Genomic DNA, 56,333 nt, shown 5'->3' on the forward strand with positions numbered 1-56,333 from the left:
GAGGAACAAATTGTTATAAAACGTTCTTTTAAACAGGCGCTTGCAAATCCGAACCGATTTATCGGGTTGATTGCAGAAGTGAAAAAAGCGTCTCCTTCAAAAGGACTGATTAAAGAAAATTTCATCCCTGACATGATTGCTCAAGATTATGAAGCGGCAAAGGCGGATACGCTTTCTGTATTAACGGACACACCCTTTTTTCTAGGCGAAAATCACTATTTGACAGATGTTAAGCGGGCTGTCTCAATTCCGGTCCTGAGAAAAGATTTCATCATAGATTCTATTCAAGTAAAAGAATCGAAGAGAATCGGGGCAGACGCGATCCTTCTGATCGGTGAAGCGCTCGATCCTTTGAAACTGCACGAACTTTACACAGAAGCACAAGAATCAGGGATGGATGTTTTAGTGGAGGTCCATGATGAATTGACGCTTGAACGGATTTTGAAGGTGTTTACGCCGGATATTATCGGCATTAACAATCGAAACTTAAAAACATTTGAAACCTCGGTGACGCAGTCAGAAAAAATCGCAGCTCTCGTTCCGACAGACAGCCTGCTCGTCAGTGAAAGCGGCATTGGGACCTTGGAGCATCTGCAATTCGTAAAAGAACATGGAGCGAAAGCGGTACTCATAGGAGAGTCACTAATGAAGCAGCCGTCACAGCAAGAAGCAGTCTATGCTTTGTTTGGGGAGTGAGGCTGTGAAAAAGCCCGAATTAAAATACTGCGGCATTCGCTCTCTCCAAGATTTGCAGACAGCAGCAACATCACAAGCCGATTATTTGGGATTCGTTTTTGCTGAGAGCAAACGAAAAGTGTCGGCGGCTGAAGTGAAACAGTGGTGCAGCCAAGTGCATATAGGCGATAAAAAACGTGTGGGTGTTTTTGTTAATGAAAAAAATGCGAACATAGCTCGTATTGCCAATGACCTTCAGCTTGATGTCATTCAGCTGCATGGTGACGAAATCCCGAAAGATGCCGTAAACCTGCGTTCTTTCGCGGATTGTGAAGTATGGAAAGCACTGCATCATAATCAGGGCACAATTCAGCAAATGAAGCGTTTTGCGGCGGCCGTCGATGGGTTTGTAATTGATTCATCTGTCAAAGGGATGAGAGGCGGAAGCGGTATTTCGTTCTCTTGGGAGAGTGTGCCTGCATATCAGCAGGAAGCTGAGCGGACAACAAAACGGTGTTTTATTGCAGGCGGTGTAAATCCGGAAACGATTGCCGGACTGCTCAAATGGAGGCCAGGCGGGATTGATCTGGCGAGCGGAATTGAAAGAAACGGAAAAAAAGATCAAATTTTCATCAAGCTATTAGAAGAAAGGATGAACCACTATGTATCAATATCCAAATGAAATCGGCAGGTTTGGCGAGTTTGGCGGAAAATTCGTTCCTGAAACGCTGATGCAGCCCTTAGAAGAAATTGAAAAAGCATTCAAAGAAATAAAAAATGATTCTGTTTTCGAAGCAGAGTATAAAAAGCTGTTATTCGACTATTCCGGAAGGCCGACAGCGCTGACATTTGCCGATCAGGTGACAAATCATTTAGGCGGGGCTAAAATTTATTTAAAAAGAGAAGATTTAAACCATACAGGTTCCCACAAAATCAATAACGCTTTGGGGCAGGCTCTGCTTGCAAAAAAAATGGGCAAAACAAAAATCATTGCTGAAACAGGGGCAGGCCAGCACGGTGTCGCAGCGGCGACAGTAGCCGCGAAATTTGGTTTTCCCTGTACCGTTTTTATGGGAGAAGAAGATGTGGCGCGTCAGTCGCTGAATGTGTTCCGTATGAAACTTTTGGGAGCGGAAGTGGTTCCGGTCACAAGCGGAAATGGTACGCTTAAGGACGCAACGAATGAAGCGATCAGATACTGGGTCCAGCATTGCGAGGACCATTTTTATATGATCGGTTCTGTAGTAGGTCCTCATCCGTACCCTTACATTGTTCGTGAATTCCAAAGAATAATCGGCGATGAAGCGAAAGAACAGCTGCGCGGCATAGAAGGAAATCTTCCGGACAAAGTGGTTGCATGTGTTGGCGGAGGAAGCAATGCTATTGGTATCTTTCAGGCTTTTTTAGCGGAAGATGTAGAATTGATAGGAGCAGAAGCCGCCGGAAAAGGAATTGACACTTCTCTTCACGCAGCCACTATCTCAAAAGGAACAAAAGGTGTCATCCACGGATCGCTGACTTATTTGATTCAGGATCAATTCGGCCAGATCATAGAGCCATACTCCATTTCGGCAGGGCTGGACTATCCGGGAATCGGGCCGGAGCATGCTTATCTTCACCAAAGCGGCCGAGTGAAGTATGAAAGTGTGACGGATGATGAAGCGGTCGCTGCATTAAGGCTTCTCTCCGAAAAAGAAGGCATTTTGCCGGCAATCGAATCTGCCCATGCATTAGCTAAGGCGTTTGAAATGGCTAAAGAAATGGACCGTGAGCAAAGTATACTCGTTTGTTTGTCAGGAAGAGGAGACAAAGATGTGAACACATTGATGCAAGTATTGGAAGATGAGGTGAAAGCGCATGTATAATTTGAAACAGAAGCCTTCTGACAAATTGTTTATCCCCTTCATTACGGCCGGAGACCCTTTGCCAGAGGTCTCTATTGAGCTTGCTAAGTCCCTTCAAAAAGCGGGAGCTTCCGCGCTGGAGCTGGGTGTCGCCTACTCAGACCCGCTTGCTGACGGACCGGTTATCCAGCGTGCTTCGAAACGGGCGCTTGCCAATGAGATGAATATCGTAAAAGCCATAGAATTAGGCGGTAAAATGAAAAAAAGTGGTGTCGATATTCCGATAATTCTCTTTACGTATTATAATCCTGTGTTACAATTGAACAAAGAATACTTTTTCGCTTTACTGCGGGAAAATCATATAGACGGCTTGCTTGTTCCGGATTTGCCATTTGAGGAAAGTGCCCAGCTTCAGCAAGAATGCAAAAAAAATAATGTGACCTATATTTCCTTGGTGGCACCGACAAGCGAAAGTCGTTTAAAAAAAATTACAGAACAGGCCGAGGGCTTCGTATATTGTGTGTCTTCATTAGGCGTGACCGGCGTTCGCAATGAATTCGACTCAGCAGTCTACTCCTTTATCCGGACGGTTAAGGAGCTCAGCTCTGTTCCTGTGGCTGTAGGGTTCGGAATCTCCAGCCGCGAACAGGTAATCAAGATGAATGAGATGTGTGACGGTGTCGTTGTAGGCAGCGCACTGGTCAGAAAAATAGAAGAATTGCAAAACCAGCTCGTCTGTCAGGATACAAGGGAGCGTGCGGTGCAAACATTTGAAGAATATGCGAAGACGTTTAGTGGCTTGTACAGTTTAAAATGAGGTGACTGGATTTGCGAATCAAAGAACAATTAAAACAGCTGAAGCCTTATCAGCCTGGAAAACCAATTGAAGAAGTAAAAAGGGAATACGGCCTGGACAAAGTCGTTAAGCTGGCTTCTAATGAGAACCCATTCGGCTGTTCAGAAGCTGCAAAAGAAGCTCTTCAACAAGAAATTGAACAGCTTGCGCTTTATCCGGATGGCTATAGCGCCGCTTTGCGTACAAGGCTCAGCGAACATCTTAATGTAAGTGAAAAGTCCCTCATCTTTGGCAATGGTTCTGATGAGCTTGTCCAAATCATCTGCCGATCATTTTTAAATGAAAAGACAAACACAATTACAGCAGCTTCGACGTTTCCTCAATATAAACACAATGCGGTCATTGAGGGCGCGGAAGTTCGTGAAATTGCGATTCGTCAAGACGGCGGTCATGATCTTGATGCGATGTTAGCAGCCATTGATGAAAATACACAAATCGTGTGGGTATGCAGTCCGAATAATCCGACGGGAACCTATACAGCAGAAAGTGAATTGCTTTCGTTTTTAAACCGTGTGCCGAGCCATGTGCTCGTAGTGCTGGATGAAGCGTATTATGAATATGTAACGGCTGAGGATTATCCGGAAAGTATACCGCTTTTGGAAAAACACCCTAATCTGATCATTTTGCGGACCTTTTCAAAAGCCTATGGCCTGGCGGCGTTAAGAGTCGGTTACGGCATTGCAAGCGAGGCGCTGATCCGTCAGATTGAGCCTGCGAGAGAACCGTTTAATACAAGCCGCCTTGGTCAGGCTGCCGCGATCGCCGCGCTTAGCGATCAGGACTTTATCGCATCCTGTGTGAAAAAAAATGCTGCCGGTCTTAAGCAATATTATGACTTTGCCAAAACACACGGATTAAGATACTATCCTTCACAAACCAACTTTGTGTTAATTGATTTTAACCGTCCGGCGGATGAACTTTTCCAAGCTTTACTGCAAAAAGGCTATATTGTGCGGTCTGGAAATGCATTGGGATTCCCGACCTCGCTGCGGATAACAATCGGAACGAAAGAGCAAAATGAGGAAATCCTCACGATTTTAGCTGAAATGTTATAAGAGGTGATCATGCATCACCTCTTTAGTCTATCAAACCAGGTGATTAAGATATGAATCAAACCAAAAATACAATATTGCTCGCGGGACTTGGATTAATCGGCGGCTCCATCGCGTTGGCCGTCAAAAAGCAATTTCCGGACAAGCGGATCATCGGCGTTGACATCTCAGAAGAGCAGCTTGTGGCAGCATTAAAGCTTGGCGTGATAGATGAAAGCGCCGATTCGTTTATTGAAGGAGCGAAAAAGGCTTCAACCATTATTATTGCGACCCCTGTTGCTCAAACGCTGCTTATGCTGGATGAATTGGCTCAATCGGGCATCAAACACCAGCTTTTAATTACGGATGTAGGAAGCACCAAACAAAAAGTCGTCCGCTATGCAGATCAAGTGCTGCCTGAACATTATCATTTTATCGGCGGCCATCCGATGGCAGGCTCTCATAAATCCGGAGTCGCGGCGGCGAAGGAATTTTTGTTTGAAAATGCTTTTTACATTTTAACGCCAGGCCGTAACGCGGCGAAAGAAGCGGTCGATCAAATCAAAAAGCTGCTGAAAGCGACAAATGCCCAATTTGTTGAAATGACTCCCGAAGAGCACGATGGCGTAACAAGCGTCATCAGCCACTTTCCTCATATAGTTGCGGCCAGTCTTGTTCATCAGACTCATCATTCGGAAGAGTTATATCCGCTCGTGAAGCGGTTTGCTGCGGGAGGATTTCGGGATATTACCCGCATCGCTTCAAGCAGTCCTGCGATGTGGAGAGATATTCTGTTACATAATAAAGAAAAAATATTGGATCGCTTTGATGAATGGAAGCGAGAAATCGAAACCATTCAAACCTATGTGGAAAACGAAGATGCAAAAAAGCTTTTCGACTATTTTAAAATGGCGAAGGACTATCGTGACGGACTGCCGCTTCGGCAAAAAGGAGCGATTCCGGCTTTTTATGATCTTTACGTAGATGTGCCTGATCATCCCGGAGTTATTTCTGAAATAACAGCAATCCTGGCTGAGGAGCGCATCAGTATAACGAATATAAGGATTATTGAAACACGAGAAGACATAAACGGGATTTTAAGAATCAGTTTTCAAACCGACAATGACCGCAAGCGGGCTGAAAATTGCATAGAATCCCGTGCAGAATATGATACTTTTTATGCTGACTGAGGTGGAAAACAATGAAAAGAGAAAAAGTGCAGTCTTTGAACGGAGAAATCCATATCCCCGGAGACAAATCAATTTCACATCGTTCTGTGATGTTTGGCGCGCTCGCAAACGGAAAAACAACAGTCAAAAACTTTCTTCCGGGAGCAGACTGTCTCAGCACGATAGAATGCTTCAAGAAAATGGGTGTTCACATTGAGCGCAGCGGCAGTGACGTAACGATACACGGAAAGGGCATCTCAGCTCTTCAGGAGCCTGAAAGCCTTTTAGACGTCGGGAACTCAGGTACAACGATTCGGCTGATGCTTGGAATCTTGGCGGGACGACCGTTTTACAGCGCCGTTGCCGGTGATGAAAGTATCGCAAAGCGTCCGATGAAGCGCGTGACAGATCCTTTGAAAAAAATGGGCGCACATATTGACGGCAGAGCGGGCGGAGAGTTTACTCCTTTGTCAGTGAATGGCGGGGATTTAACGGGTATTAATTATGTCTCACCTGTTGCGAGTGCCCAAATTAAATCTGCAGTGCTGCTTGCAGGTCTGCAGGCAGAAGGAACGACAACGGTCACTGAGCCACATAAATCACGGGATCATACAGAGCGGATGCTGAGCGCTTTTGGTATTGAGCTTTCAGAAGACAAAACAAGCGTTTCTATCAAAGGAGGCCAATCGCTTACAGCTCAAGACATCTTTGTGCCTGGGGATATTTCTTCAGCCGCCTTTTTCCTTGCGGCGGGGGCGATCATTCCAAATAGTAGAATTGTACTGAAAAATGTAGGCTTAAACCCTACAAGAACCGGGATCATTGATGTTCTGCAAAAGATGGGGGCCAAACTTCACATCACTGAATCAAGCGGCGACAGCGCAGAGCCTTACGGAGATTTGACGATTGAGACTTCTGAACTGAACGCGCTTGAAATCGGCGGAGACATTATTCCGCGCTTAATTGATGAAATTCCGATCATCGCGCTGCTTGCAACTCAAGCTGAGGGAACGACCATTATTAAGGATGCGGCTGAGCTGAAAGTAAAAGAAACCAACCGGATTGATACAGTAGTGTCAGAACTTCGTAAGCTGGGCGCAAACATTGAGGCTACAGATGACGGGATGAAAATCTACGGAAAGCAGACCCTAAAAGGCGGTGCAACTGTTTCCAGCCATGGAGATCACCGTATCGGAATGATGCTCGGCATTGCTTCATGTTTAACTCAAGAGTCTATTGAAATCTTGCAGACAGAAGCGATTCACGTATCGTATCCAACTTTTTTCGATCATCTGAACAAATTAGCTGCAAAAGCCTGAAGGTGCTCCTTCAGGCTTTTTTCATCAATACGGCTAAGGGAAAACAATCATAAAATGTAAGAATGCATCATAGCTTGTCTTATACAGGAAAAAATAAAAAGGGAAAGGAGGATGCGCTTTATTTGGAGGGCAGTCTGAAAAGGCTGTTTTTGTGTACAAGTTGCTTTCTTCCTTTTTGCTGTTTTCCTGAGCTTGTTCTTTTGGTAAACTAAAATGACCAAAAACGAGGCCGCATTGGGGCAGGCATCTTATTTGCCGAAGGCCTTCGTCTGAATTATGATAGGGTTAACCCGAACAAAAAAGCCCCTTTAATAAGTTTTATGTATAGGAAAAGAAAGGACCGGTCCGATTTGAATACATTAATTCAAGAAGCCATAAAATTAGTTGAAGCTGGTGAAACCGAAAAGGGCCTCAATACGCTCTCGAAGGCTGAGAAACAGCTCCATGATGAAGATAAAGCGATAGCAGCCCAGCTGTATTATGAATGGGGAAATGCGGATAAAGCAATTTCGCTGATCAGTGATTTGCATGATTTGTATCCTGAGGAAACAGAGTTAACGAATTTTTACGCTGAACTGCTAATAGATATTGACGAAGAAGAAAAAGCTCTGGCTGTGCTGGAAACCATTCCTGAAACAGATGGGTCGTACCCGGAAAGCCTGCTTCTCATGGCAGACCTTTATCAGATGCAAGGTTTATTTGAAGTAAGTGAACAAAAGCTTTTAAAAGCAAAATCAATCCTTGAAGATGAACCTGTCATCGATTTTGCGTTAGGTGAGCTTTATTATACCCAGGGCGCGTATGCAAAGGCTATCCAATATTTTAAAAGAACGGCTGAGGAACAGAGTGAAATCGGAGGCGTTAATGTTCATCAAAGATTAGCAGAATCTTTAAGCGCTTCAGGTGAATTTGAGGAAGCGATTCCTTGGTACGAAAAAGCTGTCGAGGAAACTCCTGAGCCTAATACCATTTTCGGCTACGGTTTTACTGCATCACAGGCTGGGTTCGTCAAAACCGCCATCAAGCAGCTGTCAGACCTGAAAGAGATTGATCCATCCTATTCATCGCTTTATATGCCGCTTGCTGAAAGCTATGAGGCAGAAGGCATGTATGAAGAGGCTTTGAAAACAGCCAAAGAAGGCATCAGCTATGATGAATACAACAAGGAACTCTTCCTTTACGCAGCAAAAATGACGCTGAAAATCGGAAATGTCCAAGAGGGCAAAAAGCTGCTTCAAGAAGCGCTTGCGCTTGATCCCGGTTACGTGGAAGCACTACACACTCTGCTTGCCGTTTATCTCAAGGAAGAAGATTATGAGTTGATCATTGATTTGATTCAAGAAGTGCGGGGCTATGGGGAAGAGGACCCGAAATACAATTGGTACCTGGCAAGCGCTTATACTGAATTGGAGAAATATGAAGAGGCTAAAAAATGCTTTGAAGCCGCTTATCTTCATTATCGCGAGGACAGAGATTTCTTATACGAATACGCGAACTTCTTATTGGAAGAAGGGCTGCAGCAAGAAGCGCTTCCGCTTCTAAAAGAAGTGCTCAAACTGGACGGCGCCAATGAAGAGCTTGAAGAAACGATATTGCGGATTGAGGATGAATTTTCTAGATAAGCAGGATTTCTTATTCTCCATGTGGAATTTATGATGTATAAGAATAAACTTACGACCGATAGAGGAGGGAATTACATGCAGACCCCTGTTTCTGTCAATGAGAAAAAGGACTTTATCAGATGGTTTTTAAACCATTATCAGCTTAAGCGCCGAGAGTGCGTCTGGATTTTGAATTATTTAATGAGCCACGACTCTTTAATGGAAAAAGTCCATTTCGTAGAACAAGCTGAGTTTTGCCCAAGAGGCATTATAATGTCAACACACTGTGTTGAAGAAGTTCCGTTTCGGTTTTATAAAGAGAACGTAATGACAACCGATGCAGAAAAATCTTTCCATGATATCAGATTAAATAAACAGCAGGATTTATTTATCCAGCTGAATTTCCGTTCAGCTTACAATTCGCCGGAGTATGCGGCAGTGCTTGAGTCTAATCCTCATATTCCTAAAGATCTATTTGAGAATAAAAAAGATCAAGGAATGGCTGAACAAATTTTAGAACACGCAATTTCTACATTTCAAAGAGAAAGACTGCTGAAAGATATAGACGAGGCGCTGGACCGTCACGATAAAGAAGCATTTGAACAATTATCTCAGCAATTGAATCAGCTCACATAATATTTCCGGCCTTGCAAAACATGCAAGGCTTGTTGTCGTAGAGGGGGAGAAAACAATGAGGTGGAGAATAGCTGATGCCGAGGCTTATTTGCAGGCTGCGGATTACATTGATACCGCTGTCATTCCTTTAATATCCATTAAAGCTGATCATCAATTTAAGGCTTCAGTAGAAAAAGGGGAATTTACACAGCTGATTTGTGAAGAACTGGAACGGCAATTAAAGGGACGGGTATATTTGTTCCCTGCATATACATATATAGATATAAATGAAACAACCATTCAGGAATTGAGGTATTGGAAAAAAGAGGCTGGTTCCCGGTTTCGGCATGTCGTTTTTTTGACTGCTGAAGCAAATTGGGAAGATGCGGTATCAGAAGAGAAGGTTGTGTATATCCCCTCAGTGCCATTTGAACATATGAATGATTCATTAAAAAGAAGAATATTGGAAGATAAGACAGGCGAAATTTTGAACGTTTTGTTACAGTTATGGGGCACTTTGTAAAAACACTTACATTTCCTATTTATTAATATTTTGGCTATATTGACCTTGCTGAGAGATTCATATATTATGAGGGTGTCTAGTGTTATGAAATATTTTCTATTTTAGTTAGTTTGTAGCGTCGACCTAGAGGGGGGAGAAGAGATGGGCGGAAGACATGATATATCAAGACGTCAATTTTTAAATTATACGCTCACGGGCGTAGGGGGGTTTATGGCGGCTAGTATGCTCATGCCTATGGTTCGCTTTGCACTCGATCCGGTGTTAAAACCGACTGGGGATCAGGATATGGTTCAGGTTGTCAGCGTCGATGAGCTGACAAAAGAACCGCAGCGCTTTGATTTTAAAATTAATCAAGTCGATGCCTGGTATGAATCAGAGGAATCGAGATCAGCTTGGGTGTTCAAACACGGGGATGAGATTGTGGCATTATCACCGATTTGCAAGCATTTGGGATGTACAGTCAACTGGAATAACGATCCTAAGAATCCGAACAAATTTTTCTGTCCATGCCATTACGGGCTATATGAAAAAGACGGTACGAATGTCCCCGGCACGCCGCCGCTTGCACCACTTGACCATTATGAGCAAGAAGTGAAGGACGGCTTCCTGTATCTTGGAAAAGCAAAGCCTAAGGGGGAAGGGTGACATGCTTAACAAAATTTATGATTGGGTAGATGAACGGCTTGATATTACACCGATGTGGAGGGATATAGCCGACCACGAGGTGCCTGAGCATGTGAATCCAGCCCACCATTTTTCCGCATTTGTTTACTGTTTTGGGGGTTTGACGTTTTTTGTAACCGTTATCCAAGTGCTGTCGGGTATGTTTTTAACCATGTACTATGTGCCTGACATTAAGAACGCATGGGAATCGGTTTATTACTTGCAAAATGAAGTGGCGTTCGGCCAAATTGTAAGGGGAATGCACCATTGGGGCGCAAGTTTAGTCATTGTGATGATGTTTTTACATACGCTGAGGGTCTTTTTTCAGGGCGCGTATAAGAAGCCGAGGGAATTAAATTGGATTGTCGGTGTACTTATTTTCTTTGTAATGCTTGGTCTCGGATTTACAGGCTATTTGCTGCCTTGGGATATGAAGGCGCTGTTTGCGACAAAGGTAGGTCTTCAAATTGCGGAAGCGACACCGCTTATCGGAACACAAGTCAAAACACTCCTTGCGGGCCATCCGGATATCGTCGGCGCCCAAACTCTGACAAGGTTTTTTGCGATCCATGTGTTTTTTCTTCCTGCCGCATTATTCGGACTGATGGCAGCGCATTTTATCATGATCCGCAAGCAGGGAATTTCAGGACCGCTTTAAACTTGATCTGTGAATAAAAGGGAGGGGATGACATGCATCGGGGCAAAGGGATGAAGTTTGTAGGGGACTCAAGAATACCCGCTGAGAAAAAGCCGAATATACCGAAGGACTACTCAGAATATCCAGGTAAGACAGAAGCGTTTTGGCCGAATTTCCTATTAAAGGAGTGGCTTGTCGGCGCTGTTTTTCTGGTTGGATTTCTTGTATTGACCATCGTGCATCAGCCGCCTTTAGAGCGGATGGCTGATCCGACAGATACCGGATATATTCCGCTGCCTGATTGGTATTTTCTTTTCTTATATCAATTGCTGAAATACGAATACGCCGCCGGTAGCTTTACTGTTGTCGGGGCCATGATCATGCCGGGTCTCGCTTTTGGCGCGCTGCTTTTAGCGCCTTTCCTTGACAGGGGAACGGAGAGAAGGCCATGGAAGCGCCCGGTAGCCGTTGGTATGATGCTTTTTGCTCTTGCGGCAACTGTATTTCTGACATGGCAGTCTGTCGCCACACATGACTGGGCCAAAGCGGAAGAGCAAGGCAAGATTACAAAAGAGGCGGAAATTGATACCGAATCAGAAGGTTATAAGCTGTTTCAGGATCAAGGCTGTATTTCCTGCCATGGAGATAATCTTCAAGGAGGAGCAGCCGGCCCGTCATTGGTTGACAGCGGGTTAAGTCCTGAGGAGATCAAAAAAATCGCCGTGGAAGGGAAAGGGCAAATGCCGGCTGGTGTGTTTAAAGGCAATGATAAAGAACTTGAGGAACTGGCTAAATTTATTTCTGAAACCACAGCGAAATAAAACGTATTGTGAATTACGAGATAGAAGGCTATACTTTTCTTATAAAAAGCTGACCTGGCGTCAGCTTTTTTGTATGCAGTACATACTTTTACAGACTGAGAGTTGATAAGACATGAAATGGTTTCAGTTTCTATTGGGACAGCGGCCGATGCTGCTGCTCGTTTTAGCGGTGAATTTTCTTGGTACGGTATATGGGTACTACTGGTATTTGCCCCAGCTGCTCGAAACACCGGCCCGCTTTCTCGTATTTGTTCCAGACAGCCCGACGGCGACGTTCTTTTTCCTGTTTGTGCTGCTGTCATTTCTCATGAAACGAAACGCGAAGCTATTCGAAGCACTGGCATTGGTCACGCTCGTAAAGTACGGCCTGTGGGCGGTAGGAATGAACCTGCTCGTCCTTTTTGTCACCGGCGAATTGCCGTGGCAGGGTTATATGCTGATTGGCTCTCATTTTGCGATGGCTGTTCAAGGAGTTCTTTATAGTCCGTATTTCCGCTTTAGATTATGGCACCTTGTCCTTGCGGCGATCTGGACATTGCACAATGATGTTATTGATTATCTTTTCGGCATGATGCCTCAGTATTCTATGCTTTCGGATTATATGCCATATATCGGTTATGCGACCTTCTGGCTCAGCCTGTTTTCAATCGCTTTAGCGTACTATTTAGTCGTTTCAAAAAAACAGATGAAGCTTGACCTGCCGTAACACAATGTTGGTCTAACCTTGTCCTTCTCTTCATATTCTGTAAGGAGAGAGAGTGGGAGGGACCTGCATGAAACGAAAGCTGACAATCTGTTTGTTACTTGCTCTTATTTTCTATATCGGAAATGCCAAAGCTGAAGAGCGGGGGAGCCTCGAGGAATTGAACGAGCTATCCGATACGGTTTTCCAAATGACCCGGCAGTCGCAATATGACGAGGCGCTTCAAGTGCTAGGTTACTTTGAAAAAAAATTAAAAGCGGCTGAAAAAAGTCCGGCCAATCAATCTTTGTCCGGCGCTCAAATTCGCCAGATCACACTGGGCTTTAACGATATGGAGCGGAGTTTAAAGCAAACAGACACTTCAGATAGTGAAAAGCTGCGGGCGGCAGCACAATTCAGGATGCTGATGGATGCAGTCAAAAATCAGTCCGATCCTCTTTGGGGATCGCTTGAAAAGCCAATTATGGAAACGTTCAGCGCTTTAAAAAAAGAAGTCCAGGAAAATGAGAAAACAAACTTTCACGAAAAGTGGAATGAATTTATATCTTTATATGATTTAATTTATCCGAGTTTAACGATGGATATTTCAATTGATCAGCTTGATGATGTGGGAAAGCATATTGATGTGATCGAACAAGAAGCGTTTCAGCATATGACGGTAAGCACAAAGCTTGAACGGCTCTCACTTCTCCAAAAAGATTTGAAAAGTGTATTCGACAGGGTGGAAAAAGATGATGCGGACCCCTCTTTGTTATGGGTTATTCTCACAACAGGAGGCATCATTATTACTGCGCTCACCTATGTCGGGTACCGAAAATACAGAGCGGAAAAGAACAAATTGAAAAAACGTGATTATCCTAAATAAATGTTCTTAGCCGTAAAGGAGAAGATGCGAAATGAAAAAAATCATTCAGCAAATGCCTTCAAGCCGTATCCCGCAGCCTATCAGAGGCGATAAAGGGGCGACTGATGACGGTCCCCGCAACCTTGAGCGGGATCTGCAAAATCCGGATATGCTGGTGCCGCCGCCTACAGATGCTGGTATAATTGAGAATTTGAAATTTTCCTTTTCAGACACACATATGAGACTGGAGCACGGCGGATGGTCAAGAGAAGTGACAGTGCGGGAACTGCCGGCGGCGACCCAGCTTGCGGCTGTGAATATGCGGCTGAAGCCGGGCGGAGTGCGGGAGCTTCACTGGCATAAAGAAGCAGAGTGGGGCTATGTGTTAAACGGCAAGGTCCGGATTACTGCCGTGGATCAAAAGGGACGAAATTTCATTGATGATGTCGGAGAAGGCGATCTCTGGTACTTTCCGTCAGGTATTCCCCATTCGATTCAAGGGTTGGAGGAAGGCAGTGAATTTTTGCTTGTTTTTGATAACGGTTCATTCTCCGAAAACAGCACTTTTTCTGTGACGGATTGGTTTGCCCATACACCCCGGAGCGTGTTGGCTGCTAATTTTGGCATTCCAGGTTATGAACTTGCGCATATTCCGGCGAAAGAACGCTATATGTTCCAGCTGGGAACGCCTCCTTCAATAAACGAAGTGAAAATTGATTCTCCAAATGGCACGGTCCCCGAACCCTTTAGCTACAAACTGACGAAGCAAGCCCCGATTATCACCAATGGTGGCAAAGTCCGTATTGCAGATTCTTCTCTTTTTAAGGCATCAAAAACAATTGCTGCCGCCGTTGTGGAAGTAGAACCGGGCGGAATGAGGGAAATGCATTGGCATCCGAATACTGATGAGTGGCAGTATTATATTTCAGGCAAAGCAAAGATGACCGTTTTTGCAGCGGAAGGAAAAGCGAGAACGTTTAATTATCAAGCGGGTGATGTAGGCTACGTTCCCTTTGCAATGGGCCATTATATACAAAATACAGGCAGTACGGTTCTGCGTTTTTTAGAGGTATTTAAAAGTGACCGGTTTGAGGATGTGTCGTTAAACCAATGGCTCGCATTAACGCCGCATGGTTTTATGCAGCGGACGCTGAATGTCGGAGCTGCGTTTACAGATGTGTTACAAAAAGAAAAATTTCCGGTTGTAAAATGGAAAAGTGATTAGCAGCGAAAGGCGGCGAATGCCGCCTATTTGTATTGATTAGCGTGTGATAGGATTTTTATTCTCATCATGAGTGAAGCCTTCCCCGAGCACGTCATGAACATCGCTCACGGCTACAAATGCGTGCGGGTCAACTGAGGTAATCACACTTTTTAGCAGGACGATTTCATTTTTCGGAACGACACAATAAAGCACATCTCTGTCCTCTTTCGTATACGATCCCTGACCTTTTAAGACCGTGACCCCTCTTTCCATTTCTTCAATGATTTTTTGCTGGATCATGTCATTTTTCATGGATATAATAGTAGCGCCTTTTGCACCGTATCCGCCTTCCTGGATGAAATCAATTAATCTTGCTGCCACAAATACCGCAACAAGGGTGTACATGGCTTCTTTATATGAGAGATACGTGAGTAACGATAAAACGATGACGCAGGCATCAAAGGCGAACATTGTTCTTCCCATGGGTATCCCAAAGAACTTATTGATCAGGCGGGCGATAATATCTACTCCGCCGGTTGTGCCTCCGAATTTAAAGATGATTCCTAAACCGGCGCCGATAAACACACCGGCAAATAAGGCGGCAAGCGCCAAGTCGTGCTGAAGGGGCATATGGATTTCGTAACGCTGAAAGATACTGAGAAAAAGAGACAAAGCGACGGTGCCGACAATGGTATAAACAAACATCGTTCTGCCGAGCATACGCCAGCCAATAAAGAATATCGGAATGTTTAACACAAGGTTCGAAATAGACGGGCTGATGTGAAATAGAGCATAAAGCAAAAGCGTAATTCCGGTAAACCCGCCTTCGGCTAAGTTGTTCTGCATATTAAAATGAACAAGTCCGAACGAAAAAATGGCCGCTCCTATTAAAATGAAACAAATGTTTTTCAATCTGATTTCTCCAAGCATTACACAAAACCCCTTTTCCTTCCATGAGATTGCGTTAATATTATAGAGGATACAAAAGAAAACAGCAAACACCTGCTTAAACATTTGTCAAACGTATCTGAATTAGCTAACATGTAAGAGATGATAGGAGGTTTCGCGCAGTGAGTGATAAAACGATGAAAGAATTACAGGCTGAGGTGGATCAATACATCGGCCAATTTAAAGAAGGCTATTTCAGCCCGCTTGCCATGATGGCCCGTTTGACAGAGGAGCTGGGCGAACTTGCAAGAGAAGTGAATCATTACTATGGAGAAAAGCCGAAGAAGGCGACTGAAGATGATAAAAGCATGGAAGAGGAAATGGGAGATGTCTTGTTTGTGCTGATTTGCTTAGCCAACTCTCTGAATATTTCATTAGAGGAAGCCCATGACCGTGTTATGCATAAATTTAATACGAGAGATAAAAACCGCTGGACGAGAAAAGAAGAAGGAAAGTAGAGGAGATTAGAATGCCGAATGAAACAATCAAAGTAGTTATAGCAGGACCAAGAGGAAGAATGGGACAAGAAGCTGTTAAATTGGCTGAAAGCACGCCTCATTTTGAGCTTGTCGGAGCAGTTGACCATACATACAATCAAAAAAAACTGTCAGAAGTGATGTCTTCTGATTCAGAAGCACTTATTTATACAGATATTACTCAATGTTTTCAAGAAACCCAGCCTGCTGTGCTGATTGATTTAACGACGCCGGAAATCGGGAAAGTTCATACGAAGGTGGCATTAGAGCATGGTGTTCGGCCGGTAGTGGGTACGACCGGTTTCACAGAGAGTGATTTAGAGGATCTTAAAACACTGACAGAAGACAAAGGAATCGGCGCTATCATCGCACCAAACTTCGCATTAGGCGCGGTGCTCATGATGAAATTTTCGCAAATGGCAGCCAACTACTTTGAAGATGTGGAAATTATCGAGCTTCACCATGATCAAAAGCTTGACGCTCCAAGCGGAACGGCATTAAAAACGGCGGAGATGATTTCTGCAGTCCGCAGTGATAAACAGCAGGGGCATCCCGATGAAAAGGAAATTCTTCCGGGCGCGCGCGGCGCTGAACAAAACGGCATCCGTCTTCACAGTGTACGTCTTCCGGGATTGATCGCACATCAGGAAGTCATGTTCGGCATGGACGGCCAATCGCTTAAGATCCGCCATGATTCCTATAATCGCGCTTCCTTCATGTCAGGAGTCAAACTTGCCGTCGAACAAGTGATGAAAATTGACCAGCTCGTTTATGGGCTTGAAAACATTATAGACTAAAGGGGGATAACAGATGAAAATCGCTTTAATCGCTCATGACAAGAAAAAACAAGACATGGTGCAGTTTACGACTGCATATAAAACGATCTTGAGCGGGCATGACTTATATGCGACCGGTACAACCGGACTGAAAATTCAAGAGGCGACAGGCCTTTCTGTTGAGCGATTTCAATCAGGTCCTTTGGGAGGGGATCAGCAAATCGGAGCTTTGATTGCAGCTAACGCGCTCGATCTCGTTATCTTTTTGCGTGATCCTCTTACGGCGCAGCCGCACGAGCCGGATGTTTCGGCATTAATCCGTTTGTGTGACGTTTATGCGATACCGCTTGCTACAAATATGGGAACTGCGGAAATTTTAGTCCGTTCTCTTGAAGAAGGCGCATTTGAATTCCGCAATCTGATCCGCGGGGAAGATACAAATGGGTAACCTTGATCTCCTCGCTTTTGGCGCTCATAGTGATGATGTCGAGATCGGTATGGGCGGAACGATTGCAAAGTTTGTCAAACAAGGAAAAAAGGCCGGTATATGCGATCTGACTGAGGCGGAGTTATCTTCAAACGGCACGGTCTGCCTGAGAAAAGAAGAAGCGGCCGCAGCAGCCCGCATACTCGGTGTGGAACAAAGAATTCAGCTCGGGCTTCCTGACCGCGGACTGGTGATGAACGACCATGCCATACGCGCGATTGTGAGTGTAATCAGATCCTGCCGGCCGAAAGCTGTGTTTATGCCTTATAAAGAAGATCGGCATCCTGATCACGGCAATGCGGCTGCTCTTGTGGAAGAGGCAGTCTTTTCCGCGGGGATACGTAAATTTAAAGATGAAAAAAATCTCCCGCCTCATAAGGTGGAAAAGGTTTTATACTATATGATAAACGGGTTCCATCGGCCTGATTTTGTCATTGACATTACAGAGACGATAGAGGATAAAAAGCAGAGCCTTCAAGCTTATCAAAGCCAGTTTGTGCCGTCAGAGGATTCAGTAGAAACGCCGCTTACAAACGGATACATTGAGATGGTAGAGGCACGGGAACGGCTGTACGGAAAAGAAGCAGGTGTAGGGTATGCGGAAGGATTCTTTTCAAAGCGGCTTTTGGTCCTCAATCATGATCTGCTCGGAGGCGAACAATGAAGAAGCTGAAAATTGGCATTACATGCTATCCTAGCGTCGGCGGCTCAGGCATCATTGCCACCGAGCTCGGGAAGCTGCTTGCAGAAAAGGGCCATGACATTCATTTTATTACATCAAGCATTCCTTTTCGATTAAATACATATCATCCAAATATCCATTTCCATGAAGTGGAAGTGAATCAATATGCTGTTTTCAAACACCCGCCATATGATTTGTCACTGGCAAGCAAAATTGCAGAGGTAGCGGAGCGGGAGAATTTAGACATTATCCATGCGCACTACGCTCTGCCGCATGCGGTTTGCGCGTATTTAGCTAAACAGATGCTTAAACGGGATATCGGCATCGTCACCACTCTTCACGGCACAGATATTACCGTGTTAGGCTATGATCCGTCGTTAAAAGACTTAATCCGATTTGCGATTGAAGCCTCAGACAGAGTGACAGCCGTTTCCTCAGCTCTTGCGGCTGAAACCTATGACTTAATCAAACCAGAGAAAAAAATTGAAACCATATACAATTTTATCGATGAACGGGTATATCTGAAGAAAAATACAAGAAGCATAAAAGAAAAATACGGCATTTCACCAGACGAAAAAGTAGTGGTTCATGTCTCGAATTTCAGAAAGGTCAAGCGGGTGCAGGATGTCATTCATGTTTTCCGGAACATCGTCAATCAAACAAAAGCAAAATTGCTTCTGGTAGGAGACGGTCCCGAAAAATCAGTCGCTTGTGAGCTTGTCAGAAAGTACGGCCTTGAAAATCAAGTGATGCTGCTCGGAAATCAAGACCGGGTAGAGGAGCTGTATTCAATAAGCGATGTTAAGCTGCTTCTTTCTGAAAAAGAAAGCTTTGGCCTTGTTCTGCTTGAAGCAATGGCCTGCGGCGTACCGTGTATCGGAACAAATGTCGGCGGGATACCTGAAGTCATAAAGAACAATGTGAGCGGCTTTTTAGTGGATATCGGCGATATTGAGGATGCATCAGCAAAAGCCTTGCGCATTTTAGAGGATGAACAGCTCAGAAAACAATTTACAGATGCGGCGCTTCACATGCTGAAGAACGAATTTTCATCACAAAAAATCGTCAGTGAATACGAACAGATCTATGCCGATTTAGCAGAACCGGAGTGATGACATGGAACAAGTTTTTATCAAAGCGCTTCCTGTGCTCAACACATTAATAGAGGCTGGCCATCAAGCTTATTTTGTCGGCGGCGCCGTTCGGGACAGCTATATGAAACGGGCAATCGGTGATGTTGATATCGCCACAGATGCCGCGCCGAATGAGGTGGAACGTTTGTTTAAGCGTACGGTAGATGTCGGCAAAGAGCACGGAACCATCATTGTGCTGTGGGAAGATGAGACCTATGAAGTGACGACATTCCGGACAGAATCGGATTATCAAGATTACAGAAGACCGTCAGAAGTGCACTTTATCACTTCATTAGAAGAAGATTTGAAACGCAGAGATTTGACGATTAACGCTATGGCGATGAAGACAGATGGAGAGCTGGTTGATTATTTCGGAGGAAGACAGGATATTGATCATCAGCTGATACGGACTGTCGGAAAGCCTGAAGACCGATTTCAAGAGGATGCACTGCGTATGCTCAGAGCCATCAGATTTATGAGCCAGCTCGGCTTCGTGCTCTCAGAAGAAACCGCAGCTGCCATCGAACGCAGCCGCAGTTTGCTTCGTTATGTTTCTGTTGAACGGAAAACGGTGGAGTTTGAGAAACTTTTACAAGGAAAGTCGTGCAGCTCCGCTCTCCGAATGATGGTGAAAACAGGACTTTTCGAAGAGCTGCCAGGATTCTCTGATAAAAAAGAACATTTGCTCTATGCGAGTGAATGTCCGTTTTCGTTATTAAAAGAGCGGGAGGAACTTTGGGCAGCGATCTTGGTTTATCTCAAGATCAATGCAAAAGATCAAACACCTTTTCTGAAAAAATGGAAACTTCCCGGAAAAGTGATCAAAGAAGCATCCCGCATCGCCGACACCTTTTATCAAGAACTTGATGCGCTGTCCATGTATCAAGCAGGAGAAAAGGCGCTAATTTCCGCTGTGAAGATTAAGATGCTGTCAGAAACCAAGCAAGTGGATAAAGAAAAGCTTGAGGCCGTCAGAAAAGAGTACCGCAGCCTGCCGATTAAAAGCCTCAAAGATCTCGACATAACAGGACAAGATTTACTGAATGTAAGAAACCGCCCTGCGGGAAAATGGGTTTCAGAAGAGCTGCAGCGGATTGAGCAGGCTGTTGTTACAGGAAAGCTCTCCAATCAAAAGAAACACTTAGAGGAGTGGCTGAAGTCATGGGATCAAAGTTAAGAACACAGTTAATCGACTTGTTTTCAAAGGCCGGAGATGAGTTTATTTCCGGCCAAAAAATAAGTGACGCTCTCGGCTGCTCCAGAACCGCCGTGTGGAAGCATATAGAAGAGCTTCGCAATGAAGGTTATGAAGTAGAGGCCGTCAGGAGAAAAGGCTATCGGCTGGTAAAAAAGCCCGGGAAACTAAGTGAAAGTGAGATTCGTTTCGGGTTGAAGACTGAACTGTTGGGCCGGCAGCTTTATTATCACGATGTTCTGCCGTCTACCCAAAAAACCGCTCATGCACTGGCAAATAATGGTGCGCCGGAAGGAACTCTCGTTGTTGCCGATAAACAAACAGCGGGCAGGGGGCGAATGTCAAGAGTATGGCATTCTCAAGAAGGAAACGGAATCTGGATGAGTCTTATTTTAAGGCCGGATATCCCGCTTCAACAAACGCCGCAGCTGACCCTTTTGTCTGCTGTCGCCGTTGTGCAGGCAATTGAAGAAGCTGCAGGCGTCCAAGCGGACATTAAATGGCCTAATGATCTTCTGATTCACGGAAAAAAAGCTGTCGGTATCTTAACTGAGATGCAAGCCGAGGAAGACCGCGTCCGGTCAATTATCATCGGCATTGGCATTAATGTGAACCAGCAGTCAGCCGATTTTCCGCAAGAGCTTCAGCAAATTGCGACGAGCCTCAGCCAGGAAGCAGGGGAAAAAATAGACCGGGCAGGATTGATCCAGCAAATTTTGCTGTCATTTGAAAAACGGTATCATGATTATTTAAAACACGGTTTCACCCCGATCAAGCTCTTATGGGAAAGCTATGCGCTTGGTATCGGCCAAGAATTAAGGGCAAGAACCTTAAAAGGGACATTTTACGGAAAATCGCTAGGAATAGATGATGAAGGGGTTCTTCTGTTAGAAACAAAAGAAGGCATTAAAAAAATCTATTCAGCCGATATTGAAATGGAATCTTTCTAGTTGGTACAAGCCAGATGATTTTGGTATACTTCCAATGGGCAGTATCGCCTGCGAACTGCACCTATTTTTCCAAATAGACAAAGATATAGCAGCAGTCTGCCTTGATCCAAAAGGACTGGGACAGAGGGATGAAACTCGCCGAAACTTCAAGATAAGTGAAGAATCCTTCTGGAAAAACGGAAGGTTTTTTGGCTTGTAAAAGAAGCGGCAGCTCATCTCCTCTACAAGAGGAGGAGAAAGATGAAAACAAAGCTCGATTTCTTAAAAATGAAGAAAAATGAAGAACCGATTGTCATGCTGACGGCTTATGATTACCCGTCGGCCAAGCTTGCTGAACAGGCGGGCGTTGATATGATTTTAGTCGGTGATTCACTGGGAATGGTCGTGCTCGGCCTGGACTCTACTGTAGGTGTAACTGTTGCCGACATGATCCACCATACAAAAGCGGTCAAACGGGGTGCGGCAAACACATTTATCGTGACAGATATGCCCTTTATGTCTTATCACCTCTCTAAAGATGAGACGCTTAAAAACGCCGCGGCCATCATTCAGGAAAGCGGAGCGGATGCGTTAAAGCTTGAGGGCGGAGACGGCGTCTTTGAATCAATCCGCGCTCTGACGCTCGGAGGAATCCCTGTTGTCAGTCATTTAGGGCTCACGCCGCAATCAGTAGGCGTGTTAGGCGGTTATAAAGTCCAAGGGAAAGATGAGCAAAGCGCAAAAAAATTGCTTGAAGACAGTAAAAAATGTGAGGAAGCGGGAGCAATGATGCTTGTGCTCGAGTGTGTTCCGGCTGAACTTACCGCAAAAATTGCTGAGGAACTGACAATACCTGTAATCGGCATCGGAGCGGGAGCGCAAGCGGACGGTCAGGTTCTTGTATTTCATGATGTGGTCGGCTACGGTGTGGCCAGAATGCCTAAATTCGTTAAACAGTATGAACAAATTGACGGTGCTATTGAAACGGCGATCAGCGGATATGTCCATGATGTGAGAAAGCGAGCTTTCCCTGAACAAAAGCACTCCTTTCAGCTGAATCAAACAGTGCTTGAAGGCTTGTACGGAGGGAAATAAATGAAACACATCACAGATATTTCAGAACTGAAAACCATAATCAACCAATATAAATCAGTAGGCAAATCAATCGGTTTCGTGCCGACGATGGGTTTTCTGCATGAAGGACACCTGAAGTTGGCTGATAAAGCGAGTCAGGAAAACGACATTGCGGTGATGAGCATTTTTGTGAATCCTGCACAATTCGGTCCCGGAGAGGATTTTGAAGCGTATCCCCGAGATCTTGAGCGGGATACGAAACTTGCTGAAAGTGCGGGAATAGATCTTCTTTTTACTCCGTCTGCCGACAGTATGTATAATGGCGATCCAAATGTCGCAGTGCAAGTGAAAAGACGGACCGACGTCTTGTGCGGGCGATCAAGAGAAGGGCACTTCGACGGCGTGGCAACAGTCTTAACGAAGTTTTTCAATCTAATAAAGCCGGAAAGGGCGTATTTTGGTCTCAAGGATGCACAGCAGGTTGCTGTCGTTGACGGTTTAATCAGTGATTTTTTTATGGATATTGAGCTGGTCGGTGTGGATACAGTCAGAGAGGAAGACGGACTTGCGAAAAGCTCTCGCAACGTATATTTAACTGAAAAAGAGAGAAACGAAGCCCCGAGACTTTATAAAGCTCTTCAGCAAGGCGCTGAGCTGATCAGGGCCGGTGAAAGAAACCCTGAAGCGGTGATCAAAGCCGCAGCAGATATCATCGGGACAACAAGCGGTGCCATTGATTATGTGGAACTCTACTCTTATCCTGAGCTCACAAAGCAGGATAAACTAGAAGGGAAAGTCATTCTCGCTGCAGCAGTCAAATTTTCAAAGGCGCGTTTAATAGACAATATTATTATTGATATTCACGAAATGGAGAGAATATAAATATGTATCGCACGATGATGAGCGGAAAACTCCACCGGGCAACTGTCACTGAAGCCAACCTGAATTATGTCGGCAGCATTACCATTGATGAAGACCTCATTGACGCGGTCGGAATGCTAGCTAATGAAAAAGTTCAAATTGTGAATAATAATAACGGAGCCCGTCTGGAAACCTATATTATTCCCGGTGAGCGCGGAAGCGGAGTCATTTGTCTGAACGGAGCGGCCGCACGCCTCGTCCAGCCGGGTGATACAGTCATTATCATTTCCTACAAGATGATGTCAGAACAAGACGCTGCAAGCCACCAGCCAAAGGTCGCCGTGCTTAATGAAAAAAATGAAATTGAACAAATGCTGGGCAGCGAACCGGCCCGCACCGTTTTGTAAAAGCAAACAGCCCCCTTTATCGGGGGTTTTCTTTTAAGATTTCAGAGTAAAAGCTGTTTTGCCGCTCCATTCCAAAGAAAAACGTGTTACACTTTTCTCGTATGCAAGAATTGAGGTGTCCATTTTAAATGAACAAGCAACGGTTCGTTGTCATAGACGTGGAAACAACAGGAAATTCGCCGAAAAAAGGCGATAAAATCATTCAAATCGCAGCGGTTGTGATTGAAAATGGACAAATAACTGAGCGGTTTTCCAAATATATTAATCCAAATAAATCAATTCCGTTTTTTATTGAACAGCTGACTGGCATAACGAACAGCATGGTAGAGAATGAACTGCCTTTTGAAGCGGTAGCTGAGGAAGTTTTTCAATTGCTGGACGGCGCCTATTTTGTCGCTCATAATATCCATTTTGACCTTGGATTTGTCAAGTACGAATTAAACGAGGCGGGATTCAGGCTCCCTGATTGTGAAGTGCTGGACACAGTGGAGCTTTCCCGCATTGTCTATCCTGGGTTTGAAGGGTATAAGCTGACTGAACTCAGCGAAGAGCTTCAGTTGAAGCATGAGAATCCGCACCGCGCCGACAGCGACGCAGAGGTCACGGGTTTCATTTTTTTGAAGATCATTGACAAACTGCAAAGGCTTCCTTTGCCGACCTTAAAGCAATTAAGAAGGCTGTCTCAGCATTTTATCAGTGATCTGACGCTTCTGTTAGATACGTTTATATTTGAGCGGGAGAAAGCAGAAGCGCCGGGCTATGTAAAATTTGCTTCATTCTCAATCAGAGAGCCTGAAGCTGAAACCGGCGGGTCACATAATGACCAGTTTCCTTCTGATGTAGACATGTGGAATAACGAAAGCGGGAAAAGCCTTTCTGATCTATTGCCCCGCTATGAAAAAAGGGAAGGGCAGACCATCATGATGAATGAGGTGCGTACCGCATTTGCCAATCGTGAGCACGCGTTAATAGAAGCGGCTCCGGGGATAGGCAAAACGATCGGCTATCTTGTTCCTGCGGCGCTTTTTGCCAAAAAGTCTAAAAAACCGGTTGTGATCAGTACGTACTCAACACTTCTTCAGCAGCAGATTTTAAATAAGGAACTGCCGGTCGTACAGCGCATGTTCCCCTTTTCAGTGACGGCTGCCATTTTAAAAGGCCAGTCCCATTATTTATGTTTGCATAAATTTGAGCACATCCTGCATGAGGAAGATGATAATTACGATGCCGTACTCACGAAATCCCAGCTTCTCGTCTGGTTAACAGAAACCGATACAGGCGATGTGGCCGAACTGAATTTGCCGTCCGGCGGCAGGACGCTGTGGGAGCGAATGGCTCATGATGAAGAATCAGTGAAAAGAAACCGAAAAGAGCAGATTAGCGGTTTTTATGAGCGGGCACAACATAAAGCGATGCAGTCAGACTTAATTGTGACAAACCATGCACTTCTTCTGACTGATGAAGTCAGCCGAAAAAAAAGGCTTCCGGAAAGCGGCGCCTTAATCATTGATGAAGCGCATCATTTCGAACGTGCGGCAAGTGAACATTTAGGAATAAGAGTTACATACATAGGGCTTCATGCTAAGCTCAGCCAGCTTGGCACATTAAACCAGCGCGGACTTTTAAAGAGAATGCGCCGCTTGTTCCAAACCCATCACTTGCCGGTGGATTCCTTTTTTGAAATGGATGAATGGCTGCAATACATTCAGGCAGAAAGCGATGCGTTTTTCAGTTCGGTTCATTCTTTTGTGAAACGCAGAAAACCTAAAGACGACATGAACCGTCTTGTCTTTAAGCTGAACAAAAAAAGTCAGGATAACAGCTGGCCGACCCTATCCGATGGAGCCGAACGGCTTTGTTCCATGCTTATGCACGTCCAGCAGCAGTTTGAAGGCCAAATGGAGCTGATGGACAAAAAACTGACGAACATGAAAAGCGGTGCTGCCTTTTTGGCGGATGAATACCGCAAAAGCATGCAAAGCCTGAAAGAATATTGCCATACACTGACAAGGCTATTCTTCGAGTCTGATGAAAATGAAGCGGTTTGGATTGAAATTGATGCAAAAGGCGCAAAAAATGCCGTTGCAATTTACGCTCAGCCTCTAGACCCGGGAGAGCTGCTGGCGGATCAGTTTTTTGCGCGCAAAAACAGCGTCGTTCTCACATCAGCGACGCTGACAGTGGAAGGTTCTTTTCAATATATCATTGAGCGTCTCGGGCTTGGGGATTTTTATCCGCGCACGGTCAAAATTGAATCTCCTTTCTCTTACGATGACCGCATGAAAGTGATTATTCCGAAAGAAATGAGATCCGTGCAGGATGCCGGACAGACCGAAGTTGCCCAAGATACTGCCCATTACATTCAGATGATGGGCAAAGAGGCACAGCCCAAGATCCTTGTACTATTTACCTCCCATGAAATGCTGAAAAAAGTGCATCATGAGTTAAAGCACAGCCCGGCTTTTTCCGGCGTTCAGCTGCTGGCGCAAGGCATAACAGGAGGCAGTCCGGGAAAATTAATGAAAACGTTCAAAGCTAGCAAGCAAGCGATTTTGCTCGGAACAAATCATTTTTGGGAAGGAGTCGACTTTCCGGGGGATGAACTATCCACCGTTATTATCGCGAGACTTCCGTTTCGGTCCCCGGATAATCCGCTTCATGCAGCAAAATGTGAGCAGGCTCGCAAAAATGGCAAAAATCCGTTTCAAACTGTCTCGCTGCCGGAAGCTGTTTTGACGTTCAGACAGGGAGTCGGCCGCTTGCTTCGCACAGCCGGGGACAAAGGAACGATTGTCATTTTAGACAGGCGGATTAAAACGGCAGGCTATGGCCGCCTGTTTCTAGAGGCCCTACCGACATCCTCAGTATTTGAGCTGACCGACAGGGAGCTTGAAGCTTATGTCTCGGGCGAAACAGAATAAAAGCCGCAAAAAGCGGCTTTTAATGGTGTGGGATAAGGATGGTGTTTTATTTAAAAAGCGGTTCTTTGATGCCGCTTTGTGTAAATAGTATGCCGCACGGGTAAAAGAGTATGATTAACAATATTTGTTTTGATAATGGAGGGCAATGAAATGGAAAGTAAAATTGAAATTCTATCTACAATCAATGTGGAACACTCAGACGATCTTTATAAAATTGTCGATATGCTGAATCGCACTCTGAAAAGAGACAATTTAATGTTCGGACTTGCGTTGGATGAAGAAGACCAAAACCAGGCTGTTTTTACTATTTATCGTACGTAGGAGGAGAAGATGAGAAAAAAAACATTAATCTTTACTGCGATTTTTGGTATTATTTTTTTAGCAGTTCTTCTTGTTTCGGCAAGCATTTTTAAATCAGCTATGGCGCAAAAGGAAGAAGGGCATGAGGAAGCTGCTGCCTCGGCAAAAAAAGAAACCGGTCTGACTGAAGTTGATCAAGTCGAAACATTTGTCGGAAAAGAAAAATATTATATCGTAAAGGGAACTGACAAACATGATACAGTCATGTACGTATGGGTTCCTGCTGATAAAAAAGCGAAAATTCTCTCTAAAAAAGCGAATGAGGGAATAACCGAACAGAAAGCGGCAAAAATCATTCAAGGTGAAGGATTGGTTTCTAAGCAAAAAGAGGTTCACCTGGCAAGAGAAGATAACGTCCTGCTTTGGGAAGTGACCTATTTAGACAAGGAAGAGCAGTACAGTTTGAGCTATGTGGACTTTTCAAGTGGAAAGATTCTCAAAAATATCACGCCTTAAGACGAAATAGGGGGAATTGAAGTTGAAACTGGCAAAAAGAGTATCCGCATTAACACCGTCTACCACACTTGCAATCACAGCAAAAGCAAAGGAATTAAAAGAAGCAGGCCATGATGTTATCGGTCTCGGAGCGGGAGAACCAGATTTTAACACGCCGCAGCACATTATTGACGCGGCTGTGCGTTCAATGAATGAGGGTCATACAAAATATACGCCATCCGGCGGGCTGGCGTCACTGAAAGAAAGTATTGTAGAGAAATTCAAACGTGACCAGCAGATTGAATATAAACCTTCTGAAATCATCGTGTGCACGGGTGCCAAGCATGCCTTGTACACCCTTTTCCAAGTCATTCTTGATGAAGAAGACGAAGTAATTATTCCGACGCCATACTGGGTCAGCTATCCGGAGCAGGTGAAATTGGCAGGCGGGCGGCCGGTTTATGTCGACGGACTTGAAGAAAATCAATTTAAAATTTCTCCTGAGCAGCTGAAAAGTGCAATCACAGATAAAACAAAAGCGATTGTGATCAATTCACCAAGCAATCCGACCGGCGTGATGTACACTGAGGATGAGCTGTCAGCGCTTGGTGAAGTCTGTCTTGAGCACGATATTCTGATTGTTTCTGACGAGATTTACGAAAAGCTTACATACGGCGGAAGAAAACACGTTTCGATCGCACAGCTTTCTGACAAATTAAAAAAACAAACCATTATTATTAACGGTGTTTCGAAATCTCACAGTATGACTGGCTGGAGAATCGGGTATGCGGCCGGAGCGCAAGACATCATCAAAGCGATGACGAACCTTGCGAGCCACAGCACGTCCAACCCGACTTCAATCGCTCAATATGGCGCAATTGCAGCCTATAACGGTCCAAGTGAGCCATTGGAAGAAATGCGAGTGGCATTTGAGCACAGATTAAACACAATCTATGCGAAGCTGATCGAAATCCCAGGTTTTACTTGCGTGAAGCCTGAGGGCGCATTTTACTTGTTCCCTAACGCGATAGAGGCGGCTCATTCCTGCGGATTCAAAGATGTCGATGAGTTTGTGAAAGCGCTGCTTGAAGAGGAGAAAGTCGCGATTGTACCAGGTTCCGGCTTCGGTTCGCCAGACAATGTGCGCCTCTCTTATGCAACTTCATTAGATCTTCTGGAAAAAGCGGTAGAGAGAATAAACCGTTTTGTAGAAAAACATAACTAGTGGTCAAAAGCGGCTGATAAACAAGCCGCTTTTTATCTGCATTGACCCAGTAAGATGTGAACGGTTATAATAAAGTGATGTTAAAAAAGATTCGGGGCTAAATAGTGCCGAATGTTTTTCTGTTCTGGAGGGAAATATTTTGAAAACTACAATAAACCAAGTGTATAAGCACGTAGGCCAGGAAGTTACGATCGGGGCTTGGGTTGCGAATAAGCGTTCAAGCGGAAAGATAGCATTTTTACAGCTGAGAGACGGTACCGGCTTCATTCAAGGAGTCGTGGTAAAAGCGGAAGTTGATGAAAACATGTTCCAAACGGCTAAGTCTGTGACACAAGAAACGTCACTCTATGTAAAAGGTATCGTGAAAGAGGACGAGCGTTCTCCTCTCGGTTTTGAATTAGCAGTGACATCCATTGAAGTCATTCATGAAGCTACAGATTATCCGATAACACCAAAAGAGCACGGTACAGAATTCTTGATGGATCACAGGCACCTATGGCTCCGTTCTAAACGCCAGCATGCGATCATGAAGATTCGTAATGAAATCATCCGTGCGACATATGAGTTCTTTAATAACGAAGGCTTTGTAAAGGTAGACCCGCCGATTTTAACGGGAAGCGCTCCTGAGGGAACGACAGAGCTTTTTGCGACGAAATACTTTGACGAGGATGCTTACCTGTCTCAAAGCGGCCAGCTGTATATGGAAGCAGCGGCGATGGCTTTAGGAAAAGTTTTCTCCTTCGGTCCGACATTCAGAGCGGAAAAGTCAAAAACAAAACGCCATCTCATCGAGTTTTGGATGATAGAGCCGGAAATGGCATTTGTAGAATTTAATGAAAACCTTGAGGTTCAGGAGAATTATGTTTCATTCGTTGTGCAAAGTGTGCTTGAAAATTGCAAAATCGAATTAAACACTCTGGGAAGAGATACCTCTAAACTCGAACAAATTAAAGCGCCATTCCCAAGAATCACTTATGATGAAGCGCTCGCCTTTCTAAAAGAAAAAGGCTTTGATGATATTGAGTGGGGCGATGATTTCGGAGCTCCTCATGAAACTGCAATCGCAGAAAGCTATGACAAGCCTGTGTTCATCACTCATTATCCAACTTCATTAAAGCCGTTCTACATGCAGCCGGCAGAGGACCGCGAAGATGTCGTATTGTGTGCAGATCTGATTGCTCCTGAGGGCTATGGAGAAATCATTGGCGGATCTGAACGGATTCATGATATGGAACTTCTTGAAGCGCGCCTTAAAGAACACGGGCTGGAATCAGATGCTTATAAGTGGTATGCTGAGCTTAGAAAATACGGTTCAGTGCCGCATTCAGGCTTCGGTCTTGGATTAGAGCGGACAGTCGCGTGGATCAGCGGAGCGCCTCATGTGCGTGAAACCATTCCATTCCCGCGTTTATTGAACCGTTTGTATCCTTAATAATTGTAAGTGATAAGAAAAGAGTCTCCTGTAAACGGGAGACTTTTTCATAGTAAAGGGAAAAGCGATATCCTTTACAGTAAGAGGTGTAATGATGAAAAAACAGCAATTTATTGATATGCAGGAGCTTGGGACCTCAAGTATTCCGAATCTGCTGCTGACGAACTATCAGCAGCTCGGATTGAATGAAACGGAACTGGTTCTGCTGTTGAAAATTAAGATGCATTTAGAGAAGGGCTCTTTTTTTCCAACGCCAAGCGAACTGCAGGCAGGCATGTCTATTTCTGTGGAAGAGTGCACGAACAGATTGAGAATGTTTATTCAAAAGGGATTTCTTTTCATCGAAGAATGCGAAGATGCAAATGGAATTAAATATGAAAAATATTCTCTTCAACCCTTATGGGGCAAGCTGTATGAATTTATACAGCTCGCGCAAAACCAAACACAGGAAAGAAAAACAGAGGGAGATCAAAAGAGCCTCTATTCCATTTTCGAAGAAGAGTTTGCTAGGCCGTTATCTCCTTTGGAGTGTGAAACACTGGCGATTTGGCAGGATCAGGACCAGCACGACGCGGTGATGATCAAACACGCATTAAAAGAGGCTGTTTTATCCGGCAAGCTCAGTTTCCGATATATTGATCGGATTTTGTTTGAATGGAAGAAAAACGGCCTGAAGACAGTGGAGCAGGCAAAAGCCCACAGCCAGAAATTCAGACGTGTTCAATCGAGGCAGAATGAGCCGCAAAAAGAGTATACAAGGCAGGTTCCTTTTTACAATTGGCTCGAACAATAAAGTGAATAGGTGACTAAGGTGTTAAACTTAAAACAAATTGAATTCTGTTTAGAAAAAATAGGCGATATGTTTCCGAATGCGGAGTGTGAGCTTGTCCATTCAAATCCTTTTGAACTGGTGGTTGCTGTTGCTTTGTCTGCGCAATGTACGGATGCGCTCGTAAACAGAGTGACAAAAACGCTATTCCAGAAGTATAAACGGCCTGAAGACTATCTTGCCGTTCCGCTGGAAGAGCTTCAGCAGGATATCAGATCAATCGGATTATATCGTAACAAAGCAAAAAATATACAAAAGCTAAGCAAAATGATTATAGAAGAATACGGCGGAGAGGTCCCGAAAGACAGAGATGAGCTTGTGAAGCTTCCGGGAGTGGGACGGAAAACAGCGAACGTCGTTGTGTCTGTGGCGTTCGGCGTTCCGGCGATTGCGGTGGATACGCATGTCGAGCGGGTCAGTAAACGTTTGGGCATCTGCCGCTGGAAGGATTCAGTGCTTGAAGTCGAAAAAGCATTAATGCGGAAAGTCCCGAAAGACGAGTGGTCTGTGACACACCACAGGCTCATTTTCTTCGGCAGATACCATTGCAAAGCACAATCTCCGCGATGTGCGGAATGTCCTTTACTTTCATTGTGCCGCGAGGGCCAAAAAAGAGACAAAAAAGGGCTGGTGAAACGATGACAGCAGGAGAGGAACTGTTAGCTTCCTATGAACAATATTTGCGAGGCCTTGATTACTCATGCGATGATGTACAGGCTGCTTTGCGAATTAACCCTTTATATGTGGATTTTTCGGCAGACGATTCTCTGGTTAAGCCTTGGGAGCACAGCAGTGAATATGTTCCCTATTTATTTGAAGTTTGGGAAGAGATAAAGAAAGCACTGCTGCCTGTTTTTCAAACGAGAAAATCAAGATGCGAGCAAAATGATATGCTGAAGGGCATGACATGTTTGCTGGCGGCGCTTCACTGGACAGCGGGCGAACGGGTGACCTCATTAGAATGGTCCAGTTTGACGCAAAAATCATTTCCCGCTAAGCCGATCAATTGGGCTGAACGTGTCGGATTTATTTTAACGAAGCCGACGCAATACCATTGTTTTATTCAGCTTGATGAACTATTTACGGAAATGAAAAAACACTTTTTTAAATATGAAGCAATGAATCGTTGATTCCAGCCTCTTTAAGCAGACGCTTAAAGAGGTTTTTTGTTGAATACAACAAAAAGCCTTCACCGCATTTGCGGTGAAGGCTTCATTTATTTTAGTTGTTCTTCTTCGTGTCTGTTGAAGAATTTGTTTTTGCTTTATCAGATGATGAGTTGCTTGTATCTTTATCTTTATCAGATCCGTCTGTTCCTGAACTTGAATCGCCGTCCGTTGTTTCTTCCTCTTTACGTCCGCTGTCAGTGTTACCGTTGTTGGGTTGGTCCTGATTGTTGTTATCGGACTGGTCTTTATCTTGCTGTTTGTCTTTATCTGTTCCCGAATCATCGGTTTGGTCTGATTGATCATTCTGACTGTCGTCTGTCTGAGAATCATCCGTTTGTGTGTCATCTTGTTTTTGCTCATCATCTTGCTTTTGTTCATCATCAGTATTTTGCTGGTCTTCTTTGTCTTCATCCTCTTCATCTTTAGGGACCGTATAACTTGTCGAAACCGTTTCGCTTTTTTCATCATCGGCGACTGCCGTGACTTGGAAGCTATAGACTGAACCCGGCTTCACTCCGGATACCACGGCTTCTTTGGCAGAACTGTTTTGAATCTCTGAGTAGCTGCCGCCGTCCACCGATTGTTTCACTTCAAAAGATGCGTCTCCGTCATATTTCCAGCTTAACGATAAGGATTGATTATCCTTATCATATTTTACACTTAAGTTTGTCGGGTTTTTCTTTTCTTCTTTTTCATATGTCTTCGATACGGTAGAAGGCGTTGTGCCTTTTACAAAGTACTCGGTCAGCTTCTTGTCGCTTGGCGTGTTAGGCCCTGCTAATGCGGCAGGGTTTGACCCTTTTTCAACAGTCGCTTTTACAACACTGTCAGGCTGTTTAAATGATCCGCTGCCGTCATCGACCTTGGCGATGAGTTTTTGGAATAGCCGTTTCGCGACTTGCTGTTCCGTTTTTGATAATGATTTTTTTCCTATCTTATTGCTGGAATCAACCCCGGTCCATACGGCTGCCGTATATTGCGGAGTATAGCCGACAAACCAAGAATCAGGCACGCCGCCGGGTGCGATATTGTATTTTTGTATATCACTTTCTTGAAAGTTTGTTGTACCGGTTTTCCCGGCTACTTCTACATTCGGAACCTTTGCAAGCTGTCCTGTTCCGGTATTGACGGCTGTTTTTAGCATATCTGTAATCATAAAGGCTGTATAGTCACTCATGGCAGACTTCGATTTAGGTGTTAAATCAAGCTTAGTTCCATCATTAAACTCAATAGACGTCACGAAGTGCGGGTCATTATACGTTCCGTTATTTCCGAATGCACTGTACGCTCCAGCCATTGTCAAAGAGGAAACACCGACATTATCATCTCCGAAGCCTCCGATTGAGTATGACTCAAACACTTGATCTTTTTTCAAACCAAGCCCAAGCCCATTTGCAAAGTCCACAGCAGCGTCTTTTCCGGCAGCCTGGAATGCTTTTAATGCCGGAATATTACGTGACTGTGCAAGTGCTTCACGTATAGACATTAGGCCTTTATATTGACGGTCCCAGTCATGAATCGCTGTTCCGTTAGAATAAGTGTACGCCGAGTCGTCAATTTGCTCGTAGGTAGACCATTTCTTGTTTTCAATAACAGGCCCGTAGTCAAGGACTGGTTTAATCGTCGAACCAGGCTGAGACTTAGCTTGAGTGGCATAGTTGAAGCCGCCGACAGGCTGATTGCGGCCGCCGCCGATCGCCCGGATTTCTCCGTTTTGCGTGTCAAGCAGTGTGACCCCGCCTTGCATGCCCTCTGTAAATCCGGCAGCATCGCCATTCATTAATTCATCTAAATAATCTTGCGCGTCTGTATCTAATGTAGTGTAAATTTTTAAACCGTCAGCCGATACATCCACATCTGATTTTTCTTTGATTTCGTTCATGGCTTCTTCTACAAAAGCGCTGTATTTATTAGAATTAGATTTTTCGTATTCCTTCTTGGAAACGACTCCTTCGTCTTTCATGGCAACATTTTTCGCTTTATTGTACTGTGAGTCAGAAATGAATCCTTGTTTTTCCATCAAGCTGAGTACGACATTCCGTCTTTTTTCAGCTTTGTCAGGGTTTTTGACCGGGTTGTAAGCAGTCGGGCTCTGCGGCATTCCGGCAAGGGTAGCGGCCTGCTCAACCGTCAATTTGCTCAAATCGGTTACGCCGAAAAACTCTTCAGCCGCTTTTCCGATTCCGTACGCTCTAGGAGAAAAATAAATTCGGTTTAAATACATTTCTAATATTTCATCTTTAGAATAATTACGTTCAAGCTGAATGGAGAGCCATGCTTCCTGAGCTTTCCGTTTTAGCGTTTTTTGATGGGTCAGAAGGGAGTTTTTGACTACCTGCTGCGTAATGGTGCTTCCGCCTTCAGAGCCAAAACCGCCTTTGAAGTTTGCGACTAGCGCTCCTCCGATACGGATAGGGTCAAGCCCGTGGTGCTCGTAAAAACGTGCGTCTTCTGTAGCAATAAACGCTTCTTTAACAACGTCCGGAATATCTTTTATCGAGACGTAAGTTCGTTTTTCCGCACCGACTTCCGCTATTTCTTTCCCGTTTTTATCATATATGGTGGAAGAATAAGGCGTCTTTAGTTTGTCTTCATCAAGTGACGGCGCATCAGAAACCAGTACAGCAAATGTGACGGCTCCTCCGACTACACCGATGATGAACAAAATGAGCAGAGTAAAAAGAGTTTTCTTTAACAGTCCGCCTTTTTTGTGTTTCTTTCCTTTTTTAGGTGAAGAATTCGAGTGGCTGCCTCTGTTTTGCGCGGCCTTTCGACGTTCTTCACGGCTCTTAAATTGATCTGACATAACATCTCAACCTTTCGTTAATCAACCTTTCGCTCGCTTATGGGTTTGGCGAAAAATAAAGCTGTTCAATAATACTAATATAATCAATTCTTGGCGAGTATCCAAGTGAAATTGGAAAAGCGGCTTCATTTAATTCGTCTTTCCGAATCGACTTTCTGCCGTTCTTTTCTTTTCTTTCCCAGAAGTAAAACAGCTTTTCAGCCTCTAAAAAATAAACTTGGCCGAAAGCGGATATAATAACAAAACAAATTCCGTCTTGAGCCGTTACCTGCTTCATATGCTCAATTTGGTGATCATGAAAGTTTTGCAAAGGGAAGGAGGTTGTATTTTTCGTTTCCTTTGCTTCAAAATCAATATACCGGCCTTTGTAAAGTCCATTATAGTCAGTTGTTGATGACTGCTTAAAATAGGCTTCTTTGATGACAGCTGCGCTTCTTTTTGGATAATGGACATTTACAATTTGCACGGGCGTCGGTTTTTTGTGAATCACAGCAATTTGCTTTGCTAGATAATACTTATTCGTTTCATTTAAGTCATCTTCGAGGGTCATGCCGCGATTACTGTATGTTAGCGGCTTTTTTTGCCTATTTTGGGATGAAACCGTTTTTTTCGGCTGAAACGTTTTTCCGTTGGGATACCGAATCACTTTCTTCATCCTCCTTACCAAACTTATAAATGACGGAAGTGAATGAACATGCTTGAAAAGCAGATTTTACATGATGTTCTCTGCCGAATTGATCGACAGACAAAACTGAAAAACGCAGACAACGTGTCCAGAACAAATGCCTATAAATCATATTACGATCGTCATCCGGAAATCAAATGGTCTCTTTTAGCCTCCTTTGTTTCCCGTAATGCCGGCTGGTCGATGACTGATTTAAAGGGCAGCCTGTTTCAGCTGGGGTTGTCTGATGAGCAGCAGAAGTGGTTCTTTCTGGCGTATGAGCGCGCGAACTGGCTTATTTTTTCAGACGCATATCCCCAGCTGCTTTTATATCATTGGTCTAAAAGAGTAGGCAAACCGCTTTTTCAGCATCTGCGTGTGTTTCATGTGTCACAGTTTATGCAAGAAGAGTGGGCCCGTTTTTGGCGCGATCAGAACACTGAGCGGCTCATGTATGCTCTCATTATAAATGAACAAAACACTATCCAAACACCTATTATACAAAATCCTGCGTTCAAAAAGAACGTTTTTAGCACGATTCCTTTTTATTTAAGTGACTGGTTTCATTTTAATACCGTTATTTTTCCTTCTTCAGACGGCGGTCTGTATGGAATTTCGTCAAAGCATTTCTCAAAAACGGAAGAAAGAATTAAATTAGGGAAACAACTGGCACAGCTTTTATTCAAACCGGAGCTGTTTCCTTCCTTTTACCATTTTTTACACACGGTTCCCCATACCGGTTCGCGCTTTGACATGGAAAAAATGATCGGAATGACAAAAAGAACATCTCCTATGATTCGGACATGCTACCCTGTATTTGCCCATTCATTAGACGGGGTAAAGGCTGAATGGTTTCATGGAAAGATTAAGAAAGGGGCCTTTTCAGCGGAGTCCTTACCGAAGCAAGTGGAGGTGACGGACTGGTATTTACAAAAAAAACGCCAGCTTTATGCGCTGTTTTCCATTCGGCATTGGATGGGGAAGTAAAAAAAGCAAGGAGAGCTCCTTGCTTTTTAAGTGGAAGGACGGTTAGGCCCGCCTAATTTTTTATCTAAAGTATCTGTTGTTTTTGATTCAGTTTTTTGTTGTTTACCGGCTTTCTTCGGTCTTGTTTTCATACGGCACCTCCTTACTTGTAGCGTTTGCATTAACAGTGCGCTTCATACAATTTCTGCGGGTCTTTTTGTCGAAAACTTCAGCTTTTCGTGGAATAGCGGTTTGTTTGGCGATTTAGTTCTAGTTTTGTCAGGTGTGGAGGAGTGCGTGAAGGAAACGAGAATTCTATCACTAGACAGGCTACGAAAAGGGAGGAACATGAATGTCCGGTTACGTGAGTAAAGCTGATATTCTCCAAATGCTTTCTGATATTGAGAACGAATTGTCGCGTGCTGAGCAATGCCTGAACCATTCTCTAAACCTTTATGAGACAGAAATGAAAGAAATGGAAGGCGAGCGCCTGAGCGTGATAGAGGAAGAATTGCATGATCTTCATACTTGTCTGCAAGAGCTTTCACAAACGAAGAAGGAAAAGCTTACATTTGAAAAGGCGTATCACATCAGCTGAATTTGTCTGCCGAGTCTGGTACGATATATACTGAGGTGAGAATGTTGCACATACAAGCATTTTTAGAAAAGACTAAGCAAATGATTGAAGCAGCAGAAAAAGGGGCGGCACGCTACGAAGACGGGAAAGAAAATGACCGCTCTTACGATTTCTTTGCAACGATAAAACCGGCAGTTGAACAAAATGAGGAACTCGTGTCACAGTGGACGGAAAATGCACTCGAGTTTATTAAAATCCATCGCCCTAAATATATATATGAAGAGCAGATTCACGCAGTAAAAGAAAATTTCCTTGAAATTATGCTTCAGTCATATGTTCATCATATTCATAAAAAACGGTATAAAGATTTAACTGAATCGGTCCTCTATACCTTGCAAACAGTAAAAGATGAGATTGCAAAAGAAGGCAGCCTTTAGGGCTGCCTTCTTCTAATCGGGGTCCGGCAATTAATGAATGTCATATGCCGGGTTTTCTGCTCCATTTGCTTCCAGAACTTTCATACTGTTACGAAATTCAGTTGCTGTCAGGTGTCCTTGAATATAGAGGAACTTCGTAAAGTCCATCAGTTTATTCACACAATCTGTTTCATATTCTTTTACTTCTGCGAAAAGCTTTTTCAAGTATGATACGTTCATAATGGTGCATCCCCTCTCATTTGTGTTAAAAATATCGTACCATAACGATTCGACTTTTTTCTGTTTTTCAAAAATTAAAACTTTCGACATGGTTTGACAAATCTGCCTCTTCAGCCGACAGACACAAATGAGAGAAATATTCATACATATAAAGGAGAGAACATGAAGAGCGATAAGGGGGAAACCGCGATGCGAAGGAGATCAGCACAGTATTATCAGGATGTGAATCAGCAGATGGGTTACTATTACCCGCAGCAAATGCAAGGATACTATCCGCCGTCTGCACCTGCAAGTCAAAACCAATATCCGCCCCAATACTATGGAAATCAAGGTTATGTGCAGCCATATTCTCCGCCTGCACCTATACCTTCACAGCAGGCTGCATTCCATAATCCTTATCCAATCCCAAGACCGAATCAGCCGCAGCCTACACAATTTCAAAGTATTATGTCTCAATTCAAAAAAACAAACGGGCAGTTTGATTTTAATAAAATGATGGATACCACAGGCCAAGTGATGAGCGCGATGAATCAAGTCGGCTCCTTATTAAAAGGATTTACGAGCTTCTTTAAAGGATAAAAGCATGAATGATGCAAAATCATTCATGCTTATTTTTTGGGAAAAACAGAGTCATTGTCTGCTCATTCCATGACGTATTCATTAACTCCTGCTGAACTTCATAAGGCAATAGGACCGTTCTCGTCATGCTTGTATGTGTGGCTGAGGAGGCTTCCTGGTGATTTTGGCGCAGGGTAATATGAAGATAACGTGATTTGGCTTCGACCAAAATATCGCCGTCTTTAAATGAAGGCGGAATGTCGATATCGACAAAAAGACCGGAATGCTCTTCCCTTACATTCATTTTGACCTGTGCCTCAGTAAGGCTTGAATTGACAAGATGCTGAAAGCTGTTCAGAAGCTCTCCGAAAGGGGAAGAGTGAAAAAATTGATCAAGCGCATGTTTCATATGTTCTTCCTTTTTCTGCAGTTCGTTCTCTTTATCTTCTGGAAAACTCATACCATCACCACCTTTTTTACAGACTATGCATTTTTGTTCTATGTGGTTATGAATTGATGCCGAAAAGAAAGTATGATTAAATAATGAGGAATGTATAGTTGACGGAACGCAAGCACAAATGAATAAGCTTTGGGAAGGGAGAAAAAACATTGCTGAAAAAATTATTCGGATTTGGAAAAGACCAGGAAAAGATAACAGAAGAGGTCATCTATTCTCCAGCGGACGGATCGGTCATTGATCTCACAGATGTTCCTGATCCTGTTTTTTCGCAGAAAATGATGGGAGAAGGGATTGCAGTTGAACCGGCCAATGGAGCTATTGTTTCACCTGCAGAGGGGGAAGTGATACAGCTTTTTCATACGAAACACGCCGTCGGCATCCGCACGGTCTCCGGAATCGAACTGTTAATTCATGTTGGTTTGGAAACCGTAAATATGAACGGAGAAGGCTTTGAAGCCCATGTGAAAGAAGGCGACAAAGTCAAAATCGGCGATCCGCTGATTACATGTGATTTAGAATTAATAAAAGAAAAAGCAAGCAGCACGGTGATTCCCATTGTCATTATGAACGGCGAAGCGGTAGAATCTCTTGAACCTGCCGGGGAAAAAGACGCGCAAAAAGGCACGACAAAACTTTTGAAAATCAAGGTGAAGTGAGCAGGGCGAATGCCTTGCTTTTTTGATGTGTTATTGTATAAAGTTTACACCTAGCCATGCAAACAAATATTCGGTAAACTGTACTTTACAAAGAGGTGTAAAGGATGAAAAAGAAATCACTGGCCGAGTTAATTTCTGAATTAAAAGGCAGCGAACATGTAGTGAACTGGCATGAAATTGAACCGCGAAAAGCAAGGACCAAACCCATGCCTGACAGTATAGATTCAAGGATAAAAACAGCCCTTGGCAAACGGGGGATAGATGAATTATTTACACATCAGTTTTCAGCTTTTCAAAGCGTGCAAAAAGAGGAGAGCATCGTAACCGTGACGCCCACGGCATCCGGTAAAACACTGTGCTACAATCTGCCGGTCTTGCAATCTATTGCCGAAGACCCGTCTAACCGCGCTTTATATTTATTTCCGACAAAAGCGCTCGCGCAAGACCAAAAAAGCGAACTGAACGAGATCATTGAAGAAATGGGCGTAGATATCAAAAGTTTTACATATGACGGGGATACTTCTCCGGCGATCAGGCAAAAGGTCCGAAAAGCGGGGCATATTGTCATTACCAATCCCGATATGCTGCACTCAGCTATTCTTCCTCATCACACAAAATGGGTGAGCCTGTTCGAAAACCTGAAGTATATTGTTATTGATGAATTGCATACCTACCGCGGCGTATTCGGAAGCCATGTGGCAAATGTCATCCGCCGTTTGAAAAGAATATGTCAATTTTACGGAAGCAGCCCGATTTTTATTTGTACCTCTGCGACTATTGCAAACCCGAAAGAGCTTGCGGAGCAGCTGACCGGGAGTCCTATGAGGCTGATAGACGACAATGGGGCGCCGAGCGGAAGGAAACATTTCGTTTTCTACAATCCTCCGATCGTCAACAAACCTTTAAACATCCGAAAAAGCGCCACCATTGAAGTGAATGAGCTTGCGAAAGAGTTTTTGAAAAATAAGGTGCAAACCATTGTGTTTGCCAGAAGCAGAGTGCGTGTCGAGATCATTCTCAGCCATATTCAAGAGCTGGTAAAAAAAGAGATCGGCACAAAGTCAATTAGAGGTTACCGCGGCGGCTACCTGCCTAAGGAACGGAGAGAGATTGAAAGAGGCCTCCGGGACGGGGAAATATTAGGTGTTGTGAGCACGAATGCGCTTGAGCTTGGAGTGGATATCGGACAGCTGCAAGTCTGCATTATGACAGGCTATCCTGGCAGTGTGGCGAGTGCATGGCAGCAAGCCGGAAGAGCCGGGAGAAGACATGGGGAAGCTCTCATTGTCATGGTTGCCAACTCAACCCCGATAGATCAATACATTGTGCGCAACCCTGATTACTTTTTCGACCGTTCACCGGAATCGGCGAGAATCAATCCGGAAAATCTGATTATTTTAGTCGACCACTTAAAGTGCGCAGCATACGAGCTTCCTTTTAAAGCTGATGAAGAATTCGGACCTTTAGATGTCACCGACATTCTTGAATATCTTCAAGAAGAAGGCGTTCTTCACCATAACAGCGGGCGCTATCATTGGGCGAACGAATCGTTCCCTGCCACGAATATCAGCCTGCGTTCCGCTTCTCAGGAGAATGTGGTAATCGTTGATCAATCAGATGTTGCAAATGTAAGAATTATCGGTGAAATGGATCGCTTCAGTGCGATGACGCTTTTGCATGATGAAGCGATTTATCTGCATGAAGGTATTCAATATCAGGTGGAAAAGCTCGATTGGGACCATAAAAAGGCTTATGTGCGAAAGGTGGATGTCGAATATTACACTGACGCCAATTTAGCAGTTCAGCTGAAGGTATTGGAAATCGACAAAACGATTGATCGTAAGCAAACTTCTTTACACTATGGCGATGTCACAGTAAATGCGCTGCCCACGATTTTTAAAAAAATTAAAATGACCACATTTGAAAATATCGGATCAGGCCCGATTTATCTGCCTGAAGAGGAACTGCATACAAGCGCTGCCTGGATGGAAATAAAAGAGATTGATCCGCATCTGGGGGAAAAGACATTGGAACAGCTGCTGCTGGGTATCGCCAATGTGTTTCAGCACATTGTGCCGGTATATGTCATGTGCGACCGAAATGATATTCATGTGGTTTCCCAAATTAAAGCTGCGCATACCGGTCTGCCAACGATCTTTTTATACGATCATTACCCGGGAGGCATCGGATTGGCAGAGGATGTCTATAAACGGTTTGCCGAGATCAATGAGGGAGCGAAGCGGCTGATTACAAATTGCCCTTGTCAAGACGGCTGCCCTTCTTGTATCGGGACAGAGATAGAAGGAATAAAAGCTAAGCACAACATTTTACGGATTTTGAATCAATTTAACTAAGAAAGGGGGACAGGCATGTCTTTAAAAGGTAAATTACATCGAATGAAAAAGCATATGGGAACGTCTGAAGCAGGCAAACAGACCGCTGTGCCTCCCGATAAGAACGGCCATTCGGACATTCCGTTTTTAGATAAATGGAAAGCTTGCGGGGTGAAGCCCTTCTATTTTGAAGACGAGTATTGCCTCATCAGGGAAGTTGTATACCCGCTCTCCCGCCGTCATGGGCTGTATTGTTTTTCTGAGCTTGAAGACGTGATGGCTTTATGGAATCAAAGCGATCTTTCCCATACCTTATCTGCTAAGGGCTACAAGCAAAGCCAGCTGTTCTTTTTTGATACAGAAACAACCGGACTTGGGGGAGGGGCGGGGAATACGATTTTTTTACTCGGACACGCAAGAGTATATGCTGATAAAGTGGTCGTCAAACAGCATCTCTTGCCTAACCCGGGGAATGAAACCGCTTTGTATCAGAGTTTTTTGAGTGAAGTAGATATCACATCACTTGTCACATATAACGGCAAAGCGTTTGACTGGCCGCAAGTGAAAACGAGGCATACACTGATTCGCGACCGGCTTCCCAAGCTGCCGGAGTTCGGCCATTTCGATCTTTTGCACGGCTCAAGACGGCTGTGGAAGCATAGAATGGATCGCGTGTCGCTCGGTACGGTTGAAAAAGAAGAGCTGTCGGTATATAGAAAAGAAGACACACCAGGGTATTTGGCGCCGATGCTGTATTTTCACTTTTTAAAAACACAGGACCCCGATCTCATGGCAGGTGTGCTGCATCATAATGAACAGGATGTGCTGTCTTTAATTTCGCTTTATATTCATCTGTCAAAAAAGATACTAATCCCTTCCGGAAGTGAAGCTGAACAGCATGAGACTTATGCCATGGCGAAATGGTTTATGGCCCACAAAGAAATAAGCCTGGCAATCAAACAGCTGGAAAGTATTCAGCACCAGCCATTTGAACACACTGACAGGGCCCTTTACGATCTGTCTATGCTCTACAAAAAACAGGACCGCCTGCAAGAAGCGGCTTCACTTTGGGAGCGTCTGATGCGCTCTGATGTTCAAAAATGCCGATACGACGCTTCGATCGAGCTTGCGAAATATCTAGAGCATAAGAAAAAAGAATACGGACGCGCATTACATGTGACCCAACAATTACTCGCTGACGAGGCGTTATTATCAGAAAAAGAGACTGAAAGATTACACATTCGTATTTCCCGGCTGAAGAGGAAATATTCAACGTAAATATTCCCCGGGAAAGCGCAAAAGACGACGTTCTTCGCCATATCAATTTTTTTACCGGATTCACCGCGCTTTTGTTGTAGAACGGTGCCGATTGCTGTAAAATAACATTAGTTATTTTTAAAGGGAGAGTTGGTATGTATAAGGGCGTTTTTTATTTATTCTTCGTCGTTGTTTTCTTAATCGCGTTTGTGTTTTCAAACTTTAAAGACAGTTTGATCGCTCATTTCTAAAATAGGTCTTTGCATTAGAACATGCACCCCGGTTTTTTCATAGCTTAGTAGTGTAATAAAGTTTATGGAAAGGGGATTTTAAATATGCATCACTGCAGACCGCACATGATGGCGCCGATTGTCCATCCTACTCATTGCTGCCAACACCATACGTTTTCTAATACTGTCGTGCCGCACATTCATCCACAGCATACGACAAATGTAAATCACCACAATTTCCAACACGTTCATTACTTTCCGCACACTTACTCAAATGCTGACCCGACTACACACCAGCATTTCCAAGCAGGCAAACCTTGCTGCGACTAGTATTGAACCGTGTGACTTTATTGGTGTAACATAGCAGCAAATCAAATGGGGCCATTGCGAGCCCCATTTTTTAAGCAGGTGATATGATGAAGGTACTAGCAGTTACAGGGTACAAGCCGTTTGAAATCGGCATTTTTAAACAGGATGACAAGGCTCTGGTTTACATAAAAAAAACAATAGAAAAACGCCTGATTTCGCTGATAGACGAAGGACTGGAATGGGTTTTGATATCGGGGCAGCTTGGCGCAGAGCTTTGGACGGCCGAAGTAGCCTATATGCTCCGGGAAGAGTATCCGGAATTAAAGGTGGCAGTTATTACTCCATTTTATGATCAGGAAAAGAAGTGGAAAGAACCGAACCAAGAACTGTATGAAGCTGTGCTCGCTCAGGCGGATTACGAAGCAAGCCTGACCCATAGGCCCTATGAAAGCCCGCTGCAATTCAAACAAAAAAATCAATTTTTTATACAGAAATCTGATGCGCTTATGCTGCTGTATGATCCCGAGACGGAAGGCTCGCCAAAATATATGCTGGATGCAGCAGAAAAACGGCGTGAAAAAGATGGATATCCTATCTATTTCATTACAATGGATGATCTGAGGGCGACAGTCGAGGAAGAAGACAGCCGTTATAACATGTAAGAGAAAATTTGACAAGCGCCCGGTTTTCTGAAAAAATATAAGGTAATGATTCACGATACGAGGTGAAAAAGATGCTTGCTGATAAAGTAAAGCTTTCTGCTAAAGAAATTTTAGAAAAAGAATTTAAAACAGGTGTCAGAGGATACAAACAAGAAGATGTAGACAAATTTTTAGATATGGTCATTAAAGATTATGAAACCTTCCATCAAGAAATCGAAGAGCTTCAGCAGGAAAACCTGCAGCTGAAAAAGCAGCTTGAAGAAGCCAGCAAAAAACAGCCTGTCCAATCGAATACAACCAACTTTGACATTTTAAAACGGCTGTCAAACTTAGAAAAGCATGTTTTTGGCAGTAAGCTGTACGATTGAATAAAAACTTGAAAAATGACTGAAGATGTTCTATAATGAACAGGTGTCTTAACGTTCGGGTAATCGCTGCAGATCCAGAATCTGTAGAGGAAAGTCCATGCTCGCACGGTGCTGAGATGCCCGTAGTGTTCGTGCCTAGCGAAGTCATAAGCTAGGGCAGCCCTTGAAAGGCTGACGGCAGGAAAAAAGCCTACGTCCTTTGGATATGGCTGAGTATCCTTGAAAAGTGCCACAGTGACGAAGTCTCACTAGAAATGGTGAGAGTGGAACGCGGTAAACCCCTCGAGCGAGAAACCCAAATTTTGGTAGGGGAACCTTCTTGAAGGAATTGAACAGATAGAAGGACAGAATGATTTCTGTAGATAGATGATTGCCGCCTGAGTACGAGGTGATATGCCGTTTGCAGTACGATGGAACAAAACATGGCTTACAGAACGTTAACATCATTATAATGTGAATTCAGGCTCTCCCTATAACGGAGAGCTTTTATCTTGAAAAGAAAAGTTTTAAAAGACAGGGTGATACGATGAAGAAGTATACACTAATTGCAACAGCGCCAATGGGAATTGAAGCTGTTGTCGCTAAGGAAGTACGTGAGTTAGGATATGAATGCAAGGTGGATAACGGAAAAGTCATTTTTGAAGGAGACGCGCTCGCCATTTGCCGCGCGAATCTATGGCTTCGGACCGCAGACCGTGTAAAAGTACAGGTTGCCGAATTTCAAGCGAAAACGTTTGATGAGCTGTTTGAAAAAACAAAAGCGATTGACTGGCGTGCGTTTATTCCCGAGAACGGCAAATTCCCTGTCATCGGAAAGTCCGTTAAGTCAACCCTCGCGAGTGTGCCTGACTGTCAGCGAATCGTTAAAAAAGCCATTGTGGAAAAGCTGAAACTGCAATCCGGCAAACAAAATGACTGGATTGAAGAAACAGGCGCCGAGTATAAAGTAGAGATTTCCCTTTTGAAGGATAAAGCGGTTATTACGCTTGATTCATCCGGGATAGGCCTTCATAAAAGAGGCTATCGGATCGACCAAGGCGGTGCTCCGATCAAAGAAACGCTTGCTGCTGCTTTGATTCTGCTGACAAATTGGACGCCTGACCGTCCGTTCGCCGATCCGTTTTGCGGCTCAGGAACCATCCCGATTGAAGCCGCGATGATCGGGCAAAATATCGCGCCTGGATTTAACAGAGACTTTGCTTCTGAAGGCTGGGAATGGATTGGGAAATCCGTATGGGAACAGGCGAGGCTTGAAGTCGAAGAAAAGGCTAATTATGATCAGCCGCTTCGTATTTTCGGCAGTGACGTGGATCATCGAATGGTTCAAATCGCGAAAGAGAACGCTGAAGAAGCGGGCCTTGGAGATTTGATTGAATTTAAGCAGATGCAGGTGAAAGACTTTACCACACAGCATGATTTTGGCGTTGTTGTCGGAAACCCGCCGTATGGCGAACGTCTCGGTGAGAAAAAAGCGGTCGAACAAATGTATAGAGAAATGGGTAAGGCGTTAGAAGGGCTTGATACATGGTCTGTTTACATCTTAACGTCGAATGAACAATTTGAAGAAGCGTACGGAAGAAAAGCAACGAAAAAACGAAAATTGTTCAACGGCTTTATTAAAACAGATTACTATCAATATTGGTCCAAGGTGAGACCTCAGCGCAAGAGAGCTGATAAAGAATAAAAAAGAAGACGCTCAATAAAGCGTCTTCTTGCATCTTTCAACCATATTCTATCGTTACCAACGGTGCGCTTTTGCGTTGCTTCTTAAAATAATGTTGGTTTGGGACATTTCGGTATGGCCGTTTACCTGCGACTTAGAGCGTTTAGGCCTTGTCCAATTGTGATGAAAAAGTTCGGAATGCTGATCTAATCGATCTTTATAACTCATTTCAACATCACTCCCAGATAGAATATTTTTGATAAGACGGATATTCAGACAGAATATCTTTTGTAGTGTGTGTAGATATGGCGCGGAACATGCAGGATAGCATGTATATAAAATGAAAAGTTCGCATACAATGATGATTATTTCTATTTTAGAGGTGATCTCATGATGAACAGTGAACATTTTAATCTGATCCAAAAAGCACTGGACGCGACAGTCAGCGAACTGAAGGAGCTTGAGTCTGATTTGTCTGCGTCTGTCATTACACATGCGCAAGATGATTTTGAAAAAGCAGTGAATCATATCCATTCAACAGACCATCCGTTTTTATCATCGCATATGATAAATCGAAAATGAGGTCAATAAAAACTTGGCGAGGCCAAGTTTTTTTATTGTATTCAGCAGTGTAAAGTGATAATATAGGTGGTCTGAATGTCGAATAGTTGGGGGTTGGAGCTAGGTGACAACATCACGTTTGCCTTTTTCTTTAACAAAAACAAAGAATTTTTACGAAGAACTGAACAATTGGATTGGTGACGTGTTTTACGATATTCTTCCCGAGAAAGGGTTTGACCTTCGGGATGAGCAAATATTTATGGCTTTTCAGCTTGAACGTGCGTTTAAAGAAAAAAATGTAATGTTTGCAGAAGCAGGGGTTGGAACGGGGAAAACATTGGTTTACCTGCTTTTTGCGATCAGTTACGCCAGATATGTGGGCAAACCCGCCGTTATCGCATGTGCGGATGAAACCTTAATTGAACAGCTGGTCAAAAAAGAAGGCGATATTTCAAAGCTGTCAGAGCATTTAGATTTAAAAATAGATACAAGACTTTCAAAATCTCATGAACAGTACCTTTGTTTGAAAAAACTTGAAAAAACCATGCAGCGTTCAGATGATGACAAATGGCTTGATCTTTATGAAGCCTTGCCTTCATTTGTCCATGAGTCCCAAGCGATGCAGCGGTTCCATCCTTATGGCGACCGAAAGCAGTACGCTAACTTGTCTAATGAAGAATGGTCACAGGTCAATTATGATTCTTTTCAGGATTGCCTGACATGTGATATGAGGCATAGATGCGGATTAACGCTATCAAGAGACCACTACAGAAAGTCAACTGACCTGATCATATGTTCACACGATTTTTATATGGAACATGTATGGACGGAAGAATCCCGCAAACGCGAGGGGCAGCTGCCGCTTTTGCCTGATCACAGTGCGGTTGTGTTTGACGAAGGCCACTTATTAGAGTTTGCCGCGCAAAAAGCATTAACCTACAGAGTGAAGCAGTCCACTCTTGAAATGTTTTTAGAACGCCTGCTGCAAAATGATATACGGGAAGAGTTTGCGGAACTGATTGAAGATTCGCTTGCGGCTAATGATGAATTCTTCTATGTTCTTACTGAGGAATCAAAGGAAGTTGCCGGCTCACACCGTCTTGAAATCAAGAATGCCAAACGTGTTAAACAGGCTGCGGACGAGCTTTGCCGTTTGCTTGATAAAATCGGAGAAGCTCTCGTCTTCGAATCAGAAATGTATACCATTGATCAATACGCACTATCTGTTGTTGAAGAATATATTGAACAAATGGCGCATTCTTTATCCTTGTATCAAAAAAATGCAATCAGCTGGCTTGAACAGAAAGAAGCCGACTCAACCTTTGTCGTGATGCCGAGAACAGTATCTGAAGTGCTTGGCGAGAAGGTATTTTCTAAAAAGATTCCATTTATCTTTTCATCCGCTACGCTGTCAGAAGGCGGTTCGTTTGATTATATTGCCGGCAGTCTCGGCATTCGTGACTACTTATCGCTGACAGTTGATTCTCCGTATGATTATGAAGAGCAAATGGCAGTGAATCTTTACGGAGAAAAAGGAAATGAATTGACCGATGAGCAAAAAACCGCTCAAACGATTGAGACCATTAAACACTATAATGGCAGAACGCTTGTGCTCTTTCCGTCATTTGCTGAGCTGGATCTGTTTAAAGAGCAGTCTTCCGCTTGGGACTTGCCTTATCCGATTTACTTCGAAGGTGATGAAGAGATCAGCAATCTTGTGGAAAAATTTCAACAGGATGAAGAATCCGTGTTATGTTCCGTTCATTTATGGGAAGGACTTGATATACCGGGTGATTCATTGAAAAATGTCACCATCTGGTCGTTGCCTTACCCGCCGTATGATCCCGTGTTTACGGCAAAACGCAACGGAGCGAAAAAAGATCCGTTCCAGGAAGTAGATCTTCCGTACATGCTGCTAAGGCTGCGGCAGGGGATCGGACGTCTTATCCGTTCGAATCAAGACAGCGGCTCTATAAACATTTATGTGTCGGGAGAAAAAGAAACGGTCCTGAACGAAGTGAAAAACATATTGCCGGTTGATCCAATTTCACATTAAAAAATGAAGGCTGCCCAAGCTTGGGGCAGCCTTTTTGCTGTATTTATCGGGCGAGCCAGCCGCCGTCTACTGCTAAAATGTGTCCGTTTACATAATCAGAGGCACGTGATGCCAAAAAGACAGCGGCACCGCCGATATCATTTGCTTCTCCCCATCTTCCCGCAGGAATTCGCTTCAAGATTTCACCGTTGCGCTCTTCGTCCTCGCGAATCGGTTTTGTATTGGCGGTTGCAATATAACCGGGTGCGATGGCGTTCACTTGCACGCCGCTTTGCGCCCATTCATTTGCGAATGATTTTGTTAAGCCGGCAACCGCATGCTTGCTTGCTGTATAAGCTGGCACGAAAATCCCGCCTTGAAATGAGAGAAGGGAGGCAATATGAATAATTTTGCCGCTTTTTTTTCGCAGCATGTATGTTCCTGCTGTCTGTGTCAGTAAAAACAAGCTGTTTAAGTTCACATCCAGAACGCTTTTCCAATCCTCTTCAGCATATGAAGCTGCCGGTTCACGGCGAATGATGCCGGCGTTATTGACTAAAATATCAATTGGATGCTTTTCAAAAAGCTCAGAGGCCGCGTCCTTTATTTCATCCGGTTTTCCCATATCAAGCCGGACAGATGTGAACGTGCGGCCTTCTTGTTCTACAAGCCGCTGTGTTTCTGAAAGACTGCTTTTATGGGATGTGCCGATAATATCAGCTCCGGCACCCGCTAAAGCTATAGCAATTCCTTGTCCGATTCCGGTGCCCGGTCCTGTCACAAGTGCCGTCTTGCCTTCTAGTGAAAATGTTGTTTGTAAATAGCTCATTTACTTCAAGCCATTCATCGGGACAAGATCCATGTCCGTAAATGTGTAATTTTCTCCCGCCATCGCCCAAACGAAGCTGTAATTTGACGTTCCCGCTCCGGAGTGAATAGACCATGCCGGTGAAAGGACAGCCTGTTCATTTCCAACGACAAGATGGCGGGTTTCGTCAGGTTCCCCCATGAAATGAAATACTTTCGCATCCTCATTTAAATCCAGATAAAGATAAGCTTCCATCCGGCGGTCATGCACATGCGCCGGCATCGTATTCCAGTTGTTGTTTTTCTCAAGAACGGTGATGCCCATCATCAGCTGGCAGCTTTTAATGCCGTCGTTATGAATCACTTTGTATAGATCCCGAACATTTGAGGCGGCATCATCACCGAGATGTGCAGGTGTCAGTTCTGAAATCGCCGCTTTTTGTGTTGGATATTGCTGGTGTGCCCCTGCAGAAACAAAGTAGAACTTTGCTGCTTCACCGTTCAGGTTGGAGAAAGACACATCGCGATGGCCCATGCCGATATAAAGGAAATCCTTTGTTTGCAGCACATATTCTTCATCCCCGACCTTCACGACACCCGGTTTGCCAACATTGATAATTCCGATTTCCCGTCTTTCCAGAAAAAATTCTGTTTTAAGAAAATCTCCTGCATCAAGCTTTATATTGGCTTTTACAGGAGCGGCGCCTCCGATCACAACACGATCTTCGTGTGAGTAGAACATCGTCAATTCATTTTCCGTAAACAAAGACTCCATTAAGAAATGGCTGCGCAGCTCCTCAGTCGTAAATCGTTTAACTTGTTCAGGATGTACAGAATAACGATTCTCCATTACATTTCCCCCTTGAAAGTCATTTCGATAACACTTGAATGAAATAAATAAAGATTTTGGTAACGGTTTCAAAGAAAATTTTAGAATAAATAGTTAAAAGAGTCAACAATATTTGTTAAATAAAAAAACTCTTCCCAATTTTTGAAATTATGTTATTCTTATGTTGTGAAGATTTTGAAATCGGTTTCAAATCTAAAGTATGAGATACAGGAGCGCTTGAATGAAAAAGAAAACGAGTCATGTGACGATTACCGAAGTAGCAGAATATGCAGGGGTGTCAAAATCTACCGTGTCCCGTTACATAAACGGGAAAGCAGATGCGATTTCTCCTCAAAAAGTAAAAAAGATCAAAAAAGCAATTGAAGAACTGAATTACCGTCCAAGTAAATTGGCGCAAGGACTGAAAGTCAGAAAAAGCAAATTAATCGGGTTTGTTGTGGCGGATATCACCAATCCCTTTTCAGTCGCTGCCCTTAGAGGTGTAGAAGAAGTTTGTGATCAATATGGCTATAGCATTATGGTCTGCAACACGGACAACAGTCCGGAAAAGGAACGGGAAATGCTGTTTAAGCTGATTGACCACTCTATTGAGGGCCTGATATTAAATGCGACAGGGCAAAATGCGGATGTTCTTCAATCGTTTGCTGCTCAGGATGTCCCGGTTGTTTTAATCGACCGAAAAATGCCTGATATGAAATTGGATACAGTCACCACCGACAACAGGAGCATCACAGCAGAAATTCTTCAGATCATTTACAGCAAAGGATATATAGAAGTGGCGCTTTTCACTGAACCGATTGCCTCGATCAGTCCGCGTGCAGAAAGGGCATCTGCTTATAAGGAAATAGCTGCGGTCCATAATTGGGACCATCTTCCGCGAATGTATGAAATAGATGTGAAAAGCAAAGCGCAGCTTACCCAAGCGGTGACAACATTTTTACATGAAAATCCGACTCGTAAAAAAGCCATCTTGGCCTCAAATGGCCTGATATTGCTGAAAATCATCAGCTGTATGGCTGAGCTTGGCGTCAGTATTCCCGAAGATGCAGGGATCGCAGGGTTTGATGATACAGAATGGTACAAATTAATCGGACCAGGTATTACGACGATTGCACAGCCATCTCATGACATGGGAGTGGCGGCTATGGAACGGATTTTAAAGCGGCTAGAAGGGGACACCGGAGCGCCGCAAACCATTCAATTGAATGCTGAAGTCATCATGAGACACTCTTTGTAACGATTAGATGCATGGATGTAAAAATAAGAAGCTCAGGAAACGGGGGGCAATAGATGAAGCTGGATGTTGTGACATTCGGGGAATCCATGGCGATGCTTTATGCAATGGAGTACGGCGGGCTGCACAAAGCTTCTACATTTTCCAAAGCGCTCGCCGGCGCTGAAAGCAATGTGGCATGCGGTTTATCACGGCTTGGCTATCTGACGGGCTGGATGAGCAAGGTTGGAGATGATCAGCTCGGAACGTTTATATTACAAGAGCTTGAAAAAGAAGGGGTAGACATCTCGCATGTCATTCGCGCAAAAGACGGCAGCCCCACCGGCCTTTTGCTGAAATCAAAAGTAGAGGAGGGAGATCCTGAGGTAACCTATTATAGGAAGCATTCAGCCGCAAGCACTTTAGCGCCCGCAGATTATCCCTCAGATTACTTCAGAATGGCGAAGCATTTGCATGTAACGGGAATCCCTCCTGTTTTGTCAAAGAATATGAGGGAATTTGCGTATCTTGCGATGAAAGACATGAAACAGGCCGGAAAAACGGTGTCATTTGATCCGAATTTGAGGCTATCGCTGTGGCCTGACCGCGCCACTATGGCGCATAGCATTAATGAACTGGCCGAATTGGCAGACTGGTTTCTCCCCGGCATTACAGAAGGAGAGCTATTAACAGGTGAAAAAACGCCTGAGGGTATCGCGGATTTTTATCTTGAAAAAGGCGTCAGCTTCATTGCGATTAAGCTTGGGAAAGACGGCGCTTATTTCAAAACGAAACACGAAGACGGATATATAGAAGGATACCACGTTGAAAACGTCATAGACACTGTAGGGGCAGGAGACGGGTTTGCTGTCGGTGTGATCAGCGGAGTGCTGGATGGACTATCATTCCAAGACGCCGTTCAAAGAGGAAATGCAATCGGCGCTTTGCAGGTGCAGGCCCCGGGCGATATGGACGGTTTGCCGACAAGGGAAAAACTCGCATCATTTTTATCGCGGAACAAAGTCATTCACCAGAAGAAAGGGGAGTGCTAACATGGAAAACCCACACTTGGAAAACCAGCTCCAAGAGGCCAAGCTCATCGCAGTTATTCGGTCAGCCGATAAACATAAGGCGAAGCAGCAAATCGAAAGAATCATAGAAAAAGGCATTACGGCCATTGAGGTGACCTATACCACACCTGGGGCATCAGATATTATAGAAGCTTTTCGGGAACGAGGCGATGTGCTGATCGGAGCCGGTACTGTCATTTCAGCGGAACAGGCTCAGGAAGCGGTACAGGCAGGAGCACAATTTATTGTCAGTCCGGGCTTTTCTGCTGATCTTGCCGAGTACCTTTCATTTTTAGATACCCTTTATATACCGGGGGTGATAACGCCGAGCGAAATAATGGAAGCGCTGACATTTGGTTTTAACACCCTAAAACTTTTTCCGAGCGGAGCATTTGGCATCTCCTATATGAAGAATCTGGCGGGGCCTTTCCCGCAGGTGACATTTATTCCGACAGGCGGAATTCACCCGGCTGAAGTCCCTGAATGGCTGAAAGCGGGCGCCGGGGCTGTCGGTGTCGGCAGTCAGATTGAAAACTGCTCGAAAGCTGATCTGGAGTTGATTTTTCAAGTGTAAGCAGTATACAAGGCTTTTGTTTTTCCATAACAAGAGGATGGGAGAATGAAGATGAAAATCAAAGCGACCATAGAACGGATACCCGGCGGGATGATGATTATCCCGCTGTTTTTAGGAGCGGCTTTAAACACATTTGCTCCAAACACAGCGGAGTTTTTTGGCGGATTTACGGGAGCGCTTATTACCGGAACGCTTCCCATTTTAGGCGTTTTCATCTTTTGTGTAGGAGCTACCATTGATTTTCGTTCTTCAGGCTATATTGCCAGAAAAGGAATGACCCTTCTCCTTGGAAAAATCGGGTTTGCCGCCTTGCTGGGGTTAATCGCAGCTCAATTTATTCCGGAAGACGGGATTCAATCAGGCTTTTTTGCCGGGCTCTCTGTTTTGGCTATCGTTGCAGTGATGAATGAAACGAACGGCGGACTCTACCTTGCCCTGATGAACCACATGGGAAGGAAAGAGGATGCCGGGGCTTTTGCGTTTATCAGCACTGAATCAGGACCCTTCATGACAATGGTGACATTCGGCGTTACAGGATTAGCCGCTTTCCCGTGGGAAACACTGGCGGCAACCGTCATACCGTTTTTACTTGGGTGTATACTCGGAAACCTGGATCATGAGCTCAGAGATTTGTTTAGCAAAGTGGTGCCGGCAATCATTCCGTTTTTCGCTTTTTCGCTAGGCAACACGCTGAATTTTGGCATGCTGCTCCAATCAGGATTGCTGGGTATTTTCATCGGGATGTCTGTCGTCATTTTATCCGGAGGCTCTCTGTTTTTACTTGATCGCTTTATCGCAAGGGGTGACGGGGTGGCAGGAGTGGCAGCTTCTTCTACTGCGGGAGCGGCGGTCGCTGTTCCTTATGCATTAGCCGAGGCAAACGCAGCTTTTGTCCCTGTAGCGGAGGCAGCAACTGCCATCATTGCGACAAGTGTTATTGTGACGTCACTGTTAACACCGCTTGCGACGGTTTGGGTTGATAAAAAAGTAAGACGAAACAAACATAAGACACCGCCGCCTGATAAACAAGTCACATTGCATTGATCGGTGTAAAGCGGAATAAGGCTGACGGCGAAAAAAACGGACAGCCTTATTTGCTCTGATGGAATACGTCGCAGTTGACTTTCACCGCTCCTTCCATTAGCCTGAAATGGATAACGTCTCACGATATGAATGGGGGGATTATTTATGGAATTACATACTTACGAAAAAGAGTTTTTTGATCTTTTGAAAAAAATCTCACATTATGAAGAAGCAGTGGTATTAATGCACTGGGATCTTAGAACGGGTGCGCCTAAAAACGGTGCAGAAGATCGGGCTGAGAGCATTGGTCAGCTGTCGGCCGATATATTTAACATGAAAACCTCAAAGCGGATGAAGGAGCTTCTGGACGCTCTTTATGAAAAATTCGAGGAATTGCCTGAAGATACGAAAAAAGCAGCAGAATGGGCTAAAAAAGATTATGAAGAGAATAGTAAAATTCCTGAAAAAGAATACAAAGAGTATGTCGTACTCTCATCAAAAGCTGAGACTGTATGGGAAGATGCGAAAGAGCAATCAGATTTTTCCTTGTTTGCTCCGTACCTTAAACAGCTGATTGAATACAATAAACGATTCATTACCTATTGGGGCTATGAAGGCCACCCTTACAATACCCTGCTTGATTTATTTGAGCCAGGCGTAACCGTTGACGTTCTTGATGAGCTGTTTTCAGAACTGAAAAAAGCGATCATCCCTCTTGTTAAAAAAGTATCAGCTTCAATCAATAAGCCGGACACAAGCTTTATCCATCAATCTTTCTCTAAGAAAAAGCAAAAAGACCTCAGCTTGTATTTTTTAAAAGAGCTCGGCTACGATTTTAACGGCGGGCGTTTGGATGAAACGGTTCATCCATTTGCGACAACGATTAATCGCGGTGATGTACGGGTGACAACAAGATTTGATGAGAACGATTTCCGTACGGCAATCTTTGGGACGATTCATGAGTGCGGCCACGCCATATATGAGCAAAATATTGATGAAGCGCTTAGCGGCACAAATTTATCAGACGGTGCCTCCATGGGCATCCACGAATCTCAATCATTATTTTATGAAAATTTTATCGGGCGGAACGAGAACTTCTGGAAAACGTATTATCCGAAAATGCAGGAAGCTTCCCCAGAGCAGTTCAGACATGTTGCTCTTGAAGAGTTTGTCCTGGCCGTAAATGAATCTAAGCCGTCGCTTATTCGTGTGCAAGCCGATGAACTTACCTATCCGCTGCATATTATTATTCGATATGAAATTGAAAAAGCGATTTTCAGCAATGAAGTGTCTGTGGAGGAGCTGCCAGCACTTTGGAATCAAAAATATGAAGAGTATTTAGGTATCACGCCGCCAAACGACGCTCAGGGGATTTTACAAGATGTTCACTGGGCGTGCGGTGATTTCGGATATTTTCCATCCTACGCGCTGGGATACATGTATGCTGCCCAGCTGAAAAACAAAATGCTCGAGGACTTGCCTGAGTTTGATACGTTGGTGGAAAAAGGCGAATTCCAACAAATTAAAGAATGGCTGACAGAAAAGGTCCATGTTCATGGCAGACGGAAAAAGCCGCTTGAAATTATTAAAGAAGCTACAGGTGAAGAACTAAATGTTCGCTATCTCATTGAATATTTGAAAAACAAATATTCAAACCTATATTTGTCATAATCTTGCGCCTGGCGGCATTGTTCCGTCAGGCGCTGCTTTTAGCAATTATCTCAATTTTCACTAAAAACGAATAATGAAGTGGAGAGAACACAAGAAAGTTCGGTAATTTTCATTTTCCTCTTTGCAAGCGCAAATAAACTTGCTATAATTTGTTACAATATCATATATACACTCATATAATCGCGTGGATATGGCACGCAAGTTTCTACCGGACACCGTAAATGTTCGACTATGAGTGAGCAATGAGACCGTATTTTTGGGTTTTGTGTATTCAGCATTGCTTGCTCTTTAATTCTTGAGCGGGTAATGCTTTTTTTATTTTAAAATCGGAGGTATGCGCTGTGGAAGCACTGAAACGAAAAATAGAGCAAGAGGGCATTGTTCTCTCAGATCAGGTATTAAAAGTAGATTCTTTTTTGAATCACCAGATTGATCCGCTGCTTATGCAGCAAATCGGGGACGAGTTTGCCTCCAGATTCGAAAAAGACGGTATCACAAAGATCGTCACGATTGAATCATC

The 56,333-nt window shown here is 44.1% G+C and carries 63 protein-coding genes, 1 other RNA gene and 1 riboswitch (2 of these 65 only partly in view); of the genes, 55 read left to right on the forward strand and 9 right to left on the reverse strand.

The features are described 5' to 3' along the window. The 16 genes from trpC to AXI57_RS11260 all read left to right on the forward strand — a co-directional run. Positions 1-696, forward strand: partial view of an indole-3-glycerol phosphate synthase TrpC gene (gene trpC, locus AXI57_RS11185; RefSeq protein WP_061670092.1) — the 3' portion only. Its footprint begins 57 nt before the window's first position; the window shows 696 of its 753 coding nt (coding positions 58-753); the start codon falls outside the window, past its left edge; its stop codon occupies positions 694-696. Between the two features lie 4 nt (positions 697-700). Continuing rightward, entirely contained in the window at positions 701-1,357 is a 657-nt protein-coding gene (locus AXI57_RS11190; RefSeq protein WP_061670093.1) for a phosphoribosylanthranilate isomerase, read from the forward strand. Continuing rightward, entirely contained in the window at positions 1,338-2,540 is a 1,203-nt protein-coding gene (trpB, locus tag AXI57_RS11195; protein WP_061670094.1) for a tryptophan synthase subunit beta, read from the forward strand. The genes AXI57_RS11190 and trpB overlap by 20 nt, the downstream gene beginning before the upstream one ends. Beyond that, positions 2,533-3,336, forward strand: coding sequence for a tryptophan synthase subunit alpha (gene trpA, locus AXI57_RS11200; protein WP_061670095.1), 804 nt, complete (start codon positions 2,533-2,535; stop codon positions 3,334-3,336). The genes trpB and trpA overlap by 8 nt, the downstream gene beginning before the upstream one ends. A gap of 11 nt (positions 3,337-3,347) precedes the next feature. Next, positions 3,348-4,430 (forward strand): histidinol-phosphate transaminase, encoded by a 1,083-nt coding sequence (gene hisC / locus AXI57_RS11205; protein WP_013390581.1) that lies wholly within the window; start codon positions 3,348-3,350, stop codon positions 4,428-4,430. A 50-nt stretch (positions 4,431-4,480) separates the two neighbouring features. Continuing rightward, positions 4,481-5,596 carry a prephenate dehydrogenase gene (locus AXI57_RS11210; protein ID WP_061572973.1) on the forward strand — a complete coding sequence of 372 codons (1,116 nt, stop codon included), beginning with the start codon at positions 4,481-4,483 and terminating at the stop codon, positions 5,594-5,596. An 11-nt stretch (positions 5,597-5,607) separates the two neighbouring features. After that, the gene (gene aroA / locus AXI57_RS11215) at positions 5,608-6,894 is read left to right on the forward strand and encodes a 3-phosphoshikimate 1-carboxyvinyltransferase (protein ID WP_061670096.1); all 1,287 of its coding nucleotides are present in this window, start codon (positions 5,608-5,610) and stop codon (positions 6,892-6,894) included. 350 nt (positions 6,895-7,244) lie between these two features. After that, entirely contained in the window at positions 7,245-8,516 is a 1,272-nt protein-coding gene (locus AXI57_RS11220) for a tetratricopeptide repeat protein (protein ID WP_061670097.1), read from the forward strand. A gap of 75 nt (positions 8,517-8,591) precedes the next feature. Continuing rightward, positions 8,592-9,131 carry a ReoY family proteolytic degradation factor gene (locus tag AXI57_RS11225; RefSeq protein WP_004429781.1) on the forward strand — a complete coding sequence of 180 codons (540 nt, stop codon included), beginning with the start codon at positions 8,592-8,594 and terminating at the stop codon, positions 9,129-9,131. Between the two features lie 55 nt (positions 9,132-9,186). Next, the gene (locus tag AXI57_RS11230) at positions 9,187-9,633 is read left to right on the forward strand and encodes a YpiF family protein (protein ID WP_004429782.1); all 447 of its coding nucleotides are present in this window, start codon (positions 9,187-9,189) and stop codon (positions 9,631-9,633) included. 141 nt (positions 9,634-9,774) lie between these two features. After that, the gene (locus AXI57_RS11235; RefSeq protein ID WP_010789049.1) at positions 9,775-10,278 is read left to right on the forward strand and encodes a Rieske (2Fe-2S) protein; all 504 of its coding nucleotides are present in this window, start codon (positions 9,775-9,777) and stop codon (positions 10,276-10,278) included. Between the two features lies 1 nt (position 10,279). After that, the gene (gene qcrB, locus AXI57_RS11240) at positions 10,280-10,954 is read left to right on the forward strand and encodes a menaquinol-cytochrome c reductase cytochrome b subunit (RefSeq protein ID WP_003225560.1); all 675 of its coding nucleotides are present in this window, start codon (positions 10,280-10,282) and stop codon (positions 10,952-10,954) included. 32 nt (positions 10,955-10,986) lie between these two features. After that, positions 10,987-11,754 (forward strand): menaquinol-cytochrome c reductase cytochrome b/c subunit, encoded by a 768-nt coding sequence (locus tag AXI57_RS11245; RefSeq protein WP_004429786.1) that lies wholly within the window; start codon positions 10,987-10,989, stop codon positions 11,752-11,754. Between the two features lie 112 nt (positions 11,755-11,866). Next, entirely contained in the window at positions 11,867-12,460 is a 594-nt protein-coding gene (gene lhaT / locus AXI57_RS11250) for a lipoprotein heptaprenylglyceryl N-acetyltransferase LhaT (RefSeq protein ID WP_061670098.1), read from the forward strand. Between the two features lie 67 nt (positions 12,461-12,527). Then, positions 12,528-13,322, forward strand: a complete 795-nt coding sequence (gene ypjB / locus AXI57_RS11255; protein ID WP_004429790.1) for a sporulation protein YpjB — start codon at positions 12,528-12,530, stop codon at positions 13,320-13,322. A 31-nt stretch (positions 13,323-13,353) separates the two neighbouring features. After that, positions 13,354-14,526 (forward strand): oxalate decarboxylase family bicupin, encoded by a 1,173-nt coding sequence (locus AXI57_RS11260; protein WP_061670099.1) that lies wholly within the window; start codon positions 13,354-13,356, stop codon positions 14,524-14,526. A 36-nt stretch (positions 14,527-14,562) separates the two neighbouring features. On the opposite strand, the gene AXI57_RS11265 is transcribed toward AXI57_RS11260, so the two are convergent. Further along, the gene (locus AXI57_RS11265) at positions 14,563-15,435 is read right to left on the reverse strand and encodes a YitT family protein (protein WP_003325624.1); all 873 of its coding nucleotides are present in this window, start codon (positions 15,433-15,435) and stop codon (positions 14,563-14,565) included. A 140-nt stretch (positions 15,436-15,575) separates the two neighbouring features. On the opposite strand from AXI57_RS11265, the gene AXI57_RS11270 reads away from it, so the two are divergent. The 18 genes from AXI57_RS11270 to AXI57_RS11355 all read left to right on the forward strand — a co-directional run bounded on the left by AXI57_RS11270 (position 15,576) and on the right by AXI57_RS11355 (position 31,805). Next, positions 15,576-15,911, forward strand: coding sequence for a nucleotide pyrophosphohydrolase (locus AXI57_RS11270; RefSeq protein WP_003325626.1), 336 nt, complete (start codon positions 15,576-15,578; stop codon positions 15,909-15,911). 11 nt (positions 15,912-15,922) lie between these two features. Next, positions 15,923-16,726 carry a 4-hydroxy-tetrahydrodipicolinate reductase gene (gene dapB, locus AXI57_RS11275; RefSeq protein WP_010789043.1) on the forward strand — a complete coding sequence of 268 codons (804 nt, stop codon included), beginning with the start codon at positions 15,923-15,925 and terminating at the stop codon, positions 16,724-16,726. A gap of 13 nt (positions 16,727-16,739) precedes the next feature. Next, the gene (mgsA, locus tag AXI57_RS11280; RefSeq protein ID WP_003325628.1) at positions 16,740-17,153 is read left to right on the forward strand and encodes a methylglyoxal synthase; all 414 of its coding nucleotides are present in this window, start codon (positions 16,740-16,742) and stop codon (positions 17,151-17,153) included. Beyond that, positions 17,146-17,856: a bacillithiol biosynthesis deacetylase BshB1 gene (gene bshB1 / locus AXI57_RS11285; protein WP_061670100.1), complete on the forward strand. Its 711-nt coding sequence runs from the start codon at positions 17,146-17,148 to the stop codon at positions 17,854-17,856. The genes mgsA and bshB1 overlap by 8 nt, the downstream gene beginning before the upstream one ends. Then, complete coding sequence (bshA, locus tag AXI57_RS11290; RefSeq protein WP_061670101.1) at positions 17,853-18,986, forward strand: N-acetyl-alpha-D-glucosaminyl L-malate synthase BshA; 1,134 nt, start codon at positions 17,853-17,855, stop codon at positions 18,984-18,986. Before bshB1 ends, bshA begins: the two co-directional genes overlap by 4 nt. Before the next feature lie 4 nt (positions 18,987-18,990). Further along, positions 18,991-20,184 (forward strand): CCA tRNA nucleotidyltransferase, encoded by a 1,194-nt coding sequence (locus tag AXI57_RS11295; RefSeq protein WP_061670102.1) that lies wholly within the window; start codon positions 18,991-18,993, stop codon positions 20,182-20,184. Beyond that, on the forward strand, positions 20,169-21,152 hold the full coding sequence (locus tag AXI57_RS11300; protein WP_061670103.1) for a biotin--[acetyl-CoA-carboxylase] ligase: 984 nt from the start codon (positions 20,169-20,171) through the stop codon (positions 21,150-21,152). The genes AXI57_RS11295 and AXI57_RS11300 overlap by 16 nt, the downstream gene beginning before the upstream one ends. A 240-nt stretch (positions 21,153-21,392) precedes the next feature. Next, a complete protein-coding gene (panB, locus tag AXI57_RS11310; RefSeq protein ID WP_061670104.1) occupies positions 21,393-22,226 on the forward strand; it encodes a 3-methyl-2-oxobutanoate hydroxymethyltransferase in 834 nt (277 codons plus the stop codon). Beyond that, a complete protein-coding gene (gene panC / locus AXI57_RS11315) occupies positions 22,227-23,087 on the forward strand; it encodes a pantoate--beta-alanine ligase (RefSeq protein ID WP_061670105.1) in 861 nt (286 codons plus the stop codon). It begins immediately after the preceding gene. Positions 23,088-23,089: 2 nt separating this feature from the next. After that, on the forward strand, positions 23,090-23,473 hold the full coding sequence (gene panD / locus AXI57_RS11320) for an aspartate 1-decarboxylase (protein ID WP_003325636.1): 384 nt from the start codon (positions 23,090-23,092) through the stop codon (positions 23,471-23,473). Positions 23,474-23,601: 128 nt separating this feature from the next. Beyond that, a complete protein-coding gene (gene dinG, locus AXI57_RS11325; RefSeq protein WP_061670106.1) occupies positions 23,602-26,394 on the forward strand; it encodes an ATP-dependent DNA helicase DinG in 2,793 nt (930 codons plus the stop codon). Positions 26,395-26,544: 150 nt separating this feature from the next. Continuing rightward, positions 26,545-26,715, forward strand: a complete 171-nt coding sequence (locus AXI57_RS20870; RefSeq protein WP_003325639.1) for a YpmA family protein — start codon at positions 26,545-26,547, stop codon at positions 26,713-26,715. A gap of 9 nt (positions 26,716-26,724) precedes the next feature. Continuing rightward, positions 26,725-27,210, forward strand: a complete 486-nt coding sequence (gene tseB / locus AXI57_RS11330) for a cell wall elongation/penicillin-binding protein regulator TseB (protein ID WP_061670107.1) — start codon at positions 26,725-26,727, stop codon at positions 27,208-27,210. A gap of 22 nt (positions 27,211-27,232) precedes the next feature. Continuing rightward, on the forward strand, positions 27,233-28,414 hold the full coding sequence (locus AXI57_RS11335) for a pyridoxal phosphate-dependent aminotransferase (RefSeq protein WP_061670108.1): 1,182 nt from the start codon (positions 27,233-27,235) through the stop codon (positions 28,412-28,414). Positions 28,415-28,553: 139 nt separating this feature from the next. Beyond that, a complete protein-coding gene (asnS, locus tag AXI57_RS11340; protein ID WP_010789033.1) occupies positions 28,554-29,846 on the forward strand; it encodes an asparagine--tRNA ligase in 1,293 nt (430 codons plus the stop codon). 94 nt (positions 29,847-29,940) lie between these two features. Then, positions 29,941-30,639 carry a DNA replication protein DnaD gene (dnaD, locus tag AXI57_RS11345; protein ID WP_003325644.1) on the forward strand — a complete coding sequence of 233 codons (699 nt, stop codon included), beginning with the start codon at positions 29,941-29,943 and terminating at the stop codon, positions 30,637-30,639. Between the two features lie 18 nt (positions 30,640-30,657). Next, positions 30,658-31,317 (forward strand): endonuclease III, encoded by a 660-nt coding sequence (nth, locus tag AXI57_RS11350; protein ID WP_061670109.1) that lies wholly within the window; start codon positions 30,658-30,660, stop codon positions 31,315-31,317. Beyond that, positions 31,314-31,805, forward strand: coding sequence for a YpoC family protein (locus tag AXI57_RS11355; RefSeq protein ID WP_061670110.1), 492 nt, complete (start codon positions 31,314-31,316; stop codon positions 31,803-31,805). The genes nth and AXI57_RS11355 overlap by 4 nt, the downstream gene beginning before the upstream one ends. Before the next feature lie 91 nt (positions 31,806-31,896). On the opposite strand, the gene AXI57_RS11360 is transcribed toward AXI57_RS11355, so the two are convergent. Continuing rightward, positions 31,897-34,650: a PBP1A family penicillin-binding protein gene (locus tag AXI57_RS11360; RefSeq protein ID WP_061670111.1), complete on the reverse strand. Its 2,754-nt coding sequence runs from the start codon at positions 34,648-34,650 to the stop codon at positions 31,897-31,899. A 37-nt stretch (positions 34,651-34,687) separates the two neighbouring features. After that, positions 34,688-35,296 carry a Holliday junction resolvase RecU gene (gene recU, locus AXI57_RS11365; RefSeq protein ID WP_061670112.1) on the reverse strand — a complete coding sequence of 203 codons (609 nt, stop codon included), beginning with the start codon at positions 35,294-35,296 and terminating at the stop codon, positions 34,688-34,690. A 42-nt stretch (positions 35,297-35,338) separates the two neighbouring features. Between recU and AXI57_RS11370 the strand changes: the two genes are divergently transcribed. After that, complete coding sequence (locus tag AXI57_RS11370) at positions 35,339-36,301, forward strand: DUF2515 domain-containing protein (protein ID WP_141292141.1); 963 nt, start codon at positions 35,339-35,341, stop codon at positions 36,299-36,301. 26 nt (positions 36,302-36,327) lie between these two features. Here the strand turns inward: AXI57_RS11370 and sspM are convergent, their stop codons facing one another. Continuing rightward, a complete protein-coding gene (gene sspM, locus AXI57_RS11375) occupies positions 36,328-36,432 on the reverse strand; it encodes an acid-soluble spore protein SspM (protein ID WP_003325650.1) in 105 nt (34 codons plus the stop codon). A gap of 200 nt (positions 36,433-36,632) precedes the next feature. On the opposite strand from sspM, the gene AXI57_RS11380 reads away from it, so the two are divergent. Continuing rightward, a complete protein-coding gene (locus tag AXI57_RS11380; protein WP_061670114.1) occupies positions 36,633-36,878 on the forward strand; it encodes a DUF5446 family protein in 246 nt (81 codons plus the stop codon). Positions 36,879-36,919: 41 nt separating this feature from the next. Then, the gene (locus AXI57_RS11385) at positions 36,920-37,294 is read left to right on the forward strand and encodes a YppE family protein (RefSeq protein WP_003325652.1); all 375 of its coding nucleotides are present in this window, start codon (positions 36,920-36,922) and stop codon (positions 37,292-37,294) included. A 30-nt stretch (positions 37,295-37,324) separates the two neighbouring features. Here AXI57_RS11385 and AXI57_RS11390 read toward each other — a convergent pair whose 3' ends face one another. Continuing rightward, positions 37,325-37,513 (reverse strand): YppF family protein, encoded by a 189-nt coding sequence (locus AXI57_RS11390; protein ID WP_003325653.1) that lies wholly within the window; start codon positions 37,511-37,513, stop codon positions 37,325-37,327. 189 nt (positions 37,514-37,702) lie between these two features. Between AXI57_RS11390 and AXI57_RS11395 the strand changes: the two genes are divergently transcribed. Then, positions 37,703-38,092, forward strand: a complete 390-nt coding sequence (locus tag AXI57_RS11395) for a YppG family protein (protein ID WP_003325655.1) — start codon at positions 37,703-37,705, stop codon at positions 38,090-38,092. A gap of 19 nt (positions 38,093-38,111) precedes the next feature. Here the strand turns inward: AXI57_RS11395 and AXI57_RS11400 are convergent, their stop codons facing one another. Further along, a complete protein-coding gene (locus AXI57_RS11400; RefSeq protein ID WP_061670115.1) occupies positions 38,112-38,531 on the reverse strand; it encodes an Hsp20/alpha crystallin family protein in 420 nt (139 codons plus the stop codon). A gap of 149 nt (positions 38,532-38,680) precedes the next feature. On the opposite strand from AXI57_RS11400, the gene AXI57_RS11405 reads away from it, so the two are divergent. The 9 genes from AXI57_RS11405 (at position 38,681) to AXI57_RS11435 (ending at position 46,030) form a co-directional block, all read left to right on the forward strand. Next, positions 38,681-39,187: a PTS sugar transporter subunit IIA gene (locus AXI57_RS11405; protein ID WP_003325657.1), complete on the forward strand. Its 507-nt coding sequence runs from the start codon at positions 38,681-38,683 to the stop codon at positions 39,185-39,187. A 104-nt stretch (positions 39,188-39,291) separates the two neighbouring features. Beyond that, positions 39,292-41,541 carry a DEAD/DEAH box helicase gene (locus AXI57_RS11410; protein ID WP_061670116.1) on the forward strand — a complete coding sequence of 750 codons (2,250 nt, stop codon included), beginning with the start codon at positions 39,292-39,294 and terminating at the stop codon, positions 41,539-41,541. Between the two features lie 15 nt (positions 41,542-41,556). Beyond that, positions 41,557-42,798, forward strand: a complete 1,242-nt coding sequence (locus tag AXI57_RS11415) for a ribonuclease H-like domain-containing protein (RefSeq protein WP_061670117.1) — start codon at positions 41,557-41,559, stop codon at positions 42,796-42,798. Between the two features lie 101 nt (positions 42,799-42,899). Next, the gene (locus AXI57_RS21355; RefSeq protein ID WP_003230707.1) at positions 42,900-43,028 is read left to right on the forward strand and encodes a hypothetical protein; all 129 of its coding nucleotides are present in this window, start codon (positions 42,900-42,902) and stop codon (positions 43,026-43,028) included. Between the two features lie 84 nt (positions 43,029-43,112). Continuing rightward, positions 43,113-43,337, forward strand: a complete 225-nt coding sequence (cotD, locus tag AXI57_RS20875; protein WP_003325661.1) for a spore coat protein CotD — start codon at positions 43,113-43,115, stop codon at positions 43,335-43,337. Between the two features lie 86 nt (positions 43,338-43,423). Further along, positions 43,424-43,978, forward strand: a complete 555-nt coding sequence (locus tag AXI57_RS11420) for an SLOG family protein (protein WP_003325662.1) — start codon at positions 43,424-43,426, stop codon at positions 43,976-43,978. A 71-nt stretch (positions 43,979-44,049) separates the two neighbouring features. Further along, positions 44,050-44,346, forward strand: coding sequence for a cell division regulator GpsB (gpsB, locus tag AXI57_RS11425; RefSeq protein ID WP_003325664.1), 297 nt, complete (start codon positions 44,050-44,052; stop codon positions 44,344-44,346). A gap of 51 nt (positions 44,347-44,397) precedes the next feature. Further along, positions 44,398-44,781: RNase P RNA component class B (rnpB, locus tag AXI57_RS11430), an RNA gene on the forward strand. 91 nt (positions 44,782-44,872) lie between these two features. Beyond that, positions 44,873-46,030: a THUMP domain-containing class I SAM-dependent RNA methyltransferase gene (locus tag AXI57_RS11435; RefSeq protein WP_061670118.1), complete on the forward strand. Its 1,158-nt coding sequence runs from the start codon at positions 44,873-44,875 to the stop codon at positions 46,028-46,030. 54 nt (positions 46,031-46,084) lie between these two features. Here AXI57_RS11435 and AXI57_RS20880 read toward each other — a convergent pair whose 3' ends face one another. Beyond that, on the reverse strand, positions 46,085-46,237 hold the full coding sequence (locus AXI57_RS20880; RefSeq protein ID WP_003153548.1) for a YpzG family protein: 153 nt from the start codon (positions 46,235-46,237) through the stop codon (positions 46,085-46,087). A 162-nt stretch (positions 46,238-46,399) separates the two neighbouring features. On the opposite strand from AXI57_RS20880, the gene AXI57_RS11440 reads away from it, so the two are divergent. Together AXI57_RS11440 and AXI57_RS11445 are read left to right on the forward strand one after the other, a co-directional pair. Next, entirely contained in the window at positions 46,400-46,591 is a 192-nt protein-coding gene (locus tag AXI57_RS11440; RefSeq protein ID WP_010789018.1) for a hypothetical protein, read from the forward strand. 103 nt (positions 46,592-46,694) lie between these two features. Continuing rightward, positions 46,695-48,626, forward strand: a complete 1,932-nt coding sequence (locus AXI57_RS11445) for an ATP-dependent DNA helicase (protein WP_003325668.1) — start codon at positions 46,695-46,697, stop codon at positions 48,624-48,626. A gap of 43 nt (positions 48,627-48,669) precedes the next feature. Here AXI57_RS11445 and kduD read toward each other — a convergent pair whose 3' ends face one another. Next, positions 48,670-49,434 carry a 2-dehydro-3-deoxy-D-gluconate 5-dehydrogenase KduD gene (kduD, locus tag AXI57_RS11450; RefSeq protein ID WP_061670119.1) on the reverse strand — a complete coding sequence of 255 codons (765 nt, stop codon included), beginning with the start codon at positions 49,432-49,434 and terminating at the stop codon, positions 48,670-48,672. After that, complete coding sequence (kduI, locus tag AXI57_RS11455; protein WP_061670120.1) at positions 49,435-50,262, reverse strand: 5-dehydro-4-deoxy-D-glucuronate isomerase; 828 nt, start codon at positions 50,260-50,262, stop codon at positions 49,435-49,437. Positions 50,263-50,482: 220 nt separating this feature from the next. On the opposite strand from kduI, the gene AXI57_RS11460 reads away from it, so the two are divergent. The 6 genes from AXI57_RS11460 to xpt form a co-directional block, all read left to right on the forward strand. Beyond that, positions 50,483-51,499 (forward strand): LacI family DNA-binding transcriptional regulator, encoded by a 1,017-nt coding sequence (locus tag AXI57_RS11460; protein ID WP_061670121.1) that lies wholly within the window; start codon positions 50,483-50,485, stop codon positions 51,497-51,499. A 53-nt stretch (positions 51,500-51,552) separates the two neighbouring features. Then, a complete protein-coding gene (locus AXI57_RS11465) occupies positions 51,553-52,527 on the forward strand; it encodes a sugar kinase (RefSeq protein ID WP_061670122.1) in 975 nt (324 codons plus the stop codon). Between the two features lies 1 nt (position 52,528). Continuing rightward, positions 52,529-53,119: a bifunctional 4-hydroxy-2-oxoglutarate aldolase/2-dehydro-3-deoxy-phosphogluconate aldolase gene (gene eda, locus AXI57_RS11470; protein WP_061670123.1), complete on the forward strand. Its 591-nt coding sequence runs from the start codon at positions 52,529-52,531 to the stop codon at positions 53,117-53,119. Positions 53,120-53,170: 51 nt separating this feature from the next. Next, positions 53,171-54,163, forward strand: coding sequence for a 2-keto-3-deoxygluconate transporter (kdgT, locus tag AXI57_RS11475; protein WP_003325674.1), 993 nt, complete (start codon positions 53,171-53,173; stop codon positions 54,161-54,163). 144 nt (positions 54,164-54,307) lie between these two features. Continuing rightward, entirely contained in the window at positions 54,308-55,813 is a 1,506-nt protein-coding gene (locus AXI57_RS11480; protein WP_061670124.1) for a carboxypeptidase M32, read from the forward strand. 152 nt (positions 55,814-55,965) lie between these two features. Further along, positions 55,966-56,065: riboswitch (purine riboswitch) on the forward strand. A gap of 89 nt (positions 56,066-56,154) precedes the next feature. Further along, on the forward strand, positions 56,155-56,333 hold the 5' end (the start) of the coding sequence (gene xpt / locus AXI57_RS11485) for a xanthine phosphoribosyltransferase (RefSeq protein ID WP_061670125.1). It continues 406 nt past the right edge of the window; the window shows 179 of its 585 coding nt (coding positions 1-179); the start codon lies at positions 56,155-56,157; the stop codon falls past the right edge of the window.

This window comes from Bacillus atrophaeus (assembly GCF_001584335.1).
GTDB lineage: Bacteria > Bacillota > Bacilli > Bacillales > Bacillaceae > Bacillus > Bacillus atrophaeus.

What these genes read in the sequence shown, in the direction of transcription:
- trpB (WP_061670094.1), top strand. Translation starts at nt 1,338, where the DNA reads ATGTATCAATATCCAAATGAAATCGGCAGGTTTGGCGAGTTTGGCGGA.
- trpA (WP_061670095.1), top strand. Translation starts at nt 2,533, where the DNA reads ATGTATAATTTGAAACAGAAGCCTTCTGACAAATTGTTTATCCCCTTC.
- AXI57_RS11210 (WP_061572973.1), top strand. Translation starts at nt 4,481, where the DNA reads ATGAATCAAACCAAAAATACAATATTGCTCGCGGGACTTGGATTAATC.
- aroA (WP_061670096.1), top strand. Translation starts at nt 5,608, where the DNA reads ATGAAAAGAGAAAAAGTGCAGTCTTTGAACGGAGAAATCCATATCCCC.
- AXI57_RS11225 (WP_004429781.1), top strand. Translation starts at nt 8,592, where the DNA reads ATGCAGACCCCTGTTTCTGTCAATGAGAAAAAGGACTTTATCAGATGG.
- AXI57_RS11230 (WP_004429782.1), top strand. Translation starts at nt 9,187, where the DNA reads ATGAGGTGGAGAATAGCTGATGCCGAGGCTTATTTGCAGGCTGCGGAT.
- AXI57_RS11235 (WP_010789049.1), top strand. Translation starts at nt 9,775, where the DNA reads ATGGGCGGAAGACATGATATATCAAGACGTCAATTTTTAAATTATACG.
- qcrB (WP_003225560.1), top strand. Translation starts at nt 10,280, where the DNA reads ATGCTTAACAAAATTTATGATTGGGTAGATGAACGGCTTGATATTACA.
- AXI57_RS11245 (WP_004429786.1), top strand. Translation starts at nt 10,987, where the DNA reads ATGCATCGGGGCAAAGGGATGAAGTTTGTAGGGGACTCAAGAATACCC.
- lhaT (WP_061670098.1), top strand. Translation starts at nt 11,867, where the DNA reads ATGAAATGGTTTCAGTTTCTATTGGGACAGCGGCCGATGCTGCTGCTC.
- ypjB (WP_004429790.1), top strand. Translation starts at nt 12,528, where the DNA reads ATGAAACGAAAGCTGACAATCTGTTTGTTACTTGCTCTTATTTTCTAT.
- AXI57_RS11260 (WP_061670099.1), top strand. Translation starts at nt 13,354, where the DNA reads ATGAAAAAAATCATTCAGCAAATGCCTTCAAGCCGTATCCCGCAGCCT.
- AXI57_RS11265 (WP_003325624.1), bottom strand. Translation starts at nt 15,435, where the DNA reads ATGCTTGGAGAAATCAGATTGAAAAACATTTGTTTCATTTTAATAGGA.
- dapB (WP_010789043.1), top strand. Translation starts at nt 15,923, where the DNA reads ATGCCGAATGAAACAATCAAAGTAGTTATAGCAGGACCAAGAGGAAGA.
- mgsA (WP_003325628.1), top strand. Translation starts at nt 16,740, where the DNA reads ATGAAAATCGCTTTAATCGCTCATGACAAGAAAAAACAAGACATGGTG.
- bshB1 (WP_061670100.1), top strand. Translation starts at nt 17,146, where the DNA reads ATGGGTAACCTTGATCTCCTCGCTTTTGGCGCTCATAGTGATGATGTC.
- bshA (WP_061670101.1), top strand. Translation starts at nt 17,853, where the DNA reads ATGAAGAAGCTGAAAATTGGCATTACATGCTATCCTAGCGTCGGCGGC.
- AXI57_RS11295 (WP_061670102.1), top strand. Translation starts at nt 18,991, where the DNA reads ATGGAACAAGTTTTTATCAAAGCGCTTCCTGTGCTCAACACATTAATA.
- AXI57_RS11300 (WP_061670103.1), top strand. Translation starts at nt 20,169, where the DNA reads ATGGGATCAAAGTTAAGAACACAGTTAATCGACTTGTTTTCAAAGGCC.
- panB (WP_061670104.1), top strand. Translation starts at nt 21,393, where the DNA reads ATGAAAACAAAGCTCGATTTCTTAAAAATGAAGAAAAATGAAGAACCG.
- panC (WP_061670105.1), top strand. Translation starts at nt 22,227, where the DNA reads ATGAAACACATCACAGATATTTCAGAACTGAAAACCATAATCAACCAA.
- panD (WP_003325636.1), top strand. Translation starts at nt 23,090, where the DNA reads ATGTATCGCACGATGATGAGCGGAAAACTCCACCGGGCAACTGTCACT.
- dinG (WP_061670106.1), top strand. Translation starts at nt 23,602, where the DNA reads ATGAACAAGCAACGGTTCGTTGTCATAGACGTGGAAACAACAGGAAAT.
- AXI57_RS20870 (WP_003325639.1), top strand. Translation starts at nt 26,545, where the DNA reads ATGGAAAGTAAAATTGAAATTCTATCTACAATCAATGTGGAACACTCA.
- tseB (WP_061670107.1), top strand. Translation starts at nt 26,725, where the DNA reads ATGAGAAAAAAAACATTAATCTTTACTGCGATTTTTGGTATTATTTTT.
- dnaD (WP_003325644.1), top strand. Translation starts at nt 29,941, where the DNA reads ATGAAAAAACAGCAATTTATTGATATGCAGGAGCTTGGGACCTCAAGT.
- AXI57_RS11355 (WP_061670110.1), top strand. Translation starts at nt 31,314, where the DNA reads ATGACAGCAGGAGAGGAACTGTTAGCTTCCTATGAACAATATTTGCGA.
- AXI57_RS11360 (WP_061670111.1), bottom strand. Translation starts at nt 34,650, where the DNA reads ATGTCAGATCAATTTAAGAGCCGTGAAGAACGTCGAAAGGCCGCGCAA.
- AXI57_RS11370 (WP_141292141.1), top strand. Translation starts at nt 35,339, where the DNA reads ATGAACATGCTTGAAAAGCAGATTTTACATGATGTTCTCTGCCGAATT.
- sspM (WP_003325650.1), bottom strand. Translation starts at nt 36,432, where the DNA reads ATGAAAACAAGACCGAAGAAAGCCGGTAAACAACAAAAAACTGAATCA.
- AXI57_RS11380 (WP_061670114.1), top strand. Translation starts at nt 36,633, where the DNA reads ATGTCCGGTTACGTGAGTAAAGCTGATATTCTCCAAATGCTTTCTGAT.
- AXI57_RS11385 (WP_003325652.1), top strand. Translation starts at nt 36,920, where the DNA reads ATGTTGCACATACAAGCATTTTTAGAAAAGACTAAGCAAATGATTGAA.
- AXI57_RS11390 (WP_003325653.1), bottom strand. Translation starts at nt 37,513, where the DNA reads ATGAACGTATCATACTTGAAAAAGCTTTTCGCAGAAGTAAAAGAATAT.
- AXI57_RS11395 (WP_003325655.1), top strand. Translation starts at nt 37,703, where the DNA reads ATGCGAAGGAGATCAGCACAGTATTATCAGGATGTGAATCAGCAGATG.
- AXI57_RS11400 (WP_061670115.1), bottom strand. Translation starts at nt 38,531, where the DNA reads ATGAGTTTTCCAGAAGATAAAGAGAACGAACTGCAGAAAAAGGAAGAA.
- AXI57_RS11410 (WP_061670116.1), top strand. Translation starts at nt 39,292, where the DNA reads ATGAAAAAGAAATCACTGGCCGAGTTAATTTCTGAATTAAAAGGCAGC.
- AXI57_RS11415 (WP_061670117.1), top strand. Translation starts at nt 41,557, where the DNA reads ATGTCTTTAAAAGGTAAATTACATCGAATGAAAAAGCATATGGGAACG.
- cotD (WP_003325661.1), top strand. Translation starts at nt 43,113, where the DNA reads ATGCATCACTGCAGACCGCACATGATGGCGCCGATTGTCCATCCTACT.
- AXI57_RS11420 (WP_003325662.1), top strand. Translation starts at nt 43,424, where the DNA reads ATGAAGGTACTAGCAGTTACAGGGTACAAGCCGTTTGAAATCGGCATT.
- gpsB (WP_003325664.1), top strand. Translation starts at nt 44,050, where the DNA reads ATGCTTGCTGATAAAGTAAAGCTTTCTGCTAAAGAAATTTTAGAAAAA.
- AXI57_RS11435 (WP_061670118.1), top strand. Translation starts at nt 44,873, where the DNA reads ATGAAGAAGTATACACTAATTGCAACAGCGCCAATGGGAATTGAAGCT.
- AXI57_RS20880 (WP_003153548.1), bottom strand. Translation starts at nt 46,237, where the DNA reads ATGAGTTATAAAGATCGATTAGATCAGCATTCCGAACTTTTTCATCAC.
- AXI57_RS11440 (WP_010789018.1), top strand. Translation starts at nt 46,400, where the DNA reads ATGATGAACAGTGAACATTTTAATCTGATCCAAAAAGCACTGGACGCG.
- kduD (WP_061670119.1), bottom strand. Translation starts at nt 49,434, where the DNA reads ATGAGCTATTTACAAACAACATTTTCACTAGAAGGCAAGACGGCACTT.
- kduI (WP_061670120.1), bottom strand. Translation starts at nt 50,262, where the DNA reads ATGGAGAATCGTTATTCTGTACATCCTGAACAAGTTAAACGATTTACG.
- AXI57_RS11460 (WP_061670121.1), top strand. Translation starts at nt 50,483, where the DNA reads ATGAAAAAGAAAACGAGTCATGTGACGATTACCGAAGTAGCAGAATAT.
- AXI57_RS11465 (WP_061670122.1), top strand. Translation starts at nt 51,553, where the DNA reads ATGAAGCTGGATGTTGTGACATTCGGGGAATCCATGGCGATGCTTTAT.
- eda (WP_061670123.1), top strand. Translation starts at nt 52,529, where the DNA reads ATGGAAAACCCACACTTGGAAAACCAGCTCCAAGAGGCCAAGCTCATC.
- kdgT (WP_003325674.1), top strand. Translation starts at nt 53,171, where the DNA reads ATGAAAATCAAAGCGACCATAGAACGGATACCCGGCGGGATGATGATT.
- AXI57_RS11480 (WP_061670124.1), top strand. Translation starts at nt 54,308, where the DNA reads ATGGAATTACATACTTACGAAAAAGAGTTTTTTGATCTTTTGAAAAAA.